General features: G+C 63.2%; 57 protein-coding genes and 3 tRNA genes (1 of these 60 cut by a window edge). 33 read left to right on the top strand and 27 right to left on the bottom strand.

The annotated features are described in order from the left end of the window. Both P1T08_05980 and P1T08_05975 read right to left on the bottom strand, forming a co-directional pair. Positions 1-2,534, bottom strand: partial view of a DEAD/DEAH box helicase gene (locus tag P1T08_05980; protein ID MDF1595627.1) — the 5' portion only. It extends 1,840 nt beyond the left edge of the window; only the first 2,534 of its 4,374 coding nucleotides appear in the window; its start codon is at positions 2,532-2,534; the stop codon falls past the left edge of the window. A gap of 173 nt (positions 2,535-2,707) precedes the next feature. Beyond that, positions 2,708-3,283: an HD-GYP domain-containing protein gene (locus tag P1T08_05975; GenBank protein ID MDF1595626.1), complete on the bottom strand. Its 576-nt coding sequence runs from the start codon at positions 3,281-3,283 to the stop codon at positions 2,708-2,710. 207 nt (positions 3,284-3,490) lie between these two features. On the opposite strand from P1T08_05975, the gene P1T08_05970 reads away from it, so the two are divergent. Continuing rightward, entirely contained in the window at positions 3,491-4,108 is a 618-nt protein-coding gene (locus P1T08_05970; protein ID MDF1595625.1) for a hypothetical protein, read from the top strand. Between the two features lie 7 nt (positions 4,109-4,115). After that, positions 4,116-4,550 (top strand): VOC family protein, encoded by a 435-nt coding sequence (locus P1T08_05965; protein ID MDF1595624.1) that lies wholly within the window; start codon positions 4,116-4,118, stop codon positions 4,548-4,550. Positions 4,551-4,646: 96 nt separating this feature from the next. Here the strand turns inward: P1T08_05965 and P1T08_05960 are convergent, their stop codons facing one another. From P1T08_05960 to P1T08_05940, 5 genes are all read right to left on the bottom strand, one after another. Beyond that, positions 4,647-5,177, bottom strand: coding sequence for a fasciclin domain-containing protein (locus tag P1T08_05960; GenBank protein MDF1595623.1), 531 nt, complete (start codon positions 5,175-5,177; stop codon positions 4,647-4,649). 141 nt (positions 5,178-5,318) lie between these two features. Continuing rightward, the gene (locus P1T08_05955) at positions 5,319-6,116 is read right to left on the bottom strand and encodes an enoyl-CoA hydratase-related protein (GenBank protein ID MDF1595622.1); all 798 of its coding nucleotides are present in this window, start codon (positions 6,114-6,116) and stop codon (positions 5,319-5,321) included. A 2-nt stretch (positions 6,117-6,118) separates the two neighbouring features. Next, positions 6,119-6,865, bottom strand: a complete 747-nt coding sequence (locus tag P1T08_05950; protein MDF1595621.1) for a BtpA/SgcQ family protein — start codon at positions 6,863-6,865, stop codon at positions 6,119-6,121. A 26-nt stretch (positions 6,866-6,891) separates the two neighbouring features. Beyond that, positions 6,892-7,632: a maleylpyruvate isomerase family mycothiol-dependent enzyme gene (locus P1T08_05945; GenBank protein MDF1595620.1), complete on the bottom strand. Its 741-nt coding sequence runs from the start codon at positions 7,630-7,632 to the stop codon at positions 6,892-6,894. Between the two features lie 43 nt (positions 7,633-7,675). Beyond that, the gene (locus tag P1T08_05940; GenBank protein MDF1595619.1) at positions 7,676-8,773 is read right to left on the bottom strand and encodes a TIGR00730 family Rossman fold protein; all 1,098 of its coding nucleotides are present in this window, start codon (positions 8,771-8,773) and stop codon (positions 7,676-7,678) included. Between the two features lie 62 nt (positions 8,774-8,835). On the opposite strand from P1T08_05940, the gene P1T08_05935 reads away from it, so the two are divergent. Beyond that, a complete protein-coding gene (locus P1T08_05935) occupies positions 8,836-9,336 on the top strand; it encodes a DNA-3-methyladenine glycosylase I (GenBank protein MDF1595618.1) in 501 nt (166 codons plus the stop codon). Positions 9,337-9,377: 41 nt separating this feature from the next. Here the strand turns inward: P1T08_05935 and P1T08_05930 are convergent, their stop codons facing one another. Further along, positions 9,378-10,370, bottom strand: a complete 993-nt coding sequence (locus P1T08_05930; protein MDF1595617.1) for an AAA family ATPase — start codon at positions 10,368-10,370, stop codon at positions 9,378-9,380. After that, positions 10,363-12,465, bottom strand: coding sequence for a hypothetical protein (locus P1T08_05925; protein ID MDF1595616.1), 2,103 nt, complete (start codon positions 12,463-12,465; stop codon positions 10,363-10,365). Before P1T08_05925 ends, P1T08_05930 begins: the two co-directional genes overlap by 8 nt. Positions 12,466-12,528: 63 nt before the next feature. Between P1T08_05925 and P1T08_05920 the strand changes: the two genes are divergently transcribed. The 3 genes from P1T08_05920 to dapB all read left to right on the top strand — a co-directional run bounded on the left by P1T08_05920 (position 12,529) and on the right by dapB (position 15,461). Then, complete coding sequence (locus P1T08_05920) at positions 12,529-13,386, top strand: alpha/beta fold hydrolase (GenBank protein ID MDF1595615.1); 858 nt, start codon at positions 12,529-12,531, stop codon at positions 13,384-13,386. Positions 13,387-13,467: 81 nt separating this feature from the next. Further along, on the top strand, positions 13,468-14,718 hold the full coding sequence (locus P1T08_05915; protein ID MDF1595614.1) for a pitrilysin family protein: 1,251 nt from the start codon (positions 13,468-13,470) through the stop codon (positions 14,716-14,718). After that, positions 14,715-15,461, top strand: a complete 747-nt coding sequence (gene dapB / locus P1T08_05910) for a 4-hydroxy-tetrahydrodipicolinate reductase (protein MDF1595613.1) — start codon at positions 14,715-14,717, stop codon at positions 15,459-15,461. The genes P1T08_05915 and dapB overlap by 4 nt, the downstream gene beginning before the upstream one ends. A 64-nt stretch (positions 15,462-15,525) precedes the next feature. On the opposite strand, the gene P1T08_05905 is transcribed toward dapB, so the two are convergent. The 5 genes from P1T08_05905 to trxA form a co-directional block, all read right to left on the bottom strand. Further along, positions 15,526-15,897: a hypothetical protein gene (locus P1T08_05905; GenBank protein ID MDF1595612.1), complete on the bottom strand. Its 372-nt coding sequence runs from the start codon at positions 15,895-15,897 to the stop codon at positions 15,526-15,528. 19 nt (positions 15,898-15,916) lie between these two features. After that, positions 15,917-17,929: a hypothetical protein gene (locus P1T08_05900; GenBank protein MDF1595611.1), complete on the bottom strand. Its 2,013-nt coding sequence runs from the start codon at positions 17,927-17,929 to the stop codon at positions 15,917-15,919. A 37-nt stretch (positions 17,930-17,966) separates the two neighbouring features. Further along, the gene (locus P1T08_05895; GenBank protein ID MDF1595610.1) at positions 17,967-18,692 is read right to left on the bottom strand and encodes a hypothetical protein; all 726 of its coding nucleotides are present in this window, start codon (positions 18,690-18,692) and stop codon (positions 17,967-17,969) included. A 52-nt stretch (positions 18,693-18,744) separates the two neighbouring features. After that, positions 18,745-19,254, bottom strand: coding sequence for a peptidylprolyl isomerase (locus P1T08_05890; protein ID MDF1595609.1), 510 nt, complete (start codon positions 19,252-19,254; stop codon positions 18,745-18,747). 101 nt (positions 19,255-19,355) lie between these two features. Then, entirely contained in the window at positions 19,356-20,189 is an 834-nt protein-coding gene (trxA, locus tag P1T08_05885; protein MDF1595608.1) for a thioredoxin, read from the bottom strand. Between the two features lie 124 nt (positions 20,190-20,313). On the opposite strand from trxA, the gene dapA reads away from it, so the two are divergent. The 8 genes from dapA (at position 20,314) to P1T08_05845 (ending at position 31,282) form a co-directional block, all read left to right on the top strand. Next, positions 20,314-21,198: a 4-hydroxy-tetrahydrodipicolinate synthase gene (dapA, locus tag P1T08_05880; GenBank protein MDF1595607.1), complete on the top strand. Its 885-nt coding sequence runs from the start codon at positions 20,314-20,316 to the stop codon at positions 21,196-21,198. Further along, positions 21,195-22,835 carry a ribonuclease J gene (locus tag P1T08_05875; protein ID MDF1595606.1) on the top strand — a complete coding sequence of 547 codons (1,641 nt, stop codon included), beginning with the start codon at positions 21,195-21,197 and terminating at the stop codon, positions 22,833-22,835. The genes dapA and P1T08_05875 overlap by 4 nt, the downstream gene beginning before the upstream one ends. A gap of 70 nt (positions 22,836-22,905) precedes the next feature. Next, the gene (locus tag P1T08_05870) at positions 22,906-23,715 is read left to right on the top strand and encodes a lysophospholipase (protein ID MDF1595605.1); all 810 of its coding nucleotides are present in this window, start codon (positions 22,906-22,908) and stop codon (positions 23,713-23,715) included. 75 nt (positions 23,716-23,790) lie between these two features. After that, positions 23,791-26,076: a DNA translocase FtsK 4TM domain-containing protein gene (locus P1T08_05865; GenBank protein MDF1595604.1), complete on the top strand. Its 2,286-nt coding sequence runs from the start codon at positions 23,791-23,793 to the stop codon at positions 26,074-26,076. A gap of 69 nt (positions 26,077-26,145) precedes the next feature. Continuing rightward, on the top strand, positions 26,146-27,873 hold the full coding sequence (locus P1T08_05860; GenBank protein ID MDF1595603.1) for a DUF3352 domain-containing protein: 1,728 nt from the start codon (positions 26,146-26,148) through the stop codon (positions 27,871-27,873). Between the two features lie 86 nt (positions 27,874-27,959). Next, positions 27,960-28,988 carry a pyruvate dehydrogenase (acetyl-transferring) E1 component subunit alpha gene (pdhA, locus tag P1T08_05855; GenBank protein ID MDF1595602.1) on the top strand — a complete coding sequence of 343 codons (1,029 nt, stop codon included), beginning with the start codon at positions 27,960-27,962 and terminating at the stop codon, positions 28,986-28,988. Next, positions 28,988-29,965, top strand: a complete 978-nt coding sequence (locus P1T08_05850) for an alpha-ketoacid dehydrogenase subunit beta (protein MDF1595601.1) — start codon at positions 28,988-28,990, stop codon at positions 29,963-29,965. Before pdhA ends, P1T08_05850 begins: the two co-directional genes overlap by 1 nt. After that, entirely contained in the window at positions 29,966-31,282 is a 1,317-nt protein-coding gene (locus P1T08_05845; protein ID MDF1595600.1) for a dihydrolipoamide acetyltransferase family protein, read from the top strand. Positions 31,283-31,343: 61 nt separating this feature from the next. Here P1T08_05845 and P1T08_05840 read toward each other — a convergent pair whose 3' ends face one another. Then, positions 31,344-32,786 carry an XRE family transcriptional regulator gene (locus tag P1T08_05840; GenBank protein ID MDF1595599.1) on the bottom strand — a complete coding sequence of 481 codons (1,443 nt, stop codon included), beginning with the start codon at positions 32,784-32,786 and terminating at the stop codon, positions 31,344-31,346. Between the two features lie 124 nt (positions 32,787-32,910). Here P1T08_05840 and aceB point away from each other — a divergent pair, with 124 nt between their 5' ends. From aceB to dapF, 10 genes are all read left to right on the top strand, one after another. Beyond that, positions 32,911-34,500, top strand: a complete 1,590-nt coding sequence (aceB, locus tag P1T08_05835) for a malate synthase A (GenBank protein ID MDF1595598.1) — start codon at positions 32,911-32,913, stop codon at positions 34,498-34,500. Between the two features lie 14 nt (positions 34,501-34,514). Further along, on the top strand, positions 34,515-35,804 hold the full coding sequence (gene aceA / locus P1T08_05830; GenBank protein MDF1595597.1) for an isocitrate lyase: 1,290 nt from the start codon (positions 34,515-34,517) through the stop codon (positions 35,802-35,804). A 36-nt stretch (positions 35,805-35,840) separates the two neighbouring features. After that, positions 35,841-36,233 (top strand): hypothetical protein, encoded by a 393-nt coding sequence (locus P1T08_05825; protein MDF1595596.1) that lies wholly within the window; start codon positions 35,841-35,843, stop codon positions 36,231-36,233. A 17-nt stretch (positions 36,234-36,250) separates the two neighbouring features. After that, positions 36,251-37,495 carry a competence/damage-inducible protein A gene (locus P1T08_05820; protein MDF1595595.1) on the top strand — a complete coding sequence of 415 codons (1,245 nt, stop codon included), beginning with the start codon at positions 36,251-36,253 and terminating at the stop codon, positions 37,493-37,495. After that, positions 37,480-38,034 (top strand): RNA 2',3'-cyclic phosphodiesterase, encoded by a 555-nt coding sequence (gene thpR / locus P1T08_05815; protein ID MDF1595594.1) that lies wholly within the window; start codon positions 37,480-37,482, stop codon positions 38,032-38,034. The genes P1T08_05820 and thpR overlap by 16 nt, the downstream gene beginning before the upstream one ends. A gap of 163 nt (positions 38,035-38,197) precedes the next feature. Beyond that, the gene (gene recA, locus P1T08_05810) at positions 38,198-39,238 is read left to right on the top strand and encodes a recombinase RecA (protein MDF1595593.1); all 1,041 of its coding nucleotides are present in this window, start codon (positions 38,198-38,200) and stop codon (positions 39,236-39,238) included. A 231-nt stretch (positions 39,239-39,469) separates the two neighbouring features. After that, on the top strand, positions 39,470-41,011 hold the full coding sequence (gene rny / locus P1T08_05805) for a ribonuclease Y (GenBank protein ID MDF1595592.1): 1,542 nt from the start codon (positions 39,470-39,472) through the stop codon (positions 41,009-41,011). Positions 41,012-41,016: 5 nt separating this feature from the next. Further along, positions 41,017-42,399 carry a tRNA (N6-isopentenyl adenosine(37)-C2)-methylthiotransferase MiaB gene (gene miaB / locus P1T08_05800; GenBank protein MDF1595591.1) on the top strand — a complete coding sequence of 461 codons (1,383 nt, stop codon included), beginning with the start codon at positions 41,017-41,019 and terminating at the stop codon, positions 42,397-42,399. Positions 42,400-42,413: 14 nt separating this feature from the next. Next, positions 42,414-43,292 (top strand): tRNA (adenosine(37)-N6)-dimethylallyltransferase MiaA, encoded by an 879-nt coding sequence (miaA, locus tag P1T08_05795; protein MDF1595590.1) that lies wholly within the window; start codon positions 42,414-42,416, stop codon positions 43,290-43,292. Positions 43,293-43,294: 2 nt separating this feature from the next. Further along, complete coding sequence (gene dapF / locus P1T08_05790) at positions 43,295-44,053, top strand: diaminopimelate epimerase (GenBank protein ID MDF1595589.1); 759 nt, start codon at positions 43,295-43,297, stop codon at positions 44,051-44,053. 8 nt (positions 44,054-44,061) lie between these two features. On the opposite strand, the gene lexA is transcribed toward dapF, so the two are convergent. Then, the gene (lexA, locus tag P1T08_05785; GenBank protein ID MDF1595588.1) at positions 44,062-44,682 is read right to left on the bottom strand and encodes a transcriptional repressor LexA; all 621 of its coding nucleotides are present in this window, start codon (positions 44,680-44,682) and stop codon (positions 44,062-44,064) included. A gap of 204 nt (positions 44,683-44,886) precedes the next feature. On the opposite strand from lexA, the gene P1T08_05780 reads away from it, so the two are divergent. After that, positions 44,887-45,174 carry a LysM peptidoglycan-binding domain-containing protein gene (locus P1T08_05780; GenBank protein MDF1595587.1) on the top strand — a complete coding sequence of 96 codons (288 nt, stop codon included), beginning with the start codon at positions 44,887-44,889 and terminating at the stop codon, positions 45,172-45,174. A gap of 129 nt (positions 45,175-45,303) precedes the next feature. Further along, complete coding sequence (nrdR, locus tag P1T08_05775; GenBank protein MDF1595586.1) at positions 45,304-45,780, top strand: transcriptional regulator NrdR; 477 nt, start codon at positions 45,304-45,306, stop codon at positions 45,778-45,780. Here nrdR and P1T08_05770 read toward each other — a convergent pair. After that, a complete protein-coding gene (locus tag P1T08_05770; GenBank protein MDF1595585.1) occupies positions 45,762-46,874 on the bottom strand; it encodes a hypothetical protein in 1,113 nt (370 codons plus the stop codon). The two genes, nrdR and P1T08_05770, sit on opposite strands and share 19 nt — an antisense overlap. Positions 46,875-47,301: 427 nt before the next feature. Here P1T08_05770 and dut point away from each other — a divergent pair, with 427 nt between their 5' ends. From dut to P1T08_05750, 4 genes are all read left to right on the top strand, one after another. Continuing rightward, positions 47,302-47,730, top strand: coding sequence for a dUTP diphosphatase (gene dut, locus P1T08_05765; GenBank protein MDF1595584.1), 429 nt, complete (start codon positions 47,302-47,304; stop codon positions 47,728-47,730). A 41-nt stretch (positions 47,731-47,771) separates the two neighbouring features. Then, positions 47,772-47,844 (top strand) — tRNA-Gly (locus P1T08_05760). A 33-nt stretch (positions 47,845-47,877) separates the two neighbouring features. Then, positions 47,878-47,949, top strand: a tRNA-Cys gene (locus P1T08_05755). Between the two features lie 27 nt (positions 47,950-47,976). Further along, positions 47,977-48,051, top strand: a tRNA-Val gene (locus tag P1T08_05750). Between the two features lie 177 nt (positions 48,052-48,228). Here P1T08_05750 and P1T08_05745 read toward each other — a convergent pair. Both P1T08_05745 and P1T08_05740 read right to left on the bottom strand, forming a co-directional pair. Next, the gene (locus P1T08_05745) at positions 48,229-48,771 is read right to left on the bottom strand and encodes a hypothetical protein (GenBank protein MDF1595583.1); all 543 of its coding nucleotides are present in this window, start codon (positions 48,769-48,771) and stop codon (positions 48,229-48,231) included. 23 nt (positions 48,772-48,794) lie between these two features. Beyond that, positions 48,795-49,757 carry a hypothetical protein gene (locus P1T08_05740; GenBank protein ID MDF1595582.1) on the bottom strand — a complete coding sequence of 321 codons (963 nt, stop codon included), beginning with the start codon at positions 49,755-49,757 and terminating at the stop codon, positions 48,795-48,797. Positions 49,758-49,793: 36 nt separating this feature from the next. On the opposite strand from P1T08_05740, the gene P1T08_05735 reads away from it, so the two are divergent. Together P1T08_05735 and P1T08_05730 are read left to right on the top strand one after the other, a co-directional pair. Beyond that, complete coding sequence (locus P1T08_05735) at positions 49,794-50,222, top strand: hypothetical protein (protein MDF1595581.1); 429 nt, start codon at positions 49,794-49,796, stop codon at positions 50,220-50,222. 236 nt (positions 50,223-50,458) lie between these two features. After that, positions 50,459-51,187: a methyltransferase domain-containing protein gene (locus P1T08_05730; GenBank protein MDF1595580.1), complete on the top strand. Its 729-nt coding sequence runs from the start codon at positions 50,459-50,461 to the stop codon at positions 51,185-51,187. 54 nt (positions 51,188-51,241) lie between these two features. Here P1T08_05730 and P1T08_05725 read toward each other — a convergent pair whose 3' ends face one another. The 8 genes from P1T08_05725 to P1T08_05690 all read right to left on the bottom strand — a co-directional run bounded on the left by P1T08_05725 (position 51,242) and on the right by P1T08_05690 (position 56,188). Next, entirely contained in the window at positions 51,242-52,450 is a 1,209-nt protein-coding gene (locus P1T08_05725) for an alpha/beta hydrolase (protein MDF1595579.1), read from the bottom strand. 77 nt (positions 52,451-52,527) lie between these two features. After that, entirely contained in the window at positions 52,528-53,133 is a 606-nt protein-coding gene (locus P1T08_05720; GenBank protein ID MDF1595578.1) for a hypothetical protein, read from the bottom strand. An 84-nt stretch (positions 53,134-53,217) separates the two neighbouring features. Then, positions 53,218-53,829, bottom strand: a complete 612-nt coding sequence (locus P1T08_05715; GenBank protein MDF1595577.1) for a ferric reductase-like transmembrane domain-containing protein — start codon at positions 53,827-53,829, stop codon at positions 53,218-53,220. After that, positions 53,826-54,227 carry an FAD:protein FMN transferase gene (locus P1T08_05710; GenBank protein ID MDF1595576.1) on the bottom strand — a complete coding sequence of 134 codons (402 nt, stop codon included), beginning with the start codon at positions 54,225-54,227 and terminating at the stop codon, positions 53,826-53,828. Before P1T08_05710 ends, P1T08_05715 begins: the two co-directional genes overlap by 4 nt. Positions 54,228-54,665: 438 nt before the next feature. Further along, positions 54,666-54,986, bottom strand: a complete 321-nt coding sequence (locus tag P1T08_05705) for a hypothetical protein (protein MDF1595575.1) — start codon at positions 54,984-54,986, stop codon at positions 54,666-54,668. Further along, complete coding sequence (locus P1T08_05700) at positions 54,983-55,333, bottom strand: hypothetical protein (protein MDF1595574.1); 351 nt, start codon at positions 55,331-55,333, stop codon at positions 54,983-54,985. Before P1T08_05700 ends, P1T08_05705 begins: the two co-directional genes overlap by 4 nt. A 2-nt stretch (positions 55,334-55,335) precedes the next feature. Next, entirely contained in the window at positions 55,336-55,875 is a 540-nt protein-coding gene (locus P1T08_05695; protein MDF1595573.1) for a hypothetical protein, read from the bottom strand. A gap of 40 nt (positions 55,876-55,915) precedes the next feature. Beyond that, positions 55,916-56,188 (bottom strand): ferredoxin, encoded by a 273-nt coding sequence (locus tag P1T08_05690; GenBank protein ID MDF1595572.1) that lies wholly within the window; start codon positions 56,186-56,188, stop codon positions 55,916-55,918. A 303-nt stretch (positions 56,189-56,491) separates the two neighbouring features. Between P1T08_05690 and P1T08_05685 the strand changes: the two genes are divergently transcribed. Next, entirely contained in the window at positions 56,492-56,884 is a 393-nt protein-coding gene (locus P1T08_05685; GenBank protein MDF1595571.1) for a hypothetical protein, read from the top strand. Positions 56,885-56,929 lie beyond the last annotated feature (45 nt).

Raw genomic sequence — 56,929 nt, 5'->3', positions numbered from 1 at the left:
AAGAAAGAGGCGACGAACTCGAAGAGGAGAGAGGAGGCGAAGGGACTGGGGGAATCTAGCTCTACCTCAACAACACGGATCGCCCGCGAGCGGAGTTCACCGAGCAGCTCGATCAGTGCCGGAACATCGAAGTCGTCCTGGAGGATCTCCCGGTAGGTCTCGAGAACGATGGGGAACGATCCGAATTGGCGCACTACCCCCAGCAGATTGCCGGCCCGCCTTCGCTGGAGCCACAGTGGCGTCCGTTTGCCGGGCCGGCGGCGCGGGAGCAGGAGCGATCGCGCCGCCGCCTCCCTGAAGCGAGCGGCGAACATGGCTGAGTCCGCCAGGTGATCCACCAGCTCGGCTTCGATTTCGTCCGGATCGATCAGCAGATCCGCCGCGGTCGGAATGTCGTCCTGGTCGGGAAACCGGAGTGCGATGCCGTCGTCGCCCCAGATGACGTCGACCTGGCGGCCGAGTGTCTGACGAAACCGGCCGGTGAGCGCCATTGCCCACGGCGCATGCACTCTGGCGCCGAACGGCGAAAGCAAGACCAACCGCCAATCCCCGATCTCGTCGCGGAAGCGTTCGACGACGATCGTTTCGTCCGAGGGGAGGTGGCCCGTTGCTTCGAGTTCTTCCTGCAGGTATCCGGCGAGGTTCGAAGCGGCCAATTCATCGAGGTGGTACCGGTCGGCGAGCGTGCGTTCGGCTTCGGGGCGGTCGAGGGCGCCGACGACGCGAGTGAATTCTCCGAGCGCACGTCCCGTCTCGATTGTTCTCCCGAGCATGTCCCCGTGCCAGAAAGGCATCGTTGCGCCCGACTCTCCGGGAGCAGGAACGACCTCGACCCGGTCGGCGGTGATCTCGTTGATTCGCCAGGTGGACGCGCCCAGGATGAAGACGTCGCCCACTCTCGACTCGTAGACCATCTCCTCATCGAGTTCGCCAACCCTGGCGCCATCAGGAAGGTGCACGGTATAGAGGCCACGGTCGGGGATCGTGCCCGGATTCTGTACTGCCAATTGCAGGGCACCCGGACGACCCACGATGGTGTTGGCGACGCGATCCCAGTCGATTCGAGGGCGCAAATCGGAGAAGAGCTCAGATGGGTATCGACCCGAGAGCATGTCGAGTACCGCCTCGAATGGGCCACGTCCGAGTTCGGCATAAGGTGCGGCGCGTCGCACTAGTGAGAACAGTTCGTCAACACCCCATTCGTCCTTGGCGGCCATCGCCACGATGTGCTGCGCCAGGACGTCGAGCGGGCTGCGCGGGATCCGGGTCGACTCAACCGCGCGCTCGAGCATGCGGTCGACCACGACGGTGGCGACCAGGAGGTCCCCCCGGTACTTAGGGAAGATCTTGGCGCGGGAAGCCGCCCCAACCTGGTGGCCGGCCCGGCCGACCCGCTGAAGCCCGCTGGCGACGGAGGTGGGCGATTCGATCTGCAGGACGAGATCGACGGCGCCCATGTCGATGCCGAGTTCCAGTGAGGATGTTGCTACGACTGCCGGGAGTTCACCCTTCTTGAGCATCTCCTCGATCTGGACCCGCTGCTCGCGGGACACGGATCCGTGGTGTGCCCTGGCTACCTCTTCGCCGGCGAGGCGGTTGAGTTCGTCACAAATACGCTCGGCGAGCCTTCTGCTGTTGGCGAACACGATCGTCGACTGGTGGCTACGAATGTGCTCGAGGAGAGTTGGGTAAATAGCCGTCCACACCGATGTTCTGGCCGGTGGGAGTTGTGCAGGGCCGTCGTACACGCCCAGGGGGGTGGGTGGCGTCACGGTGACGGCGGTCATGTCTTCGACCGGCACTACCAGCTCGAGTTCGAGCGCCTTGTCGCCCGGGACGTCGATCAGATGCACGGGACGGGGTGTCCACGTACCTCCATCGACAGTCCCACCGCCGAGGAACGATCCGATCACTTCCAGAGGGCGCTGGGTGGCTGAGAGGCCGATGCGTTGCGGTGAGATGGCTGTGATCTCCTCGAGGCGTTCCAGGGACAGAGCCAGATGGGTCCCGCGCTTGGTGCCGGCGACTGCATGGACCTCGTCGACGATCACCCATCGCACCGAGCGAAGGGCAGCCCGGGCCTGGGAGGTCAAGAGAAGGTAGAGAGACTCGGGAGTCGTGATGAGAACATCGGGCGGGTGCCGCTCCATCCGCCGTCGTTCGTCTGCAGGAGTGTCGCCGGTGCGGATGAACGTCGTTATGTCCGGCAGGGGATCGAGGCCCAGGCGCCGGGCTGCATGCTGGATTCCAATCAGCGGTGCCCGGAGGTTGCGATCGATGTCGTAGGCGAGTGCCTTGAGGGGAGAGATGTAAAGGACCCTGCAACGTTCCTTGGCGGGAGGGATTGGTTCGTGGAGGATGCGGTCGAGGGTCCAGAGGAAGGCGGCCAGGGTCTTGCCGGACCCGGTCGGGGCGTGGATGAGCGTATGCCGGCCGTCTGCGATGGCCGGCCAGCCGTCTCGTTGTGCATCGGTGGGCGCCGCGAACGATGCCTCAAACCATGCTCGCGTTGCAGGGGAGAACAGATCCAGCACGCCGTCACGGTAGCGACCCCCACCGACGTATTTTCTCCGCAATGCTGTGGCGCGTGGCAAGACATTGCATTGCGCAGAAAACCCCGCGCTGTTTCTCCGCAATGCTGTGGCGCGTGGCAATACATTGCATTGCGCAGAAACTGCTGGTGGCTACGCCTCGGGGTCGGGTGGTATCAGGCGGAGATCTTGACCGCGTGAGCGGTCCGGAGCCGCCCGTTGGCGGACAAGTCCAGCATCGCCTCGACCACGTTGGGGTCGAATTGCGATCCTGCGTTTTCCTCGAGTTCTCTCAGGGCGTCGGCGATGGGCATCGGCGGCTGGTACGGCCGGTCGCTGGTCATCGCGTCGAAGGCGTCGGCGACGAGGAGAATGCGGGCACCACGGGGGATGTCGGTGCCGGCCCGATTGAACGGGTAGCCGACGCCGTCGTAGCGTTCGTGGTGGGCAAGCAGGACTCCGCAGATATCTGGATGGACGTATCCCTTCACCATCTCGAACCCATGCTCTGGGTGTTTGCGCATCTCGTGCCACTCCGCTTCGTTGAGCGGTCCCGGCTTGGCGATGATGAGCGGGTCGAGTCGGAGTTTTCCGATATCGTGGATCATGGCTGCGATGCGGAGACGGTCGATCATCTCCGGAGGGGCATCGAGGTGTTGGGCGAGGGCCGTCGCGAAGGTAGCAACCCGGAATCCGTGACGGGCGAGCGCCTCGTCCCGTTCCCACATCCGCTCCAGCATGCCTTCCAACACTTGCGCCCTCCTTGTGCGTCCCAGGCTAAGTCGCAGCAATAGCCCGCGCGTTACATAAGGTGGCACAGAGACCACCCTATGTACATGAGTCGTCGGCTCTAATTCGGCCCTTTGTGAGGACACGTTGGGGCGTTGATGATGGGTGGCGCAACATCGGTATGCCAGGCATTTGATCTCGGTGCCCGCCGCATGGTGCAGAATGTCCCCATGGACGTTGCAGTCAACCTGGTGGAGTCATACCTCCGCCTGAACGGGTACCTCACCCTCAGCGAGTTCGACATACAGGGGAGGGCGAAGGACGGGACCTACCGGACCCTCACCGACGTGGACATCCTTGCACTGCGGTTTCCGGGCGACATCTACGCGGCCGATGCCGGCGACACCGCCGAAGGGCGCATGCTGTTGATCTTGGATCCTGCGTTGCGCCTGGAAGACAATCAGATCGACGTGATCATCGGTGAGGTGAAACAGGGTGAGGCCGAGTTCAATCCGGGCCTCGCGACTCACCAGGTCCTTCACGCGGTCATCCGGCGAGTGGCGTGGGTATACGGCTGCGATCTGGAATCCGTAGTGCATGAGGTGGCGACGCATGGTGTGGCCGTGACGCCGAGTTGCAGCGGTGCCACCGTACGGACCCGCCTGGTCGCGTTCGGGCGGACCTCCGACGTCGACCTCCACACCATCTCGCTGTCGCATATCGTTGAACAAATGACGGCGTTCATGAGCGATTTCGATGATGTGCTCAGATCGGCCAACTTCAAGGATCCGGCCACGGCTTTCCTGAGATTGCTCACGAAGATCGGGTTCACTGTGCACAAGGAGTGAGGAAGCCATGGCGAACGGATTTCAGGTGACGATCGACGCAAACGATGTGAATCTCCTGGTGGAATTCTGGGCGCTGGCCCTCGCGTACGTTCAACAACCTCCGCTACCTGGATTCGCGTCGTGGCAAGAGTGGGCGGCCGCCGAAGGGATCCCCCAAGATCAGTGGGATGCGCGTGGGGCACTGATCGATCCGGCGGGCCGTGGCCCGCGTCTCTTCTTCCAGAAGGTACCAGAGGAGAAGTTGGCGAAGAACCGGCTGCACCTCGATATCAACATCGGGGGCGGTGGCGATGCAGACCCGGGAGACCGCAGGAGCCGCGTGGATGCCCACGTCGAGCTCCTCGTTGGAGCAGGTGGTGCAGTCGTGGGCGAGTTCGCCGAGAGCGGGGAACGATGGGTAGTGATGCAAGATCCAGAGGGCAACGAGTTTTGCGTCCAGTGAGGCGGGGATTCCCGATCAGGCCCGCCGGGCAATTCATAGAGCGAAGCCCGGGAGGTGACTCCCGGGCTTCGTGGATTCTCTCCGTGTCGGGCGGGGTCAGGGGATCAGCACCTGCGTGATGACGTGGACGACTCCATTGCTGGCATTGATGTTGGGGGAAGCAATGCTTGCGTCCGGGCTTCCGATGCCGAGTGAGTCGCTATCGGTGAGGGTGACAGTTGGGTTCGCCCACACGTAGCCCCCATTGAGCATCTCGATCGACTTCGAGTTGTTCCTGTTGATGACGCTGTTCGACCAGCGGCGGCCGTCGGTCACGTGGTAGAGGAGCACGTCGGTCAAGACCTCCGGGTTGGCGACCAGGTAGGCGGTGATGCCCGGGTTGGCTTTCTCGAGTGCCGCGAACGCCTCGTCCGTGGGTGCGAACACCGTGAACTGACCGTCACCATCCAGCACGTCGAACAGGCCGGTTGCGTTCAGCGCGAAGTTCAGAGTGCTGAAACCGGGCATCTCCGTGATTTGGGCAATGGTGGGGCCGGCGGGCGCCTTGTTTCCTTTGGCGGATACCGGGATGGCCAGCAAGCTCACCGCTAGTAGGGTGGCTACGGCCAGGGTCAATGTGCGTCTCATCAGGACCTCCTTGGTTTGTTCCTGTTACGCCCTAAGTACGGAACGGGCACAGGGGCCGGATTAAGCAAGATCTCGGAAGGTGTTCCGCCCGCAGGAGGGGAGGCCGCCGGTTGATCGGGTCATCGACCCTGGGCCCTCTGCCTAGCGACCCTTGAAATCTCCCGGGCGCTTCTCGAAGAAGGCCTCCACTGCTTCGCGGTGGTCTGCTGTGTGATGGCTAACCGACTGGAGAGCGGCCGAGATGTCGAGGAATCCATCGAGTTCCATCGACCGGGCATGGCGAAGCAGGCGCTTGGTCAGGCGCACCGAATGAGGTGGCTTAGCTGCGATCTGCAAGGCAATCACCATCGCCCGGGGGAGAACGTCGTCGGGTTCCACCATCTCGAGCAGGATTCCCATCTCGACTGCCTCTTCCGCGGTGACGATGCGGGATGTGAAAGCGAGTTCGGCCGCCCGCTGCCAACCGACAACGCGGGGGAGGAACCAGGCCCCACCGTCACCGGGGACAATGCCAAGATCGATGAAGGTGTGCGCGAATCGCGCCTCGGTCGATCCGATTCTCAGGTCACACATCAGGGCGATATCGAAGCCTGCTCCAATCGCCGGTCCGTTCACGGCCGCAATCGTTACCAGGTCCGTTCCCAGCATCAAGCGCGGGATCTGCTGGATCGACGCCCGGTACTTCTCGGCTATCTCATCAGGGGTGCCTTCGAACAGGCCGACACCGGCCCGCATGTCCTTGACATTGCCTCCGGCACTGAAGGCGGGGCCCTGGCCGGTGATGATCAGGATGCCGATGTCCGGATCGGCATCGGCATGACGGAGGGCAGACATGACCTCTTCGACCATCTCCGGGTTGGTGATGGCGTTGCGGGTTTCGGGTCGCGCCAGCGTCAGTGTGGCGATCCGTCCGTCCGGCTCATAGACGATGTGCTCCATGATCAGGAGGCGGCTTCGACGAAGGCGCGCGCCTGATCCGGGTCGACCGGTGCTGTGGTCACGTGGTCTCGTTTCAGAGCCGTTCCTGCGATGATTCCGTTGGCCGTCTCGAGCAACCCGGCCACGTTGTCGATACGGGCGCCGGAGCCGACCAGCAAGTGGGCGTCGGGGACTGCGACATGAACCCGGCGGAGATCACCGACGTCCGGTTCCTCGCCGGTTCCTGCTCCTGAGACGATCAGTGCGTCGGCGAGGCCCCGCTCCCATGTGTCGGCGGCCGCCTGGGCGATCGAAAGCCCACCCGGCGGGGCGGCATGCTTGACGAAGACATCGGCGAAGATCCCTACCTCGACCCCCAGGGAACGGCGCAGGCGGGCGAGTTCAGCCGCCCGGCCTGTGATCAGACCCTGGTCGGTCTGCATCGAACCGGAAAGCACATTGATCCGGATGTAGGAGGCGCCGGTGACCGCCGCAATCGAGAGGGCTGCATCGCCATCGTTCCTGAGGACGTTGATGCCGAACGGGAGGTCAACGGCGGCGGAAATGGCTTGGGTGGCCGCGGTCATGGAGGCCACAGTGATGTTTGGCACGCGTTCGGCGAAGAACGGCACGTCTCCGAAGTTCTCGATCATCAGGCCATCGAACCCGGCCGCCTTGAGGGTCTCGGCGTCCTTGATAGCGGCGGTGACAACGGCATCGAAGTTGTCCCTGAACCCGGGAGCACCCGGAAGGGGATCGAGGTGAACCATGCCGATCAGACGAGGAAACACGGGGATCACATGTAGGCGCGGGCGACCCGCAGCGCGGTTTCGGCGATCTCGCCCTGGGCTTTGAGGGAACCCGCCTGGGTGGCATTCATGCGTTGCACGGCGACCCGGCACCACTCGCCGGCCTGGCCTTTGATCACCTGGTCGGTGTCCTCCGGTCCGAAGATCCATTTCGACCACTGCGGGCCTAGGACTTCGATCCGCACCGGCTTGGAGTACTCCTCACCGGCCAACTCGAAGGCGTACGGCAGCGATTTCCAACCCAGCCAGGCGATATGGCGCAATCTGACGGTGTCTTCGCACTCCTCGCCGACGGAGGTGTATATGTCGAGGCCGTGGGCCCAGGTCTCCATCAGACGGGCCGTCGCGAACGTCCGGGCGCTCATGTCGGCTTTGAACCACGGGACGCGGACGGTGGGGGCGATCCTCGACAGCTCTTCGATTACTTTGGCTCTCGCCCCACGCCACCATTCGATGACGTCTTGAGCTCGCATGGCTCGGCCGGGTAGAACGCCCGCCAGGGTGAAATCCTCGTCGGTGGGATAGGCGTTGGCTTCCGATTGCCGTGATCCGCCTTCCGCCAGCGCGTTGTATGCGTACTCCTCAAAGGTGGCCAGATGACTGACGGTGTCGCGAATCGACCAGCCTGCAGCCGAACTGGGGCGATCCCAATCCCGGATGGCTACGCGCTGGAGAAACTGGTCCAGCGATTGTTGCTCTGCCACGAGGTCTGAAAGAATCTCACGCACCGGCGTAATGGTAGCCGCTCACCGCCCGCCGAGAGGCGGGGAGCTACCAGGGTCGCTCGGGAAGTTCGTCCCGATATGGGGGTGGGAGATGAATCTCGTGGGGAGTTGTGTCGACCAGATCGTTGAGTGCGTCGATGAGCTTTCTGAGTCGCCCGAAGCTTCTGCGATCGAAATGGAGGGAAACCCGTCCGGCATCGACCGAGTCCGCGTCGGCGATTTCCGCCTCGGTGGCAGGAATGACGCTGATCTCGCCGTCCACGAGGATGTCGGAGAAGTCATCGTTGAGGCGCTGGAGTTGGGCTTCGTCGGGTGCATGGTTCATTCGCAGGACCAGCATGCCTTTCACATAGCGCTGTGACTGGTAGTTGGCGTAGAACCGACAGATCTCGTCGGCAGCTTCAAGGGGATTGCTCGTGATCTTGTACAGGCTGAGGTCGTCGACCGTGATCATGCCGTTGGCGACGAGGTTTTCCTCGACGAAACGCTGCCATTCCTCCCAGTATGAGTTGCCTTCCGCCTCGAGCAGGACGATCGGGTGGAGATCGCTCTTGCCGGTTTGGATCAATGTCAGGAGTTCGAATGTCTCATCCATGGTCCCGAAACCGCCCGGGAACAGGGCGAAGGCATGCGACTCCTTCACAAATCCGAGCTTGCGGGTGAAGAAGTACTTGAAGTTGATGACCCGGTCGTTCTCGATATGTTGATTGGCGTCCGACTCGAATGGCAACCGGATATTGACGCCGAAGGAAGCATCGAGTCCGGCTCCCTTGTTGCCGGCCTCCATGATGCCGGGGCCGGCACCGGTGATGACCCCCCAGGCTCGATCATGGGCCATGATCCCGGCGAATTCCACGGCCAGCAGGTAGTTGGGATCGTGCGCTTCGGTGCGCGCCGATCCGAAGATCGTCACCTTCGGTATTTCGCGATGGCGAGAGAAGACGAGCATCGAGTAGCGCATCTCCTTGAGGGCTGTGTTGAGCAGTTTGAGGTCACCGCGATCGGCTACATCGCGGTGCAGTTTGAGGGCGGTCGTGACGATCTCGCCGATGAGGTCGGCGTTGGCGGTGTCGGCGCCCGTAGCTTCTACGAGTTCGTTGACTTTTTCTTCGAGGACGGGATCCCCGATCGCGTACGGTCGCATGAGTTCCTTCGTTGCGGCTGAGTAACGGTAGTCAACTCGAAGAACTGTCCCACCCTTCTCGTATGTTCGAGAGCAGACACGAGATGGAGGTTGATATGCCGGCTGATCTCACAGCCCGCAACATCCGTACGATTGACCAGTTCCTCGAGTTGTTCGCAAGGGCGATCTTCGCTTCAGGACTGTCCTGGGCGGTCGTCGACCGCAACTGGGCGGCGATACGACTGGCCTTCGGTCGGTTCTCGGCGGTCGACGTGGCCGCACTGACCAATCGTGACATTGAGCGCCTCTGCGCGACGCCCGGCGTGATCGGCAACCAGCGCAAGATCGCCGCCGTCGGCCGGGCGGCGCAACTACTGGTAGAACGGAAAGCCGAGTTCGGTTCCGTCGGACGCTGGATCCAGTCGCTGGGGGACTTCCCTGATCAACAAGACGGACTCCGTTCCATTCCGTTCATTGGCCCGTTCGGCGCCTACTACGTGCTCTCCGTGGCGGGGTTTGCCGTACCGGATTATGAGACCTGGTTCAACGAATACGGGCCGGCCTCGACCAGGCGAGCGGGTTGACTCGAGAGTCCCGATCGAGAATCCGATGGTGGCGCCGGTGGCTACCGGAAAGCCGGTCCCTTTGGTCCCTTGCGCACAACCGCGCTCCACACGGTCTCGTAATGGTCCCGATCGAAGGCATCGATCTGCGGCAGAACAAACTCCTCCCACGCCTTGCGGAGGGGATCGTCGGCATCCGCATACACGCGCAACCCGGTCGGAACCCGGTCGAGCACGGTTCGCAGGCTCATCGGCGACTCGACCCTCGTGGCGACGTCGGGGGCCGTGAACGAGGCGTTCACCTCGGCTGCCAACCGGCTGATGGCGTCACTGAACGGCTCGGACATCGACGGGTAGCGGCGCTCGATCATGGCGCGAATCTGATCGACGATAGGGAAGGCCTTTTCCCAGATCACCCAGCGGTCGGCGAATGCCTTGTTGAGTGTTTGCGTTCCGGCGTAATCGCGCAAGTCGGTGGGGTTCATTGTTCCGAACAAACGGACATCGTCACGCAAGCGCACGGTTTCGCCCGTCGGGAGATCGAGCGCAGCATATCGGTCGAGGAGGCCGTGCAATGCGAAGAGGGTCTCTGCCCCGGCTGCGTTCAGCTCGGACAGGTTGACCAAAGCCGGGCCGCGCAGTGCCCGGGTGATCTCGCCGTCTTCCCATCGGCTCTCCGTTCCCCCTTTGCCGTCTCCGTGCAGCAGTGTCGAACCAATCAGCGTCACGTCTCGAACCTCGCCCGTCAGAGGGACCCGGTAGTACGGGAGGCGAAGCATCGCCGCGAACTGCTCGATGTCGTGGTCTTTGCCGGTACCCATATGGCCCCGGACCGCCAGGTGAAGCGGCTGGTAGCCCTCAGGGAAACGCTTACGGACGTCCTCCATGGCTGCAAAGCGGTAGAGCATCCCGAGGTCGACATAATGGGGATCTGGTTCCGGTATCTTGCCGACCCGGTGCGCATGGTCCGGCAGGTCCTTCGGCACCACGAACTGTTCGAGTTCGATCGGCGGTCCATCCCCACTCGGATCTGTGAATACAACGGTCCTAGGCACCGGGTTTCTCCTTCCATGCGCTCATGTGTTCTCTTGTTCCGGCCCGGGTCCACCACTCATCCAGGCCGGACAGTGCCAGGCTCCTTCTCAACGCGGTGCGTACTCCGTCGACCATGGCCGCGGCCAGTGTGTCCGGGCGCTCAACGATCTGGTGGCGTCCGTAGGCCACCTGAACCGTGTCGTCTCCGATTCCTATTCCGAGGACCGTCGTCCCGGTTTGCTCGACCGCTTCGACCGAGCGGGCCAGCGACTCGAGCGAACCCCGGGTCATGCCGTCGGCCAGGACGACGAGGACACGGACTGTCGCGCCCAGGCGCGACAGGCGCTGCGCTGCGTAGCTGAGGTTGAACTCGTCGACGTTGGCGGCCTTCTCAAACATGCCGACCGGCGGGGAATCGTGGGGAGCTTTGCGCGCCTCTGCCGACGCCCGCGTCGGATGGGAAGCTGCAAAGAACAACCCGGCGAGCAGATCCTCGGAAGTGCGCCAGCGAGCATTGAATGGTTTGACCAGGTAATGGTTGATGGTATTCGTCAGGCGATCGGCCGCCTGCCCTTGGGATCGACGCAATCCCCCCGTTGCCTGGCTCCTGCGGCGCGAGAACGACCACTCCGAGTCGTCCGACCGGGCGCTGAATGACCGGTTGAAGAGCGCCACCTCGAAATCGATCTGAAGCTCATCGCACAGTCGGGCCAGCGTCCAGGCCCCCAGCGTGGCAGCCGCCAGTCCCCACGGAGCTGTGCGGCCACCGGTGCTGGTGAGCGGGCGGGGCTGCAGCATGGAGGCCGATCCGTCGATGAGCAGCGATACCGCGTAGCTACGCCGGGTTCGCAGGGCCCGCCGCTCGTACATTCGCTGGTAAAGGCCGGCACCGAGGAAAAGGGGAGCATGTGGCGAGATGTCGCCGGCGTCGTATCCGGAGCGGAGACCCCTGCGCTGATTAGCGGCGAAGAGAGGGAACAGCTCGCCCGACACGTGTCGCTGAGCGACGCCCCAGGCGGAGGCTGCCTCGAGGAGCGTCTCGCGCCCGGCCGGCCCGAATTGCCGGAAGCGGTGGGGAAACCCCGACACCATCAGGCGACCCCCTTGACCGCTAGGAAGGAACACAGTCGGGGCCTGGCTGACCCGGAGCAGCTGATCGGTTGCTGCATCGTCGGCCACGTCAGACGGACCTTTCTCGCCATCGGCTCCTGCTCGTTGCTCGAGTTGCCGGGTGCGTTCATATCCGTCGAGGTTCTGGACGATCGGGCTGATCAAGCGCACCCGGTCGACGCCATCTTCGACCGCTTGGCTGTCGAGCTCCTCGCGGAGTTTCTTCTGGGCTGCCGACTCATCGACCGGAGCCTTGGAGGCAAGCCCGTGCAGTCTGGCGACTTCGAGAATCTGGAGTGCCAGAGTGGCCACTTCCCAGGCATCTTCGGCCTCTTGCACGGCATCGAAGAATGGTTGAGCGTCGGCAAGGGCGACCGCCACTCCCGGTTGTGCTGCTTTCTCGAGCACATCGCGCTCGACGTGCTCGCCGACCAGAGCGAACCCGGCGATCGCCATCTGTCCCAACGGCGTGGCGGCAGCCATCGCCGATCTGATGGAGGATTGGTAGAGGTCGGTGAGAACCGATCGTGCCCCCGGGTAGGCGGCCATTCCCGTCAACTCCTGCCGCCCGTCTTCGAGCGCGAAGAACATCGAGACGGCCGCCTCACTGCCCGCCTCGGCGAGCGCGGTCAAGAGATCGACGGGTTCTTCCGACAAGGGGGTCTCCCGCTTCGGGAACCATGAGGGAGGGAGCGGCCGGACTTCTTCGAGGTGGGTCGAAACGAGATGAACAACCTCATGGAGTGCAGAGGCGAGAGCGACCTCGCCCGGCGTCACCGGCGCCCGGCGTCCATAGGCTGCCTGGAAGATGCCCGGATCGAGCACGATCTCGCCAGTGCGGGCCGAGGCAGTCGAACCGAGTCGCACCTGGAGTTCATCGTCGCCGGCGAGGCTCCGGGCCACCCGTGTGACGGCCGGAGCGACCCGCTGATAGCGGGCGACGACGTGCTCGATCGCCCGCTCTTCCGGCGAAAGGATCTCATGGAGCGTGGATTGGGCGCGCACAAGGCTGATTGTCTCACACCTCTGCAACCTGCGCCGAGGCCGGCGCCGCGGTAGGTTGGCGATGTGCAAGACCATGATCTCGCCATCAACGGCATCACCATCCATGTCCGCACTGCCGGCGACCTCGAAGCTCCGCCGCTGCTTCTGCTGCACGGCTGGCCCGATTCAGGCCGGTGCTGGATGAAGGTGGCGCCGCTGCTCTCAGACCGTTACCGGGTGATCGTTCCCGACCTACGCGGTTTCGGCGATTCCGATGCTCCGACCGACCTCGAGGCCTACCGCATGCCGGTCTTGTTGGCTGACGTCGCCGGGATCATCGAGTGGAACGGTGGCGGACCGGCCTACGTGGCCGGCCACGACTTCGGCGGTGCTCTCACCTGGCAAGCAGCCACCTGGCTGGGAGGGTTGGTGCGCCGGGCGGTCGTCCTAGCGGCACCGCACCCGAGCCGGATGCGGGCCGTCGGTGCCGGGAATGTGGAGCAGCTGAGCCGGTCGTTCTATGTGTGGCTGATGCAGTCCGGCGAGGCAGGCATGCGTTTGCTGGCTTCGGAGGACTTCGCGTTGCTTGCTCGATTCGCGTTCGGGAGTTCGCCTGGATTCAGCGAGGAGGATCGGGAGGCGTACCGTCGGGACTGGCGGCGTCCGGGTCGCTTCGATGCGATGGCCAACTGGTACAGGGCGCATTTTCGCGCCGACCTCTTCAACGCCGACGTCCCGCTCGAGCTACCAGACGTGCGCATCCCGGTTCGCTACATCCACGGCGAGCTCGACTGGGCGTTTGTCCCCGAGATGGCAACCGGTTCCGGCGCTTTCGTCGATTCGGAGTTCGACGAGCAGGTGATCGCAGGGGCGTCGCACTGGATGCCGCAGGAAAGACCGGCCGAAGTGGCGGAGCTGATCCACGACTGGATGTCGCGGTAATGAGTCGCGGGTCGCGAGTCGCGAGTCGCGAGTCGAGGGTTGCGCACTGATCTGATCCGTGCGGCACGTACAATGCCCCCAATGCACTACGACCTCACGACCTTGCCTAACGGACTGAGGGTCATCACCGAAACCATGCCGAGCCTTCGTTCGGTCGCCGTTGGTTGCTGGGTAGACACCGGTACCAGAGATGAGACACCCGAAGAGGCAGGCGCTTCGCACTTCCTCGAGCATCTCCTCTTCAAGGGATCCGAGACGCTGAGCGCTCGCCAGATCTCTGAGACCTTCGACGCGATGGGCGCCCAATCCAACGCCTTCACGAGCCAGGAGTACACCTGCTTCTGGGCCCGTATGCTCGACGCCGATCTCGACGAGGGTCTCCGCCTGCTTGGCGAGATGCTGCAGCGACCGGCGTTTCGGCAGAACGAGATCGATTCGGAACTCCAGGTCGTGATCGAAGAGATCAACATGAACGAGGACGACCCGAACGACGTGGCGTTTGAGCGGTTCCACGAGACGATCTTTGCGGGGCATCCGCTCGAACGGCCGATTCTGGGCACACGCGATTCGATCCGGGCCATGAAGCGAGAGGATCTTCTCGGATACTGGCAGCGGCGGTATGGCGCCGGTTCGACCGTGATCGCCATATCCGGGTCGATCGAGCACGATCGAGCTGTCGAGCTCGTCGGGCGTCATTTTGGGGATTGGACGGGTGGAGCCGTGCACCATGAGTATCGCCGGGCCTCGGTTGCTAGTCGGTTGTCGGTCGTGCACCGCGATACCGAGCAGAGCCACCTGGTGCTGGGCGGTGAAGGAATGAGCCGCGAGGACGAACGCCGCTACGCCTTTGAGATCATGCACCTGGCGCTGGGCGGCGGCATGTCATCCCGTTTGTTTCACACCATTCGCGAGGAGCGTGGGCTGGCGTACGCCGTCTACTCCTTCAAGATGCCGTTTGCGGACGTCGGCGCCTGGGCCGTGTACGCCGGTACGACGCCGGCGCAAACCCCGACTGTGCTCGGATTGGTCCGTGAAGAGCTGGCCAGGATGGCTGCGGACGGCATCACGCCCGATGAGCTGAAACGGGCCCAGGGAAACCTGCGCGGGAGCCTGGCTCTCTCGCTCGAAGATCCCAATAGCCGGATGGTCCGTCTCGGGAGGCAGGAACTCACGGGGGGAGAGCACACATCCGTAGACGAGCGCATCGCCAGGGTGAACTCAGTCACCGAGTCCGACGTCCAACTGGTTGCTCAACAGATGCTGTGCGGCCCATTCGTCATGGGTGCGGTCGGGCCGTTCGAGGCCTCTGATCTCGAGGAGTTCGTCAAATGAAGGTTGCCGTCTCCGGAGCGGCCGGCCGGATGGGGTCGCTGGTGGCGGCTGCGGTCCGGGAGGCTGATGACCTCGACCTCGGGTGGCTCTTCGACCCGTCGGCTGATCGAGGCGACGGGGTATCCGCAGATCCTGAGGATGTCCGGGGTGCTGATGTTGTGGTCGAGTTCACGATGCCGGGGGTCGTGATGGCCAACCTCGAACGATGGCGACAGATGGGTATTCACGCGGTGGTAGGTACTTCGGGATTCACCGAAGCGCGGATCGACGAGGTGCGCCGGGCGTGGGGGAGCGGGCCACCGAACTGCCTGATTGCCCCCAATTTCTCGGTGGGCGCAGTGCTCATGATGCGCTTCGCGGAACTGGCCGCGCCCCACTTCGCGGCGGCCGAGGTGATCGAACTCCACCATGATCGCAAGGCGGACGCGCCGTCGGGGACGGCGGTGAACACGGCAGCACGGATCGCAGCGGCGAACCCAACCCAGCGGCGTAAGGTTGAGTCGGAGGAGTTGATCACGGGCGCCAGGGGTGCGACGGTTGAGGGCGTTCCGGTGCACGGCATTCGCCTGCCCGGTTTACTCGCCCACCAAGAAGTACTGCTCGGAAACGACGGTGAGTTGCTGACGATCCGTCACGACACGACCGATCGTGCATCGTTTCTGACCGGCGTGCTGCTGGCCGTGCGCCATGTGGCGAGCCTGCCCGGCGTCACCGTGGGAATCGAAGGCCTCCTGGACATCTAACAACCCGCTTCTGGCGTCAGAAAACGCGCAATTCTGACGGCTTTCTGACGCCAGAACGGGGGATTCAGGTTGGTTCGATCATGAGCCCGGCCGCCGTGCCGAGGACGAGGGCAGCCATGATCACCGCCCCGATGGCGAACCGGTACTTGTTGGGCTGTTCTGCGTAACGGGCGACGAAGAACCCGAGGACGGTCCAAACGGTCAGATCGAGTGGCCAAGAAAAGGCCAGGTCACCGCCAATGCTGGTGACTAGCCCAGTCACCGGCCCTCCGGCAAAGAGGAAAGGGTAGGCAAGTTGCTGGTCGAGTCCTATGAGCAGCGCAACGACCAGCATTGCCAGCGCGAAGGCGATGAAGACGACGGTTGCCATGACGGCCTGTCGACAGCCGACGCCTTCTTCGTCGGGCCTTGCGTCTTCGTCGGGTCTGGAATCCATGGAGCGCGACGATACCCGGTCACGGAGCCCACATGTCCACCGACATCCCTGCGACGACGGGCAGACCGTCGACGACATCGAAGTAGACGTACCAGGTGATCCAGTCCAAACCGCCGTAGGCCGGATCGTCACCCGGGTCGTGGACGGCGACGAAGTGGAAGTTACGGAAGAGCACAGGGACGACGGCCTCGGGAAGCGTTCCGTTTCCTCCGGCGATCGGTGTATCGATTTCGATGCGCCGGTCCTCGTCGTCCCAGGCAGACAGGAAACTGTCGGCGATCTGATTGGCGAAAGTCGCCTGGAACGCGCAGTCTGGGTCGGGGCCGCAGCCCGGATTGCCCCACAGGTAGATCGTCTGATCGGACATCGGGTCGTCGTTGAGTGTGAAATGCTTTGGTAGATCGAAGTGAGTGATGGTGAGGCCTTTGGCGCCGACGTACGAACCGAGCGGTTCTCCCGCCCGGAACACTCCGTCGGCGAACCGCTCGATGGTGGCGGATGGATCGAGGGCCGCCAAGTCGTCAACCTCCTCGGTCAGGTAGATCGAGTTGACCCACCCGAGGATCCCATTGTGGAGGATCTCCACCCAGAGGGATCCTGCCGCTCCGTCGCTGGCACCGGTCGGCCGGACATTGGTCGCGGTTGGTTCGAGTTCTCCGATCACGGTGGCCATCACGCCATGCCGAACATTCAGCGTGTCGTCGGCCGGAACCAGAACGACCGCGGCCGTCGGCGCATCGATCCAGATTTCGACGGAGGCAGAGGCGTAGTCGGCCGGGGTCATGAACCGGGTGAGTGTGAGGGAGTCGTCCCAATAGTCGAGGCCCAGCGACTCGACAAAGATGTCCGGGTTGCCGGGATCAGACGAGAGCCCGGCTATGCCTTCCCAGGCCAGGCCGTCGGGTGACGTTTCGACGATCGTCGTGTCTTCGAGACGACGCAGTCTCGCCATCGTCGATCCGTCTGAAGCGAGGGAAACGGCCGACCCCTCCGGCCACGGCGGCTCGGAAGTCGGGGCCCAGGTGATGCCCTCATCGGACCTCCACATCGACGTGGTGGCTGAGTCCATGTCGAACGCCGCGACGGCCAGCCCATTGGAACCCGAGGCCAACTCATGGAATGACCACCATGCACCCTCACCGAAGCGGTCGCCGATGTACGTCCAGTCGTCCCCGTCTTCTGAGAACCACAAGAGAGTCGTGCCGTAGATGGGACCGGATCCGCCCAGCAGCCACCCTGAGTCCCCGACCGATATCGCACTTGCCCATTCGTTCGGCCACACAGCGTTGGGGGTGGTGGTGAGGGTCCAGTCCCTGCCGTCGAGTGAGTGCCAGAGCGCTGCGGTCGACCCTTCAGAGGTGGTGACCCATCCGACGGCAACGATCTCATCGGCGGTCGTTGCGACGCCGGCGATGCCTGCTCCCCCGGGCCGGGGAGGGGATTCCGGTGTGGCGAAAATCCCACCGGGTGAACTGCCGGTGGCGCGCTGAGGGAGCAGGTGCTCGAGTTGCCAGGTCCGGCCGTCAATCGAGGCGAGCAGGGAGGCGGCGGACTCCGGGGCGGTAGGGTCGCCGAGGAGGAAGGCAAGGTAGCGCCCACCCCAGAAGACCAGCTCCGAGACATGGGGTGAGTCTCCGTACTCATCAGTGGTGGTGAGGTCGGAGATGAGCGCGCGGGTCCAGACCTGCCCGTCGAAGTGCCACAAGGCACCCTCGTTGGGATGATCCCGGGGCGTCGTGCTCACGTCGCCTGCATAGACCAGGCCGGCGTCACCGATCGCCATATGCCCGATCGTGTAGGCGAGGTCCTCATCGGGCGAGGGGAGCAGCTGGTACGAGGCAGTCGGCACAACCGTGGCCGGGACGGTCGTGGTCGATGTGGTCGAGGTTGTCGATGTGGGTCCCGCGATAGGTGGTTCGGTTGCCGAGGGGCCGGCAGGAGCGGTGGTGGCGCTCGTTGGGCCGGTGGTCTCAACCGTCGATCCGGTACAAGCCGACAGGATCAAGACGAGAGTGAATGCTGTCCTGCGCATGAGGCTATAACGCACGCATCCGCCAGGAAGTTCCAATTCACGGACGCGGTCCGGCGAGGAGCGCCGGGTCGATGCCGGTTCCTTCGATGGTGCTCAGGAGGCCGAGCAGAGAGTCAGCCCGGCCGGCGTCGGCCCCTGCGATGTCGTGAGCGGCCTGTTCCAACTGGACGCTCAGCACGGGCGCGTACTCTTCGTAGGCGCGGCCGAGGGCGACCTTCCACTTGCCGTCCTCACGGGCAAACCACATCGCTGGAGAGCCCCTCACCTCGCCGGTCGCCTGGTCATCGGTGATATTGAACGCGTCGAAGTTGATCCGCTCTCCGGGTGTTGATATGAGAAGCGCCTCGTCGATGGCCGTGACGAAGACGTCTTCGGCTGTGAGCAACGCCAGTTCTTGTTCTGAGAAGCGAAAACGAAGACGGACCACGAGTACTGCATCGATGAAGTCCATCTCGTCGACGTGAACCGGTGCAGCGGCCAGCTGCAGCAGCTCTCCATAGAGGTCGAGGGTCCCGGAATCGACGTAGCTGAGGGCGCTTCGCCCGTCGGCCGCCGCCAGCGCGGCGACGTACCCGTCGAAGGCGGCCCGTATCTCGAGGGCCGCCTGGGGGAGCGTGGTGGTCGTCGGCTCGGGAATCGTGCTCGTTATGCCGAAGGTGGTCGTCGTGGTCGGAATGTCGGCGATCGTTGTGGTGGACGGCGTGGAACTGCACCCGCCGGCGAGAGCCAAGACGGTGAGCATGAGAAGGAAGCGTCGAATCATCGAGTTCATGGTAGAGGTAGGCGGTCGGGGAGCCCGAGGGCTCTCGTTGTGGCTACCTCTCGGTGATCGTTACCCGGTTGATCGTGCAATCGCTGTTCGGACGATCTGATCGGTCTGTCGGCGTTGCCGCGATGGCATCGACGATCTCGAGACCATCCGTCACCTTACCGAAGATCGTGTAGGCGTGAGGGAGTCCGTAGTCCTGGTGCATGATGAAGAACTGGCTGCCGTTGGTGTTGGGGCCGGAGTTCGCCATCGCGACCGTGCCGCGGGCGTAGGTGCCGGGCCCGTCGAGTTCGTCACGGAACTTATAGCCGGGCCCGCCGCGTCCGGTCCCGGTGGGATCGCCGCCCTGGATCATGAAGCCTGAGATGACCCGGTGAAAGATGACACCGTCGTAGAAGCCGTCTTTGGCCAGGAATACCCAGTTGTTCACCGCCATCGGTGAGTTCACCGCGTCGAACTCGACTTCGACGTCGCCGTGGTTCGTGTGGAGCGTCGCCGAATACGTCTTGGCGAGGTCAATTTCGAAGTCGGGGGGAGCGGAGTACTGCTCGGCCATGGGTAACCTTTCATCGGAACGGTCCCGCAGTGTAAGGGATCGGTCGGGTTTTCTCCGCAATGCAATGGCGCGTTAAGCGTGCATAGCATTGCGGAGAAAGTTCAGAACAACGCGTTGGCGAGCCGCCGGCGGTACTCAATGGTCAGTGGGTTGTCCGCACCGAGGACTTCGAACACGTCGAGAACGGCGGTGCGGGCGTCATCCATCAGGTCGCCCTTGCGGGTGATTACCTCGAGGAGCAGATCGAGTCCCTGCTCGTACTGGTGGCCCGCGATTCTCGCTCTTGCCAGGTCCACCTGCACCGTTTCGTTTTCCGGATCTCCGGCCAGTTTGGCTTCGAGATCTTCAACTGAGATAGCGCCGGGTGTGCCGAGTCGCGCCGCTGCCCGCAGGCGGTCGACCCCGACGCTCGACGGGAGCGGTTCGAGGATTTCGAGTGCCGCCTCTGTGTCGCCGTCCAATAGCTTCAGCGAGGCGAGTGCCACGGCCGCACCCTCGTGTTGTCCGTCGGCCTCGAGCACCTTCAGGTACATGGCCGCGGCTTCTTCCTCCCTACCCTCGTTGACCAGGCCATTTGCGACGGCCACGAACTCATCGAGCGGGTTGGGCACAAAACCGGCCAGCCACTTCTCGACCTGCGGTTCCGGCAGAGCGCCGGTGAAACGGTCGACTTCTTGGCCGTCCTTGAAAGCAACCACGGTAGGGATCCCCTGCACGCCCATCTGTGCGGCCAGAGCCTGGTTCTGGTCCACGTCGACCTTGGCCAACTCGAACGCGCCATCCGCTGCATTGGTGAGACGCTCGAGGCTGGGCCCGAGCGTTCGGCACGGTTGACACCATTCCGCCCAGAAGTCCACGACGACCGGAACCTCAGATGAACGCTCGATGACTTGCTGGTTGAACTCCGCGGTGTCGACGTCGCGTACGTGAGACACGGCTACCTCTCTGGCTGGACAATCGGAGGTTTCAGGTTAGTGAGGCCGGCCCGCATACCAGGAAGGCTGAACCGGGATCTCCGAGGCTCTAGGCTTGGTCATAACCCGCATAGGAGGCAGGTCGTTGATAGCGCCATTTGGTGAAGTTCTCACTGCCATGATCACCCCGTTCGGCGAGTCGGGGGGAATCGATTACGACAAGGTCTGGCGGCTGGCCCGCTACCTCGTCGACAATGGCTCCGATGGGCTCGTTGTGACCGGCACCACCGGGGAGTCGCCGTCGCTGTCTCCCGACGAGAAGGTGGCTCTGTATCGAGCTGTGGTCGAGGCGGTGGGCGACCGGGCCAAAGTGGTGGCAGGTACTGGTACATACAACACAGCCGAGTCTGTCGAACTCTCCCGGCGGGCGGCTGAGGCGGGCGTCCACGGTCTGATGGCCGTCACGCCGTATTACTCGAAGCCTGATCAGGCTGGTCTCGTTCGGCACTTCTCAACGATTGCGGACTCGACTGATCTCCCCGTTCTGCTCTACAACATCCCTTCTAGAACGGGTCGGCTGATCGAGGTCGAGACCCTCGGTCGACTGGCCGCGCACCCCAACATCGTGGCGGTCAAGGATGCAGTCCAGGACATCGACCACACCGCCCAGTCTCGGCTTGCCCTACCCACCGAGTTCGCCATCTACTCGGGGCAGGACAGCTTCACGCTGGCGATGATGACGGTTGGTGCCGTCGGTGTGGTGTCCGTCGCTTCTCATCTCGTCGGCAAGCACATAAAGCGAATGGTTAGGTCTGTTCACGAAGGCGACTGGGCTGAGGCGCAGCGCCTCAACTACGGCTTGCTGCCCGTCTTCTACTCGTGCTTCACCGAGCCCAATCCGATGCCCGTCAAGGCGGCGATGAACCGATTGTGGGAGCCGGTCGGGGAGCCGCGTTTGCCACTGGTGGCGGCGCGCACTGAGACGGTTGATGCCATCGAGATCGCGCTCGGCAAGGCTCAATCGCTGTGAGCGTTTCCGTCACTTTCCTCGGAGGCCTGGGCGAGATCGGTCGTAACTGCGCGGCGATCGAAATCGACGGAAAGATCGCCATGATCGACTGCGGGTTGATGTTTCCGGAGGAGGACATGCTGGGCGTCGACCTGGTGTTCCCGGATTGGTCGTGGATCTTGGACCGCAGCAAGGATGTCGAGTGCCTGATCCTCACCCACGGGCACGAGGATCACGTAGGCGCCCTGGCCTATCTACTCAACGACTTGAACATCCCCGTCTACGGCACAGAGCTTTCGGTTGAACTAGCCCGCGGCCGTATCGAGGAGCTGGGCGTCAAACCGGACCTTCGGGCAACGCCTACGAAGGAGTGGACCGAACACGGGCCTTTCCGGTTCATGCTGGTACCCGTGTCCCACTCGATCCCGCAAGGGGCCGGCGTCGCCTTCGACACGCCGGAGGGCATGGTGGTCCACTCCGGCGACTTCAAGCTCGATCCCACCCCGATCGATTCAACGCCGACCGACCTCCCGACCTTCGCTCACCTGGGTAGACGCGGAGTCCGGCTGCTCATGGCCGATTCGACGAATGCTGAAGTGTCCGGGTTTGTTCCATCTGAACGGTCGCTGGCCCAACCGATCGAGCGGATTGTTCACACCGCACCGGGTCGAGTGATCGCAGCATGTTTCGCATCCCATGTGCACCGGGTTCAGCAGATCGCCGACGCCGCGCTCGACGACGGTCGAACCATCGCGTTCCTGGGACGCTCGATGCATCGCGTGACCGGTGTCGGAGCACGGCTCGGCGTGCTGGACATCCCCGCGGACCGGATCGTCGACGTCGAAGACCTTGTCGGCCTGCCGCCCGATCGACAGATGCTGATCACGACTGGAGCGCAGGGCGAGCCTTTCGCGGCGCTCTCGCTGATGGCGTCGGGCTCCAGCAAGTTCGTGGAACTCGGCGAGAACGACACGGTGCTGATCAGCGCCACGCCGATCCCCGGCAATGAGCGGGCGGTGTCGCGGGTGATTTCAAAGCTCCATCGCTCGGGAGCGCGCGTCTTCCACGGTCGCAACGCGCAGGTCCACGTCTCGGGTCATGCCGCACAGGAGGAACTGAAGACGTTCATCAATGTGATCCGTCCGGACGTCTATGTGCCGATCCATGGTGAGTACCGGCACCTCTCCGCCAACGCCGACCTCGCTGAAGAGATGAAGGTGCCCCACATCTTCGTTCTCGAGGATGGGGACCGGATCGTGCTCGACGGCGCCGACACATACGTGGAGCGAAGGGCTGTTCCGGCCGGGTATGTCTATCTGGATGGATCCGGAGTCGGCGACATCAAGCGGGCCGTTCTCCGGCGGCGCCGTCATCTGGCCGATGAGGGCGTCGTGGTTGTCACCGTCGGTGTCAACATCGCGCAGTGCGCCGTTGAGTACGGGCCGATCATGGACAGCCACGGTTTCATGGACGAACCGGACGCAGTCCTGGAAAAGGCGGCAGAGGCGGTGCGGGTTGCCGTCGCCAAGATGGGCGAAAAGGCTCGCAAGACGGATCACACTGCTCTTCAGCAGGCGGTGCGGCAGGCGGCGTCGACGATCATCCGCTCAGAGACCTCGCGGCGGCCGGTGGTGCTGCCGCTCATCCTGGAAACCTGACCGTTTTCGCGCGGGGATCGAACCCCATAGGGTGGGAATCCCGCGCGAAAACACTCAAGAGGTGAGATGAATGGGACAAGCGAGTTTCGTTGGGGCCGAAGGCAACGTGGTCTACCACGAGTGGCAACCTGAGGGAGACGTACTTGGCGTTCTCCTGCTCGTCCACGGATATGCCGAGCATGGTGCACGCTACGCCCATGTAGCCGCGGCGTTGAACGCGAGGGGCTTGGCCGTCTACGCGGAAGACCATCTCGGGCACGGCCGGAGCGACGGCGATCGCGCCCTGATCACCGACTTCGAACACATCGTCGACGATCTGCGCACACTCGCAGACATAGCTCTTCTCGAGCATCCCGGCGTCCCGCTGGTCATGGCCGGCCATTCGATGGGCGGCCTGCTGACTGCGCGTTTTGCGGAGCGGTACCCGTCGGAACTCGCCGGTGCCGCCTTCCTTGGAGCGGTCCTCGGAGATTGGCAGTGGGCGCGTGGAGTCCTCTCGCTTCCGGAGATCCCGTACCAGGAAGCCGAGTACTCAGGTATGTCCCGTGACCCGGAGACCGTCCGTCAATACGCGGAAGATCCACTCGTCTATCACGGTCAGTACAAGCGCTCGCTCCTCGAGTCGGAGATCGTGGCACTCGATTCGTTCAACGCCGAGATCGAACGCATCACAATGCCGGTGTTGTTCTTGCATGGAGCGGCCGATCCCTACGTTCCGTACCGGGACTCTTTGCATGCGATCGAGCGGATGGCATCCGATGACAAGACCATGCGGGTCTACCCCGGTGCCCGCCACGAGCTGGTCAATGAGCTGAACCGAGACGAAGTGATACGCGACCTGATGCAATGGTGCGAACGCGTCATCAAAGTGGCGCCTTAGGCGTTCGCGCGCTCCGCGCGCAGTTGCGCGCGGAATGATTGGTCGAGTGCTCGTTGAGGTGTAGAGTGACCGTGAATGGCTACCCGGACACCCACCCGCCGGGGGACAAACGGTCGGAAGCGGGTGTCCACCAAGACAACCAAAAAGAAGCTGTCCCGGAAAGATCGGGTCTCCATGCTGGCGAGACTACGGGCTTTCATCCGGGAGGCACTCGGCCGCCAGGCCGATGACGTGTGGGGCGTCGTCCTCCTCGTTGTGGCTGCTCTCATGGGCCTCGGGTTCTTCGGCGAGGCCGGCCCCGTAGGCGGTGGCATCGTCTCGGTCCTTCGACTGTTGTTCGGTCTCTGGTCGATCGTGTTCCCTCTAGCCCTGGCCGGACTCGGGCTCGTCCTCATCATCGGCAAACACCGCGATGACTACGGGCGGCTGACCATCGGTCTCGTGACGGCCTTCGTCGGATCACTGTCGCTCTTCCACCTGCTCACCGGCACCGTTCCGCTGTGGCCGGACGTGGATCCGGTCATGGAACGCGGCGGTGCCGTCGGATCGCTCCTTTCGTTTCCCCTACGCCGCGTGATCGGATATTGGGGAGCCTTCGTAGTGCTGACCTCGTTGACCTCCGTGGGTGTGCTGATCCTGTCGAAGGCCACCGTCCGTCAAGTCTTTGTGGCGATCGGGGAGATCGCCACGGCGCTGCGCGCCTGGGCGAGTTCGATTCGTATGCCGGCCCGTCCTGCCCGCCACGCTCGTCTGGCCGCCGGCGCCCACCGGCCCGCACCGCCCCGCCCGACCTCGCAGCCGCCTTCCGCCGCCGGACCCAAGCGCAAGGCACCCGCCGCCAAACCAAAGGGCAAGGCCCACCCGGGACCCGGCCAGATCAGGATCGAGCTTCCCGACCCCAAACCTGGAGAGGGTTATCGCAAGCCGCCATTGACGCTCCTGAAGAGCGGCGGAGGGGAGTCACAGTCGAAGCGCATTCTCGAACAGACCGCTCTCGACCTCGAGGACACGCTGCGCCAGCACGGAGTCGATGCCCGTCTCACCAAGATCGTCCCGGGTCCGACGGTGACACGCTACGAGATCGAACTCCAACCCGGCGTCAAGGTTTCGCGAGTGACCAGCCTGGCCAACGATATCGCCTACGCGTTGGCCACCCCCGACGTTCGCCTGCTGGCCCCGATTCCCGGCAAGAGCGCAATCGGGATTGAGGTTCCCAATCGAAAGCGGCGTCTCATTACCCTCGGCGATGTACTCCAAGCGGCCGACGACGATTTCGGCGGGCACCCGCTCGAGGTTGGCCTCGGTATGGACATCGCGGGCCGTCCGAAGCTCATCAACCTCTCTGAGCTACCCCACGTGCTGATCGCCGGGGCCACAGGCGCCGGAAAGTCTTCGTGCATCAACTCGATCGTGACCTCGCTCTTGATGCGAACGACTCCGGACGACGTTCGCCTGATCATGATCGATCCCAAGCGAGTTGAGCTCGGCCAGTACAACGGTGTTCCCCATCTGTTCACCAAGGTCATCACCAACCCGAAGAAAGCCACCGATGCCCTCAAGTGGGCAGTGGCCGAGATGGACCGCCGTTACGACCTTCTGGCCGATGCGCACGTTCGGGATATCGACGGCTACCGGGAGAAGTGGGAGGCAGGCGAGCTCGATCGAGATGGATTCGACCGGTTCCCATTCGTGGTGGTGATCGTCGACGAATTGAACGACCTCATGATCGTGGCCGGACGCGAAGTCGAGGAAGCGATCGTGCGTATTGCACAAATGGCGCGTGCGGTCGGAATCCACCTCGTGATCGCCACGCAACGCCCGTCCGTTGACGTCATCACCGGCGTCATCAAGGCCAACATCCCGAGCCGGATGGCTTTCTCTGTCGCATCCCAGGCCGACAGCCGGGTCATTCTCGATGGATCCGGCGCCGAGAAACTCATCGGGATGGGCGACATGCTCGTCGTGACCGCCAAAGAGCCGAAGGCAGAGCGCATTCAGGGCGCCTGGGTATCCGAAGAAGAGGTCCACGCAGTGGTCGGTTGGGTCAAGAAGCAGCGAGAGGCCCAATATCAGGATCACGTGATCGAGACGCTGGCCCAAGAGGCCAGGGCCACCGTCGGCGAAGAAGATGATGACGACGCCGAACTGGTGAGACAGGCGATCGATCTCGTCGTGCGGTCGCAACTCGGGTCCACATCGATGTTGCAGCGCAAGTTGCGAGTCGGGTTCGCCAGAGCAGGCCGGATCATGGATACCCTCGAACGCAAAGGCGTGGTTGGTCCATCCGAGGGTTCAAAGGCCCGCGCCGTCCTTATGAACGTCGATGACCTCGAGTCGATGTACGCCTCCACCGAGAGCTAGTCGACAAATCCCCTTCATTTCCGATTCGTTCGGGACGATAATTGGCGTCCGCGAAAGAATCGATGCGAAATGCCCGACGCGACGGGGCCTGCCGGTCCGCCCGAACAACCTCACCCGGATCCATTCACTCCGGAAGGAACACTCGGCTGGGATCCCGAGATACAGGTGGTGGGCACCGCCGGCTCCGGGCCGGCACCGAAGAGCAGACCGTGGCTGGCACTCGGTGCGGCCGCGCTTGTCGTGTTCGTGATCGGTGGAGGGGCACTGGCCATGCGGTCATTTCTCTCAACTTCGGTAGCTGCGGCAGAGATCATGTCCCCCGACACTGAGTTGTTCTTCAGTGTTGACTTCCTCCAGTTCCTCGAGGGAGACGCCCGCAAACTCAACGACACGATCTTTTCGATGGTTGAGGCATCCGGCGAGACGGCTGCTGCCGATCTGCGCGACATGGACGGCCTGATCGATGAGATCGACTCGGCGATGCAGGATGCGCTCGGCGTCGACTTCACCGACGACATCCGGCCCTGGGTAGGGCGGACGTTGTCGGTGTCGGTGTCTGGCATCGAGAGCTTCTCGACCCGTGAGGTCCCCGACGTGCTCGTCATCCTCGAATCGCGGGACGGAGGAGCCGCCGATCAGTTCCTCTCCGACTTCGCCGACGGACTGCAACTCGCCACCGGGACGAATGTTGTCCGGGGAACATACAACGGGGTTGAGATCTTCATCGCGTCGGACGACGGCGACTTCGATCCTCCGTTGGTCTTTGCCCGGATCGGGTCGATGGTGGCATTCGGAACCCAGCAAGCTGTTGAGAAAGCCATAGATGCCGATAGCGGCCTGTCGTTGGCCGACAATGAGGCCTTTGCCGCCGTCATGGATGCCCTCCCGGCCGACCGCGTCATGTCGCTCTATGTGAACGGTTCCGCCTTCTCAAACGCGTTCGAGGTCGAGGGCTTGGATCCTTCCATTTTGAACGACTTCGGGAACGACACATTCGGCGGGTCCTTCACCATTGCCGACTACGGCGTACGGTTTGAGGGTGTCGTTCTCGGTGATGACCCCACCGGAGGGCTCGTCATCGATTCGGGCGAGGTCGTTGGGGACCTGCCCGTTGACACGTTCGTCATGGTCGGCGGATGGTCGATGGCGTCCTACTGGGACCTCATCGCCACGGCCGCCGGCGGAACAGACGCCGATGATCTGCTGGCCGAAGCCGGGGCTGAGCTCGGTATCGACCTCGATAGCTTCCTCAGCTTGCTCGACGGCCCATCCGCCTTCGCGCTCGTCGAATCACGAGAAGGACTGATGGCCCAAGAGCTTTCCCTACCCCTCGGTCTGGTCGGCTTGTTCGGTACGAGCAGACCGGTGGAGGTCGAAGGGTACGTCGATGACCTCATCGGCTACGCCACGAGGAATGGATTCGAGGACTTGACGAGAACCACAATCGAGTCCGGGACATTCTGGCTGGCCGGCGGCGATGGAACCGAAGCGGCCGCGGTCGGCGTGACGGACACGTATTTGGCCGCGGCATCCAGCCTCGATCTGGCGGCCTCGATCGGCTCGTCTCCTTCCCTGTCGGAGAATGCAGAGTTGCGGGCGGCAGCCGATGCGATCGGCGTCGATCCGGGTGCCCTCATGCTCTTCGTCGACACCCAGGCCCTCATCGATGTATTCGAGGCTCCTGCCGACATGGCGGAGGCGCTGTCACCGCTCGGTCCTATGGCGGCTGCGTATGAGGTTGACGCAACTATGACGCGGGGTGTGTTCGTCTGGCTGATCGATTACGTGGAGGAGTAGGGCCGGGGACTGTTACCGGGTGCTTCTGTGCGACGTGTGAGGAGCTAGCGCGCCACCTTCGCGCCGCGCACTAGATTGTGGAGTCCATGCTCCAGATTCTTACGCCCGAGGGTGAACTCGTCGGCGAACCACCCGTCGACATCCCGATGACACGCAAACTGTATCGCGCCATGGTGGCGGCCCGCATGTTCGACCGGAAGGCCACCGCGATCCAGAAGCAAGGCCGGTTGGCGACCTATGCCCCTTTTGAGGGCCAGGAAGCGGCCCAGGTCGGGAGTGCCGCGGTGCTGCGACCGGACGACTGGATGGTGGCCACCTACCGGGATGCCGCCGCTATGTGGATGCAAGGGTATCCGTGGGAACTGCTGCTCGCAGGGCGGACGGGACACGAGCGGGGTGGGTCGCCGCCCGACTACGTGAATGTCCTCCCGCCGTCGATCACGGTCGGTGCGCACATGTTGCACGCCGTCGGTCTGGCGTGGGCTGAGCGCCTTCTGAGCAGTGAGCGCATTGCCATCACCTATTTCGGAGACGGGGCAACATCCGAGGGGGATTTCCACGAAGCGATGAACTTCGCCGCCGTGTTTCACACCGGCACGGTGTTCTTCTGCCAGAACAATCAGTACGCCATCTCGATGGGTTTCACCGGACAAACGGCCACCGAAACGATCGCGCAGAAGGCGGGCGCGTACGGCATGCCGGGGGTCCGGTTGGACGGCAACGACCTCTTCGCCGTCTACTGGGCGGCTAAAAAAGCAGTCGAACGAGCGCGAAGTGGGAACGGGCCAACGCTGATCGAGGCGGTGACCTACCGGCTCGGACCGCACACCACCAGTGATGACCCGACTCTGTATCGCGACGAAGGCGAAGTGGAAACGTGGCGATCGCGCGATCCGCTCGAGCGGGTGCGCCGCTACTTGGAAATCAACGATGCCTGGGATGAAGAGTGGCAGAAGCACATCGAGGGTGAAGAGAGCGCGGTCGTTGAACGGGCCGTTCAACTGGCGGAGGGCCTGCGGGCTCCGGACTCCGATGCGCTCTTCGACTCGATGTTCGCCGAACCAACTTCCGACCTCGAACGCCAGCGCAGCCTTCTCGAATCCGAGGGCGGCTGATGGCGGTTCGCACTCTGGCCCAGGCGATCACCGACGCACTGGATATTGCCCTCGGCCAGGACGACCGCGTGCTCCTGATGGGCGAGGACGTCGGTAAGACGGGGGGAGTGTTCAGGCTCTCGAGTGGCCTCTACGAGAAGTACGGGCCGGAGCGGGTGATCGATGCTCCGGTTGCCGAGTCGGGAATCATCGGCACCGCATTCGGGATGGCGGTCGCCGGGATGCGCCCGGTCACCGAGATTCAGTTCATGGGATTCTCCTATCCTGCCTACGACCAGATCGTCTCGCACGTGGGACGGATTCGGAATCGGTCCCGGCATCGTTTCACAGCTCCGATGGTGATTCGGATGCCCTTCGGCGGAGGGATCGGGGCGGCGGAACATCACTCGGAATCGACCGAGTCGATCTATGCGCACACGCCCGGGGTGAAGGTTGTCGTCCCGTCGACGCCCTACGACGCCAAGGGGATGCTCCTCGAGGCAATCGAAGATCCGGATCCGGTCATCTTCCTCGAGCCGATTCGCCTCTACCGGTCGGTGAAGGAGGAGATCCCGGACGGGCCGTACCGGGTTCCGCTCGGACTGGCGCGCGTTCTGGCGTCCGGCGACGACGTATCGATCATCACCTACGGTGCCATGACGGCCACCGCCCGCAAGGCCCTGGCCGTCTTGTCGCAGGAAGGCGTGTCGGCCGAGTTGATCGACCTGCGCAGCATCGTCCCGCTGGATCTCGACACCATCTTGGAGTCCGTCCAGAAGACCGGTCGGGCGGTCGTGGTCCATGAGGCTCATCGCACCGCCGGATTTGGCGCTGAGGTGGTTGCGCAGATTCAGGAACATGCTCTGTTCTCGCTGCTGGCGCCCGTCCAGCGCGTTACCGGGTGGGACACGATCGTCCCGCTCAAGCTGGCGGAACACCATTACGTCCCGACCGCCAACCGGATTGTTGCTGCGGTTGGAAAGACATTGGAGGATTAGGTGGCGCAGGAGTTCCGTCTGCCCGATATCGGTGAAGGCTTGACCGAGGCCGAAGTTGTTCAGTGGCTCGTGGAGGTCGGTGACCCGGTTGGTGTCGATCAGCCCCTCGTGGAACTGGAGACGGACAAGGCAGTGACCGATATTCCCTCGCCGTTCGCAGGCGTAGTGCTTCACCGGGGGGGAGAGGCCGGGTCAACGATCATGGTCGGGGAGATCCTGGTCGTCATCGGCTACGAAGGCGAGGAGTGGGCGCCGACCGGCCAGGACGAAGCCGCGCAGGAGGCGGCGCCCATCGTCGGGACGCTCTCCCACGAGGCCGAGCTGCTCGGAGCGGGAGCTCGAGAATCCGGATCGATTCCCGAACGCCCGAAAGCGCTGCCCCTGGTGCGGAAGCTCGCCAGAGAACGCGGGGTCGATCTCGAAGCCGTGCAGGGGTCCGGTCCGCTCGGTCGGATCACTCGTGAAGATGTTCTTGCCGCCATCGACGGCCCGGCCGCCATCGACGGCCCGGCCGCCATCGACGGCGCGACCGCAGACGTCGATGAGTTCGACATTGACGAACCGGCGGGTGAGCCACCCATGGAGGCCCCCTACAAGGCACCGCCGGCTCCGGAGACGGTCGTGACACCGTCGGGTGACGAGGAACGCGTTCGGATGAGCAGGCTGCGGCGGACTATTGCCGACCGGATGAGCCGGTCGTGGGCGGAGATCCCACACGTCACAGCCTTCGACTCGGCCGATGCCGGCCGCTTGCTGGCGGCCAGGCGAGCTCTGGCAAGACGGGGAAGCGCCGACACGCCGATCGAGGCGCTGATCGTCAAGGCAGTGATTCCGGCGCTGCGCGCCTTCCCGGAGTTCAATGCGTCGATCGACGGCGAGGACCTGGTGTTCAAGCGGTACTTCAGCATCGGTGTGGCGGTGGATACCGATGACGGGCTGATCGTGCCGGTGCTCCATGATGTTGGAGAGGCCGGCGTAGCCGACCTGGCGGTTGAAATCGCCCGGCTGGCGGAATCTGCTCGAGCCAGGACCCTCGAACCCGGCGAGCTGGCCGGGGCGACGTTCACACTTTCGAACATCGGAGCCGTCGGCGGGGGATACGGCACACCGATCGTCCCACACGGCACCACCGCCATCCTGTCGCTCGGGAAGGCAGAGGATCAAGCCGTCGTCCGCGACGGGAAAGTGGTGGCGGCGCCGATGATGCCGCTGAGCCTCTCATACGACCACCGCGTCATAGATGGAGGTCTCGGAAGGCGGTTCCTGGCGATGATCGTCGAAAACCTCGAGGAACCGGCCCTCTTCCTGGCGGAGTAACCCGTTCTTGCGTCGCTCTGGGGCGCATACCGCCGAGGAACCACGCAAGAACGGGGTGGGATTACACCACCGGGTGCTTCTCGAGGAACTCGTACATCTCGGTCATGTCGACGCCGGGGAAGGTTCCGGCCGGCAACGCGGCGAGGATGTGTGAGTGGGGTCGGGCCGACGGCCAAACCATGCCTTCCCAACGGGCGATGAGATCCTGTGGTGGTCGACGGCAACAGTCGCCGTCGGGACAAGCTGAGGCGGTGTGGTTGTCGGTTTCGCGTCCCCGGAACCACTTGGCCTGATCGAAGGTCGTCCCCACGGTCACCGCGTGCAAAGGTTCGCGGTCGGCCTCTACGTGGGTCGATGACCAGAACGTGCCGGCAGGAGTGTCGGTGTACTGGTAGTGAATCGAGAACTTGTCACGCGACTGAAACACCATCCGTGTTCCCCAGTTCCGGCACAGGCGCTGGCCTTCGATGGCGCCGTTGGGGTCGGCGGGGAAGGGAACGTGATCGTTCTCATATGCCTTCCAGATGATGCCGTCCTCGTCGGAGCGAATCATGTGGACGGTCAGGTTGAGGTGTTTGGTGGCCAGGTTCGTGAAACGATGCGCGGCCATTTCATACGAGACGTAGAACCGTTCCTTGAGGTCCTCGACGCTCAGGTCGCGCGCGAAATGAGCTTCGCTCAGGAACGGCGCCGCCGACGACTCGGGCACCAGGACCGCTCCGGCGAAGTAGTTGGCTTCGAGGCGCTGCCGCAGGAAGTCCCCAAAACCTTTGGGGTCGGTATGGCCGAGCACGAAGTGGCCGAGGGTTTGCAGCACCACCGAACGGGCGGCCCTGGTGCGGAGAGCGTTTCGTTGAGGAATGAAGATCCGGTTGTTCCGAAGGTCGGTGATGGATCGAACCGCGTGAGGTACGTCGTCGGTGGGATGCACGGTAAACCCGAAATGGCCTGCGAGATCGAGGAGGTTGCGCTGGGAGAGCGCCCCCGACCCCGAGAATCCGATCGCCGCCAGCGCCCGGCGGGCGGCGGCCTCGATGTCGCCGAAGTAGTTGCCCACCTCACGCTGGTAGAGCCGGAGTGCGGCGTTCTCCCGGCGAGCTTCCTCAGGGGTTGCGGCTCGCACTTGTGCACGGTCGCGCAGCCCTTCAAACAAGCCGACGATGGCTTCGAGCGCGTCATCGGGCACCCGGGCGGACGGCTTGAGATGGGGCAATCCCAGCTCGCGATAGAGGGGGTCGTTCTGGATGCGTTCGATCGAGATTTCGAGGCGGGCCCTCTTCGACGGGGGAGTCGAGTCGAGGAGCTCGGGCACCGGGGTGTCGAGGGCCTCGGCCAGAGCGGAAATCAGCGAGAGCTTCGGCTCTCGCTTGCCATTCTCGATCGTCGACAAGTACGGGGCCGGCTTTCCCACTCGTTCTCCCAGTTCGTCGAGAGTGAGGCCCGCCGACTTCCGGAAATGCCGGAGCCGATGTCCGAAGACGAGTGGATCGAGTTGCTCGGCCAAGATCACGCGCTCCTGCCTATACGATAAGAACCCTCAATATTACCGCGCAAATCGCCTCCGGTGGCTGCCCCGGTAGAAGAAGATGTCTTCTTGCAGCATCTAGGTCACCGTTGAGAGGAATCACATGGCCGACAATACAGAGGTGAGGGGACCCATCGAAGGACGAGGCGGAGAGATCCTGTCCGACGAGGCACTCGCTTTCATCGCCGATCTCCACCGGCGTTTCAACCGGCGCCGCCAAACACTGCTTGCAGCCAGAGCCGAACGGCAGTTGCGCATCGACGCCGGTGAGATGCCCGAGTTCCTCGTCGAAACCAAAGACATTCGCGAGGCCGACTGGTCGGTCGCCGCCATCCCGGACGACCTACTTGATCGTCGAGTCGAGATCACGGGACCGGTAGAGCGCAAGATGATGATCAACGCCCTCAACTCGGGAGCCAAGGTGTTCATGGCCGACTTCGAGGACTCGAATACCCCGAATTGGGCGAACACGATCGATGGGCAAGCCAACCTGATCGATGCTCATGAGCGAACCATCAGCTTCGAGAACCCCGATGGGAAACGCTACGCATTGAACGAAGACACTGCCACGCTCCTCGTTCGGCCCCGCGGGTGGCATCTCGACGAGAAGCATGTGCTCATCGACGGCGAACCGATTTCGGCCAGCCTGTTCGACTTCGGGATGTACATGTTCCACTCCGCCAAGCGGGCAATCGCGGTGGGGACCGGCCCGTATTTCTATCTTCCCAAGCTCGAGAGTCACCTCGAAGCGCGTCTCTGGAACGATGTCTTCCTGGCAGCACAAGACGAACTCGGGATCCCGCGTGGAACCATACGGGCCACCGTTCTGATCGAGACGATCCTGGCCGCTTTCGAGATGGACGAGATCCTCTACGAACTTCGGGAGCACTCCGCCGGCCTCAACGCCGGGCGCTGGGACTACATCTTCAGCGTCATCAAGAAGTTCAGGAACCACAACGATCTGATCCTTCCCGATCGCACCCAGATCACCATGACCGTTCCCTTCATGCGGGCCTACACCGATTTGCTGATCAAGACGTGTCACCGGCGCGGTGCCCATGCAATGGGCGGCATGGCAGCCTTCATTCCCAACCGGCGGGACCCGGAGGTGACGGAGCGGGCACTGGCCGCAGTTCGGGCCGACAAACTGCGCGAAGCCGGTGACGGTTGTGACGGAACCTGGGTGGCGCATCCCGATCTCGTCCCTATCGCGATGGAAGTGTTTGACGAGATCCTGGGCGACCGTCCCAATCAGATCGACCGTAAACGCGACGACGTTGAGGTCGACGCCGGCCAACTCATCGACACCGCCGTGGTGGGAGGCAAGATCACGGAACAGGGTGTGCGCACCAATGTGCGGGTCGGAATCGAGTACATGGCCTCGTGGATGCGCGGGAACGGTGCCGCTGCCCTCTACGACCTCATGGAGGATGCGGCTACTGCTGAGATATCGCGCAGCCAGATCTGGCAGTGGGTTCACAACGCGGCCAAACTCGACGATGGTCGCGCCCTCACCGCCGAGCTCGTCGACCAGATCATCTCCGACGAGATGAGCAACATCCGTGAGATGGTCGGTGCCGACTTCTTTGACACCGGCCTCTACGAGGAGTCCCGTCGTCTCTTCGAGACGGTCGCGGTTGCGCCGGACTTCCAGGAGTTCTTGACCATTCCCGCCTACGAACTGATTGATTGAAAGGAACCATCCAAATGACCGTTGACGAACGCGTCCGTAACCAGGCGGAGCTGATCCAAAAGGACTGGGACACCAACCCCCGTTGGGCGGGCATCCAGCGCGACTACACCGCCGAGGATGTCGTGCGATTGCGCGGGTCGATCCGGGTTGAGAACAGCCTGGCCCGTCAGGGTGCCGAACGATTGTGGGAACTGCTCGGAACTCGTGACTATGTGAACGCACTCGGCGCCCTGACGGGCAATCAGGCGGTGCAGATGGTCAAGGCCGGTCTGGAGTCGATCTACCTGTCCGGGTGGCAGGTGGCCGGTGACAACAACCTGGCCGAACAGGTTTATCCGGACCAGAGTCTGTACCCGGCCAATAGTGCCCCTTCCCTGGTCCGGCGGATCAACAACGCGCTGAGGCGAGCCGATCAAATCGAGTGGTCGGAAGGCAAAGGCGATCACCATTGGATGGCCCCGATCGTGGCCGACGGAGAAGCAGGGTTCGGAGGCCCACTGAACGTCTTTGAGCTGACCAAGTCGTTCATCGAGGCAGGCGCCGCCGGCGTCCACTACGAAGACCAGCTCTCCTCCGAGAAGAAGTGCGGCCACATGGGTGGGAAGGTTCTCGTTCCCACGAGTCAGGCGATTCGCAACTTGAAGTCGGCGCGTTTGGCCGCAGACGTCCTCGACGTGCCGACGGTGATCATGGCCAGGACCGACGCCAACGCCGCAGCCCTTCTCACCTCCGATATCGATCCGCGCGACCACGATTTCACGACCGGTGTACGCACAGAAGAGGGCTTTTTCGAGACCCGGGCCGGGCTCGACCAGGCCATCGCCCGTGGCCTCGCCTATGCGCCGTACGCAGACCTGATCTGGTGTGAGACTGCCCATCCCGATCTCGAAGAGGCGCGCCGGTTCGCAGAAGCCATCCACGCCGAGTATCCGGGGAAGCTCCTTTCCTACAACTGCTCGCCGTCGTTCAACTGGAAGAAGTACCTGGACGATGCCGAAATCGCCAGTTTCCAGAAGGAACTGGGGGCGATGGGTTATAAGTACCAGTTCATCACGCTGGCAGGGTTCCACTCGCTGAACGCGGCCATGTTCGATCTGGCGCTCGGCTACAAGAACGAAGGCATGACCGCCTATGTGAGAGTGCAGCAGCACGAGTTCGATATTGAGGAGCGTGGTTACACGTCGACTCGCCACCAGCGCGAGGTGGGGGCCGGCTACTTCGACATGGTGGCCATGACGGTGGGCGAGTCTGCCACGCTGGCGTTGGACGGCTCAACCGAAGACGAGCAGTTCTTCGAGGGCTGATCCCTCCAGAGGAGTCCCGGGCGTTAGCCTGGGACGATGGAGACGAACGACCTCGATGCAATCCTGGCTGAGATGGGACGGGTCATTGACCGGTTGGCCGGCCTCCCCGACGATGCACTCGAGGAGCGCCACCGGCTCAAGGAAGAACAGAAGCACCTGCGCGAACGAGCGGCCACCGCTCGAATTGGTGCGGCGATCGATCGACCGTCCCTCGAGGCCGAGCTCGAACATCTGCTAATCAGATGGGATGCGCTCCAGAAGACCCGGATTGATGTCGTGGCGCAATCCGGGGGCGGGAGCCAGGGCGGCGACGCTTTTTCCGGCGCGCACGCCGTCCGCGTCAACCAGCAGATCGACGCAGCCATGGGTCGGCGGGAGATCGAAGACCGGATAGCAGACATTCGTCGTTTGCTGGACGAGAAGACGTAGAACCTGGAGCTTCATACTTGATTGTCGAAGTCATTGCAGTGGGTACTGAACTGCTGCTGGGCCAGATCACCAACCGTAATGCGGCCTTCCTCGGCGAGAAGCTGGCGGAGTCGGGTTTCGACGCCCACTACCAGGTCGTCGTCGGAGACAACCTCGACCGGATGGTCGATGCGATCAAGATTGCACTCGGCCGGGCAGATGTCATCATCATGACGGGCGGGATCGGCCCGACCCAGGACGATGTCACCCGGGAGGCGATCTCGGCGGCGACGGGCCGTCCACTCGTGTTCAGTCAGGAGTTCGCCGAGCGTCTTCGGTCCTTTTGGGAAGCACGCGGGCGCCGGATGCCGGAAAGCAATCTCCGTCAGGCTGAATACCCGGAAGGGGCAGAGCAGATCCCCAATCTGAAGGGGACTGCTCCTGCGATAGCCCTGCAGCACGATGGCCGCTGGATCTTCGCACTGCCTGGAGTCCCGGAAGAGATGCACTACCTGATGCAACACGAAGTACTCCCGCGGCTGCGGACCGCGGCAGGCGTCGATCAGGTCGTGCTGAGCCGCCTTCTGCGAAGTTGGGGACGATCTGAGTCGCAGGTAGCCGAGCTGCTCGACGATATCTACCACGGGTCGACGAATCCGAGCATCGCCTTCCTGGCGTCGGCCGCTGAGATCAAAGTCCGTATCACAGCCAAGGCACGCACCGAAGCAGAAGCAACTCGATTGATCGCACCCTATGAAGGGACGATCCGGGAGCGACTCGGTGCTTCGGTGTTCGGTGTCGACGATGAAACGATCGAACGGGTCATCCTGGGTCTGCTCGAGGAACGGCAATGGACGATGGCCACCGCTGAGTCGGCGACGGCCGGCCTGATCGCCGCCCGCATGACTTCGGTGCCCGGGGCGTCGAAGGTCTTCCGGGGTGGGGTGGTCGTGTACGCCACGGATCTCAAGGCTTCGCTCCTCGATGTGCCACAGGAGATCCTGGATGAGGGTGTGGTGAGCGAGGCGACGGCTTTGTTCATGGCAGAGGGAGCAGCCGCTCGTCTGCGGGCCGATGTGGCGGTGGCCGTTACCGGATCGGCAGGCCCGGACCCCCAGGAACGGGCGGCCGGCACGATGGTGATCGCCGTGCATACCCCCGAGGGTTCACGGGCGCGGGTAATGCGGTTGCCGGGCGACCGGGAACGGGTCCGTACGTACGCCGCCACCGCGGCCCTGCATCTGGTTCGCCTGGCTCTGGTGGGGGAATGGTGGGAAGCGTAGGCAGGCTCTTCATCGGCGTCGACCTGCGGTCCGACACCAGACAAGCGCTGGCGGCGCTGCTGACTGAACACGCCCAAGGACGTTTGCCCGGACGGGTGGTGCCACCCATGAACTGGCATCTGACCCTGCGGTTCCTCGGTGAGGTCGGGGCCGTCGAGTTTGACCGTCTATTGATGGAGTTGGCGAGTGCTCGCCTCGGAGCGCCGTTCGACATCGGGTTCGATGGACTCGGCGCCTTTCCTCGCTCGGAGCGTGCCACCGTACTTTGGGTCGGGATCAACGAGGGTGAGTCACAGCTTCAAAGGTTGGCCGGAGTTGTGGAAGAGGGCGTTGCAGGCGCCGGCTTCCCGTCCGAAGACCGTCCGTTTCGCGCCCACCTGACGTTGAGCCGGATCCGGCCACCGCAAGATGTCTCGACGCTCATTGCCGGAACCAGCCCGGTGCGGGTGCGGATGCTGGTTGATGAGGTCACGCTGTTCCGGAGCCACCTCGAACACGGCGAAACCAGGTACGAGGTACTCGAGAGCTTCGGCCTATGAACTGAGCTCAGAACCCAGAACCTAAAACCTAAAACCTAGAACTTGGAATTGGCTCGAATTCCTTGCCTCCGAACACACGTTCGCCTAGTCTTCGAACCACAATCGTGGTATTTGTCACACCGGCGACATACCGTTGGGGAAGACTCAGACGAAAGGGAACTTTGTGGACAACGACAAGTCTCTCGACATGGCCAAGTCACAGATCGAGCGTCAGTTCGGCAAGGGCGCAATCATGCGGCTCGGAGAAAGAGCACATCAGCGAGTCGATGTGATCTCGACCGGGGCTCTGTCGCTCGACCTCGCCCTCGGCATCGGCGGCGTTCCGCGTGGCCGGGTCGTCGAGATCTACGGCCCTGAGTCCAGCGGTAAGACAACTCTCGCGCTCCATGTGGTAGCCGAAGCGCAGCGCAACGGCGGCATCGCCGCCTTCATCGATGCCGAGCACGCGCTCGACCCGATCTACGCCAAGGCGCTGGGTGTCGATGTGGACGAATTGCTCATCTCCCAACCTGACACCGGGGAGCAGGCACTCGAGATAACCGACATCCTGATCCGCTCTGGAGCGCTCGACGTCGTGGTCATCGACTCGGTGGCAGCCCTCGTACCTCGCGCCGAGATCGAAGGCGAAATGGGGGACACCCATGTCGGTCTTCAAGCCCGGCTCATGTCACAGGCGCTGAGGAAACTCACAGCCAACATCAGCCGGTCGCAAACCACGGCGGTGTTCATCAACCAGCTCCGTGAGAAGATCGGTGTGATGTTCGGATCACCCGAAACCACACCGGGCGGACGAGCCCTCAAGTTCTACGCGAGTGTGAGGATCGATATTCGGCGCATAGAAGCGATCAAGGAAGGCCAGGACAACGTTGGTAACCGCGTCAGGGCGAAGGTCTCCAAGAACAAACTGGCGCCGCCGTTCCGCCTTGCCGAGTTCGACATCATGTTCGGAGAAGGCATTTCCAGGGAAGGCAGCCTGCTGGACGTGGCCGTTGAACAAGGAATAGTGCGCAAGAGCGGCGCCTGGTACAGCTACGACGATGATCAGCTCGGCCAGGGGAGGGAAGCCTCGAAGCGCTTCCTGCGGGAGAACCCTGAAGTTTCCGTCCAGCTTCAGGCCAAGGTCATGGAGGCCGTCGGGCTGATCGAGGCCGAGGAAGACGAGGCCGAGGAACCGGCCGAAGAAGAGCTAACCGACGAGCGGTGAGTGGACAGAGGTGGGTTTGGGGACGGAATGATCTGCCCCAAACCCACCTCTCATCGGGTACCATGTGCGGCAAGCACACACTTAAAACAAACTGAAACGCTAAATACTGTGGTCGAGATACAGAGGAGAAACGGAACGAGAACGAGGGACTGACGAACTTCTCTTTCGTTCGTGTGTGTGCCGAGCCGGCTGGCTCGGCATGTCTGTATCTCCCACAGGAAGGTGGGAGCGATGGAACCGTTATGGGCGTTGTTGATCGGCGTTCCGGCGGTGCTGGTAGGAGCGGTGATTGGATTCTTCTCGACGCGCACGAACCACCTGCGAAGGCGAGGAGACACGGACACCAGCGCAGGACAAGTACTCGGCGATGCCAGGCTTGAAGCCCAACGCCTCCTGGCGCGAGCCGAGGAAGAAGCTCGTGCGGTCGCCGAAACGTATCGAGATCGTGAGGACGCCACACTCGAGCACCGTCGAATCGAGATGCTTACGTCACAGGATCGTCTCGCTAAGCGGGAGGAGACCCTCGAGCAACGTGCGTCGAATCTGGCGCAGCGTGAACAACTGCTGATCCAGCGCGAATCAGAATTGGCCGACCATCGTGCGGCAATCGAGTCGTTGCGTGAGGAGGGCCGTACGGCTCTAGAGCGGCTGGCCGGTTTCGACGCCAAGGCCGCCAAACAGGAGTTGATGACGAAGGTCGAGGACGAAGCCCGTCGCGATGCGATGGTCATGGTCCGGGACATGGAGATCAAAGCACGAGAGGAGTCCGACCGACGAGCCAGGAGGATTCTGACGACTGCGATCCAGCGGCTCTCTTCGGAGGTCGTTACCGAGAGCACCGTGTCCGTCGTGGCGCTGCCCAGCGATGAGATGAAGGGGAGGATCATCGGCCGGGAAGGCCGCAACATTCGCGCCTTCGAAGCCATCGCCGGCGTCAACCTGGTCGTCGATGACACCCCGGAGGCTGTTTCGGTATCTTCGTTTGATCCGGTCCGCCGGGAGATTGCCCGCATCACCCTGGAGAAACTGGTGACCGACGGCCGGATTCATCCGGCCTCGATTGAACAATCGTTCGAGAAGGCCAAGGCCGAGGTCGAACAAAGCGTCAGGGATGCTGGGGAGTGGGCACTGCTCGATGTCGGTATGGCTCGCATGCATCCTGAACTGGTGACGTTGCTCGGCCGTCTGAAGTACCGGACCTCGTACGGGCAGAACGTGCTGAGCCATGTCGTAGAGTCCGCCCATGTTGCGGCCATGTTGGCCGCCGAGATCGGAATCGACCCCGTGCACGCCAAGCGCGCCGCCTTGCTTCACGACATCGGCAAGGCGATTACCCATGAAGTTGAAGGGTCCCACGCATTGATCGGGGCGGAGATAGCCCGGCGATTCGGAGAGGATCCGGCCGTTGTTCACGGCATTGAGGCACACCACAACGAGATCGAGCCGCGCACCCTGGTGGCCGTGCTGGTCCAAGCTGCCGACGCGGTCTCGGCTGCCCGTCCCGGTGCACGGCGGGAGGCGTTGGAATCGTACGTCCGGCGGTTGGAGCGACTCGAGGAACTGGCCGGTGCGTTTGAGGGTGTTGAGCGCGTCTTTGCCATGCAGGCAGGACGGGAAGTGCGGGTCGTGGTTGATCCGGGCACTCTCGACGATCTGGAGGCTGCGGATCTTGCCAGACGCATTGCCCGCCAGATGGAGGAGGACCTTCAGTATCCCGGCCAGATCCAGGTAACCGTGATCCGGGAGTTCCGGGTCACCGATTACGCCAGGTAGCGACAATGGTCCAGCCCGTCTTGATCGCAGACCCGACGCGCAAGGAGCGTCGCCGTCCGACCCGCCAGGGTAAGACGTATTTTCTGCGCACGTTCGGCTGCCAGATGAACGAACACGATTCGGAGCGCATCGCTGGCCTCTTCGAGGCCGATGGGATGCTGCCGGTGTCGGATTACGCGGCGGCAGACGTGGTGTTCATAAACACGTGCACGATTCGCGAGAACGCCGACAACCGCCTATACGGCCATCTGGGCCATCTGAAGCAGTTGAAGGACGAACTGCCCGGCAAGGTGCTGATCGTCGGCGGGTGTGCCGCCCAGAAGGACCGTGAAACTGTTCGCAGGCGAGCCCCGTGGGTCGACGTGGTGCTGGGAACTCACAACCTCGACCGGGTACTCGATCTCATGGACCACGCTCAGGAGTGGGGTCCGATCACCGAGATCGCCGAGGAACTCCAGAGCATGCCGTCGGATCTACCGGTCCGACGGGAACTGGCGCACTCGGCATGGGTGACTATCCAGGTCGGCTGCAACAACACTTGTACGTTTTGCATCGTCCCGGCGGTGCGCGGCGTCGAGATAAGCCGCAGGCCGGGTGACATCGTTCGCGAAGTCGAACGTCTGGCGGCAGACGGCGTCGTTGAGGTGACTCTGCTCGGTCAGAATGTCAATACCTACGGACGCGATCTCGCCATCGACGGCCGGCGTAGACCGGTCTTCGCCGAATTGCTGAGGAGAGTCGGCGAGGTCGAGGGAGTCCGGCGGATCCGGTTCACGAGCCCCCATCCGGCGGACTTCCGGGAGGACGTTGCTCTGGCCATGGCGGAGACCGAGGCGGTCTGCGAGCAACTTCATCTTCCGCTCCAATCGGGCAGTTCGCGTGTCCTGGCCCGTATGCACCGTGGATACAACGTAGAGCGCTACCTGTCCCGCCTCGAGCTGGCCCGCCGCATCATCCCCGACCTGGCCGTCTCAACCGACATCATTGTGGGGTTCCCCGGCGAAACCGAGGAGGACTTCGACATGACGCTCGACGTCGTGCGGGAGGCACGGTTCGATCAGGCGTTCATGTTCCAGTTCTCGCCGCGGCCCGGGACAGAGGCGGCGTTACGGGTTGATGAATTCGTCGACCCGGCGATCGCGCAGGAGCGATTCAATCGCCTGCTGGAGGTCCAATCCGACAATTCGGTGGCGCTGAATCGCGCCCAACTCGGCAAAAGGGTAGAGGTGCTGGCCGAAGGCCCGTCCAAGAAGGATCGGACCGTAGCCACGACCCGCACCCGCGGTGGACGCGTCGTCCACATAGCCGGGGCTTATCCACCCGGCACATTCCTCGACGTCGAGATAACGAAAGCGGCCAAGCACCACCTGATCGGGAGCCCGATCTGAGCCTGATTTGTGCCGTGCTCGGCCCGACCGCCTCGGGTAAGTCCGATGTAGCGTTGCGACTTGCGGAGGATCTCGGTGCGGAGATCATCAGTGTTGATTCGATGCAGGTCTACCGGCGAATGGACATCGGTACGGCCAAGGCCACTCTGGAGGAACGGAAGCGAGTCCGGCATCATGGGCTCGACCTCGTCGAACCGTCGGGAGTTTTCAGTGTCGCCGAGTATCAGCAGATCGGTAGAGCGGTCATGGAGAACTCGTCCGTCCCGCTGGTCATCGTCGGGGGTTCCGGCCTCCATTTTCGGGCTCTGGTCGACCCGCTGCGGTTCCGCCCGCACGACGCCGCGCTGAAAACCGAGCTCGAGGCGCTCTCGCCCGAGGAGAGCGTGGCGCGTCTGAAAGTCATCGATGAGATGGCCGCCGGGCATATCGACCTGGCCAACCCGCGACGGGTGACGCGGGCACTCGAAATCGCTGAGTTGACGGGCGAGACGCCGAGCTCCCGCGCCGTTTCGGAGGAACAGAGAAGCCTGGACGCCTACCACCCGCTGTTTGCATTCAAAGCAATAGCACTCGACCCGGGCCCGGGACTAGCTAGGCGCGTGACCAACCGCCTGAAGTCTATGGTCGATGCAGGCCTGGTGGAGGAGGTAGCCGGCTTGGCCGCGGAGATGGGGCGAACGGCGCGCCAGGCGGTTGGATACAAGGAGTTGCTCCCCGTCGTTGCAGGGGAAACCTCGCTGGCAGAAGGGATTGAGGCGGCCCGCCGGGCGACACTGGCGCTGGTGAAGCGGCAGCGAACCTACTTCCGTCGAGATCCCCGCCTGAAATGGTTAACGTGGTCTGACGACGCCGACGAGCGATATCGATTGGCCGCCGCCGGGTTGAGGAGTTGAAGGTGAATTTCACGAAGATGCAGGGACTCGGCAACGATTTCGTGGTCATCGACGGCCCTTTCGAATTGAGCTCGGCGGTAATCGCCGCCCTTTGTGATCGGCGCCGTGGGGTCGGTGCAGACGGAGTGCTGATCGTCTCGCCCGACTCACGCAATAGGGTGGCGATGGAGTACTTCAACGCCGATGGAAGCGCGGCAGAGATGTGCGGGAACGGCTTGCGCTGCGTGGCCCGCCGGGCGGTCGACCAGAACCTGGTCGACGGGTGGGACTTCGTAGTTTCGACCGCGATAGGGCCTCGTCGAGTTTCGATACTCGACGGCGGCCGGATCAGGGTGGAGCTGGGGCCGGTTGAAGCCGCAAGAGCCGACCAGGAGGTCGACGGCCACACCTTGCGTACCGTACGGGTCGGCAACCCACACGCAGTGATATTCGTGGAGGATCCCGCCGCGGTCGATGTGCAGGGGATCGGTTCTCAGCTCGAACAGCATCCCGTCTTCCCCGAAGGCACCAACGTCGAGTTCGTTTCGGTGGTGTCGGCGGATGTGATCGATATGCGTGTATGGGAGCGAGGAGTCGGAGAGACGTTGGCCTGTGGCACAGGTGCGGCTGCAGTTGTGGCGGCCGGAGCAGCCACCGGTCGATCCGCGGCCACGGCCAGAGTCCGGTTGCCCGGCGGCCACCTGGACGTTGAGGTTGCCGATGGGGTGGCGTGGATCACGGGACCGGCGACGACGGTCTTTTCGGGCGTTTGGCCGGGGTAGGTACCGAGTTACCGGACGGATCGCAGCACTGAAACGACCTTGCCGACCAGGCTGATTCCTTCACCGAACTCCATTGGCTCGTAGGCGGGGTTCTCCGAGTGCAAGATGACTTTGCCGTTCCGGCGCTCGAGGCGCTTGACGGTTGCCTCGTCACCTATGAGCGCGGCAACGATCTCACCGTCTGTGGCGTCATCCTGGCGACGCACTACCACGTAGTCGCCGTCGAGAATTCCCGCGTCGACCATCGAGTCGCCGCTGACTTCGAGCATGATGACGGGTCCGGCGCCGACGAGTTGCTCCGGGAGCGGGAACACCTCCTGGATGTCCTCCTCGGCCAGGATCGGCGATCCGGCCGCGATCCGACCGACCAGTGGCACGTCGCGAGTAGGGGCGTTCGAGCGGTGCGGCGTGTCGAGGCGGTCGATGACTTCGATTGCTCGTGGTTTGGTCGGGTCGCGTCGCAGGTAGCCGAGTCGTACTAGCGTCGAGAGATGGGAGTGCACTGTGGAGGGGGATCGCAGCCCGAGCGAATCACCGATCTCGCGCACCGATGGTGGGTAGCCCCGATCTTGCACGGCATGACCGATGAGGTCGAGGATTTCCTGTTGGCGGGTACTCAGTTCGTCCACCGTCTCCCTTTCTCGAACGTATGTTCCGAATCTACACGCATACGGGCTCCGAATCAAACATATGTTCGTGCTTGACCTCGAACGTCTGTTCGTCTAGCGTATCGAACAGACGTTCGGATGACCCGAAGTGAGTTTCTGTCACAGGTCGTTCGTACTCTGGACCAAGAACCGGTTCACCGAGACGCGAGAAGGAGGCAACAGGTCATGACGGTTCGCTCCAACGCCCTGCTCAGGGTCGTGGTTCTCCTAACTGTGGCCGTTGCTGCCCTGTTCCTCCTGCTCGCTACCCAGGTCGATGCCGGCGATCGCGCCATCCCGACTCAAGAGCACGTAGTCCGGGCCGGCGACACACTGTGGGAGATCGCCAGAGCCCATACTTCGAACGGTGCCGATGTTCGCGACACGGTTGATGAGATCCAGGTGATGAACCTGCTCGACGGGAGCGCCATCTTCCCGGGCGATCGGCTGGTCGTCCCTCTCATCGAAGGCTGAGTAGACGGTTCGAACGTGCCGTGCCTGGTGCGTAACCGCATCAGCAGTCACGGAGGCGACGCACCCGTCTCAATGGTCGACACAACCGTTTCAGGCGTGATTCCACCTATCAGTAGTAGCCTGCGCGCGGTGCACTGTCCCTTCTGCGGCTCTGGCGACATACGCGTCGTCGACAGTCGACCGGCCGAACACGGTCGGGCGATACGTCGCCGTCGTGAATGCGAGTCATGCGGCGACCGGTTCACCACTTATGAGCGGATCGAGTCCCTGTTGATGGTGCGCAAGCGATCCGGTCGCGCTGAACCGTTCCGCACAGACAAACTCCGCCGGGGCCTCGAGAGTGCTCTCGCCGATCGTCCGGTAGGGACCGGAACCCTGGATGACCTGGTCGACACGATTGAGTCGGAACTCCGGGCCATCGGGACCGTGGTTTCGTCTGACGAGATCGGTAGACAGGTACTGGCGCGGCTGCGGGAGTTGGACGAGGTCGCCTATCTCCGCTTTGCGTCCGTGTACAAGGAGTTCACGGGAGCGCAGGATTTCGAGCGCGAGATGGCGACGCTCGAGGACCCGGAAGGTATTGGGCATCAAGAACCGGAGGCCTGAAGCTCCACTCTCGTGGCGGCGAGTTGCTCTCCGAGGTTCCCGAATGCGCTATCCAACCAGGCGTCGAATGCGGCAAGCGTAGAGTCGAGCCCGCCCCTCATCGATGCGACCGTGTCGCGCATTTCCCCGGTGATGCGGGAAGCTGCGAACTGGTTCTCATCTCTGAGCGCCGACAGGTAGTCGGCGACATCGGCATTCATCTCGGCGAAGGCAGCCTCGAGGATGAGTCGGTGCTCGGCCAGGAGGTCACTTTGGGGGAGTTGGAGGAGGACTTCGGTCGTAGCCGCCAGGGTGTCGGCGAGTTCGACGCCGATCTCGGAGATCTGGGCGTCCGTGGCCTGAATGGGCAGCGAGTCGGGGAGGACGAGAGCTCGACCGAGCAGGATGCGGTAGTCGAGGAGGTCGCCGATGCCCTCGTGAATAACCAGAGCCTGGTCGGCGGCTCGTTGCAGATCGAGCCTGGGCGCGTCGAGTTCGTCGACGGGTGCACTCGAGACAAACGGTAGACCGGTTCCGTGTTCAGCAGTGGCGGTGGTGTATGCCCGGTTGGCGGCGTCGGAGAAGGCAAGGAGCGGGATCGCGACTTCGGTCAGCTGTGCGTTGGCTCGACTTGCGTCCACCACGACTGATCCTGCTTCGGGAATGAGCGCGGTGGCGGTTTCCAGTGCCGTGAGGCTGGCCGCCAGGTTTTGTCGAAGCTCTGCTGCCTGATTGATGGGCCATCGGTAGGCGGCAATAGCCAGGAGGGCGACCGTGACCGTTATGGCCAGGGCGGTGGAAACGAATGACCATCGAAACGTCCGGCTCGGCGGTTCTACTGCCTGGGTGGGCGCCCAGTCGTCGCCGAGTGGAGGGTGCTCGCTGGTCGCCTCCCACAGTCGGGCGACCAGCACGCCGGTGTTCTGCGGGTTCTCTCCGGTCTGAACGTCTGCCAATCGGGCGGCCGTTGCCGGGGTCTCAACAGGAGCCGCCGCCGTTGGTGCTGTTTCGACCGGCCTGACGACGAATGGGGCCGGCTGCGCTGCGGGGGGAGCATCGGCCGTCGTGATGACCTCAACGTCGTCGGAATCGGTGAATCCGAGGAGCTCGAGCATCGGCATCCGGCTCCGGCCCAGGAGAGGGCGCCGCCATTGTTCGGGTTCCTGGGCGGGAGCCCGGTCCCGGAACGGCTCGGGAGTTGGTGAGGTTGGCGCAGGCGATGGATCCGGGGTGAGGACTGCGGCGGGGGGCGTGACGGGGACCGGAGGATCGGTCGGCGGGCCTTGCTGCTCGATCGAGACGACGTCGACGCCGATTGCCCCTCGTGACGCAACCGCAGGCCTGTGATTGACACGAGAAAAGCGCGCCGCACGATGGCGGCCGTTTCCGGCAACGATTGTGGCCTGGTCGACAGCATGTCCGAGCAGGCAAGCGCCATTACGGACCGTGACGTGAGCTCGGCATTCTTTGCAGTACCCTTGCGGCACGTGGACTCTCCATGACTCTCCACCCGATGAAAGCCCCACGAACCTTGTTATCGCCATGCAGATTAGTTACCTGAAGCTCGATTCGGAACTACCTACGCCCCATCACGCTCATCCGGGCGACGGGGGTGTTGATTTGTATGCCCGGACGGACTTCCGGCTCGAGCCCGGAGAACGCGCCCTGGTTCCGACGGGCGTGGCCGTGGCTGTGCCCGTCGGCTTCGCCGGCCTGGTGGTTCCCCGGAGCGGTCTGGCGATCCGGCACGGATTTGGCGTGGTCAACGGCCCCGGCCTCATTGATGCCGGGTATCGGGGCGAGATCAAAGTCGTCCTCGTCAACCATGGGGACGAAGGGGTGAACGTGAGTCGCGGTGAGCGAATTGCCCAACTCGTGGTCGTGCCGGTGGCGGTTCAGGACTGGGTGGAGGTCGACGAACTGCCCGACACCGATCGGGGCACCGGGGGGTTCGGTTCGACCGGGAGTTGACGTTGGGTCAGTCGGCGGCGTCGGGTTACAATGCCCGGCACGCGGAAGTAGCTCAGCTGGTAGAGCGCAACCTTGCCAAGGTTGAGGTCGCGGGTTCGAGTCCCGTCTTCCGCTCTGAGGACGGTCCTTGCCGTCCTGGCTGATTGCGGCGACGTGGCCGAGTGGTTTAGGCACGGGTCTGCAAAACCCGTTACACCGGTTCGATTCCGGTCGTCGCCTCGAGCGAGGTATATACTCGCTGCATAAGGGCCCTTAGCTCAGGGGGAGAGCGCTTCCCTGACGCGGAAGAGGTCGAAGGTTCAAATCCTTCAGGGCCCACCAGAGAAACCCCCAATGATTTGGGGGTTTCCTGCTACCTGGGTGGCAGGTTTGTCGATGGTCTACGGTGCCTGGGTCCGTCGTGGGTCCGTCACGCTCCCGGGCCAGGATTCGTCGAGGCGATCGGCTGCATCGCGATCGAGACCATCGTCGAGTGGAGGCGTTCGACGAAGCTGCGGCTCACGGAAGGTCGACTTTGATCGTCACTTTTGAGCCGGTCGTCTTCCTTTCGGGGGTGTAGGCCACCATGAACACCAGGGCGGCGTCCTGGTCGGCTGCTAGGCCGACTTCACCGTCAGTGCAGGCATCGATGGCCGCGGCGGGGGTTTCGACGTCGATCGTATCGGGAATGGGGTTCGTCTTCTTTCCGAAGCTCTCGCGGTAACAGAAGTCGCCGGGGACACTGTCCTTCACGTGGACCTGCAGAGACGCTGCCGACACCGCATCGATACGAATCCGCCAGGTGCCTGGCAGCGAGACGACATCGACGCAGGCCGCCGGCGGGTTGTCTTCGCCGAGGACCGGATCAAATCCGAGGACCAGATCAAAGTCGTCCTCGACGGAGTCGATCTGCAAGAGCTCGGGATCGAAGGTCCACTCTTCACACGTGAGGCCAATCATCGGCTCCGGTCCCGGTGGAGGCACCGGCTTTTTCGCACTTGCCGATGCCGGAACGGTCACCAAGATCCCAAGTGCCAAAAGCACGCTCATCGTCTTCTTCATCGTCGAACTCCTTTCGAGGCGGGTCACTCTTCGTTGGTGGCGATCCATATGGCGGCGTCCGACCCCCAGCTGCCAACTGCGATCAACCTGGACTCGAACTCGACCGAGGCATATATGTAATTCGGCCCTTCGTTCATCTTCCCGAAGGCGGCGGCGCTGAGTACGCGATCCCAGGTCCGGCCTCCATCGGTCGAGGTCCACACCACGGCCGGCCCAAGCTGTACGTCGGCGGCGAGGCCAGACCCGGTCGCAACCAGACGGTCGCCGAAACTGCTCACCCCGAAGATGTGGTCGAAGGGGATGCCGACTGCCTGCTCGACGGTGCTCCGTTCCCAGGTCACGCCGTCTGCTGAGGTCCAGATTGCCGCATCCCCGGTGCAGGGCGAGAGCAACTCCGGACACTTGCCCACGCGACCTACGGCCACGAGGCCGGAACCACCGACGATCACGTCGTCCATGCGTGCCCAGTCTCCAGTGCCGGGTCCTCCGGCCGGGTATCCGCTCAGCAACGCCGCCTGCTCGGGCACCCGCGACCAGTCCCGGCCGTCGGTTGACACCCACACGGCTGCCGGCTGGCCCGGGCCACTTTCCCCGGCCCCATCACCACCCTGTCCGACCGCCACGAGTCCGGGGCCGGCCGGCACTACTGCCCACATGACCTGATTTTGAGGCCCTCCGAATACCGCCTCGTCGGATGAGACACGTTCCCAGGTGATTCCGTCGGTCGAGGTCCATGAAGCCGCGTCTGCAGAGCTTCCCTCCCACTCCATCCCCACGGCCACGAGACCCGACCCGAAGGCGGTGACGTCCTTCATGAAGACGTTGGTGTTCTCTTCGCCGCCGAAGGTGGCCTCGTCGTGGGGTACCCGGCTCCAGCCGATCCCATCTTCGGAAATCCATACGGCAGCCACGCCGGTGGTTCCGTCTTCCGAGTCCTCTTCACCCACAGCCACGAACCCCGGCCCGCCGGCCGCAACGGCCCCCATGTACTGATCCCCCGGACCCCCAAAGACCGACTCGTCGTGGGCAACCTTGTTCCAGGCCCGTCCGTCGCTCGAATACCAGACCGCGGCATCATCATCACCACCGAGCCGTCTGAACCGACCGCCACCAACAACCCCGACCCACCGACGGCGATGTCGGTTATCTCCTGCTGCCCGGACCCACCGAAGACGTCGGACTCGATTCGGGTCCAGGCCATCGCCACCGGTGCAGGCATGGCGGCCTCGGTAGTGGTGGTCGGGGCGGCCCCTGTGGTGTCGGCCGAGGCCGCTTCTGTGTTCGTGGTGGGTTGCGTCGCGGCGGTCGGCACGGTGGCCGGTTGCTCGACAAAAGGCGCTTCCGATCCCAACGGATTGAGGGCCACGACGGCCGCGATGGCAACCACGACGAGTCCCGCTGCGGCACCGGCGGCCTTCAACCGAGTGGCTGGCAGTCGCCTCACTTGGTGAGCTGGTCGGTCCGGGCGGCACACCCGCTCGAACAAGCGGACCGGTAAAGGCGGAAAGCTGCGGCAACTCGGCTCGTTGGGGGTGTGGTTCGCCGCGTTCGTGAGCGCCCAGGAAAGCATTGCCTGTGCGGTGGGTATCATGGAGTTGGCGGGGTTGGATAGATGGCCATTGACACGACCACGTGTCCCGAACGCGCAGCGCCTTGGCACAACTATTCATCATGGGGATCGACACAGATGTATGACTCAGAGCAGTACGCGTCCCTCAACCGCTGGGATAGCCGGCATCTGGAGACGGTCAAACACCACCTCGATCTGAAAACGGGTGATCGGGTCCTCGAAGTAGGTTGCGGACGCGGACATCTCACCAAGCGTCTCAGGGACTTCGGAGCCGATGCTATTGGTATCGATTCCAACCCTCACGCCGCAGCAAACGCAGTGACATCCGGGGTGTCGACGATGCTCGCCGAGTCGCTGCAGTTCCCCGGAGCGAGTTTCGACAAGGTCGTGTCGGTGCATGCGATCGAGCACATCCCTGACATTCGGGGGGCATTCGACGAGATGGCCCGGGTGCTCAAACCTGGTGGCCGGGCCCTATTCATTTACCCGGCGGAACCGATCCAGGGATCGTGGGCCATTCCAACGGCAATCGTGCTGCATGGCAATCCGTTCAAGGCGCGGCAGGTCCACTGCCAGTGGTTGTGGCCGGCGCGGCTCCGTGCTATCGCCGGACCTGCGGGTTTCAGCCACGTGTATTCAGAGTTCCGACTCCTCTCGAGCCCTCAGTTCGTATCGCTGTTCGTCCGGGGTAGCGACGTCCCGCCGTCCGACCAACCCGTCGACACCCGGTTGCGGTCGGTAGCCCCCGATCGGGAACGAGCCGGGGCAGACGACGAGAGGACCCCTTCGCTGGCCAGGAGCCTCTTTGCACTGCTGAGGAAGCCCGCTTTGTCAGAGTCCGACTGAGCATTGCCCGGCGGATCCTCGTCCTGGTGCCCACAAGGCGAGCCGGCGCTCGGCTCAGTTGTCCGTCGTTACCGTGGAAAGATAGGCAGCCAGGATCGCTGTGTAGCGTTCCCGGTCGACGTTCCAGCTCCCTACGTGGTCGGCCTCATCGGTGACTACCAGGGTCACCAGATCCGGGTACAGCTTCTCGAGATCTTCGGAAACCGAGAGAGGGACCGTCTGGTCGTCGGCGCCGTGGAACACCAACGTGGGTACGGTCAGGATTCCGTCTCGATCGACGTAGTTGATGGCTCCCCAGTCGACATCGAATCGCAGGTCTGCAATCCACTTGGCCGTGAATGTCAACGTGCCCGGCAAAGGAATGGGGGTGCCGGGAATCATTCGTTTGGATGCTTCTTCAGAAACCGCTCGACCGAAATCGAGGTTGGGCGAGTCGAACACCACACCCGCTATACGATCTGCGAGTGGTGACGATTCGAGGAAGGACATCTCCGCAGTTGCGCCGGTGCTGTAGCCGGCCAGAATCACGTGATCGGCGCCGTGGTCGAGAGCGTATTGGACTGCTGCCTCGGCGTCTTGCCATTCGGTTCGGCCAAATTTGTACAAACCGCTCGGATCGGCGGGCGCATCAGGGTCGTTGCGATAGTCGATCACCAGGGAGGTGATTCCGGCCGCCGCGTACGTGGGCAGCATTCGCACGGTCTCGCGCCGTTCGGCGCGCCATCCATGCATGTGTATTGCCCAGATCGTGACACTCCCGTCGGTCGGTGGGACCAACCAGGCTCCCATCGGGCCGAGGGGTGAGGGGTAGGTGACCTCTTCGAAGGCCAGGCCGACATCAGACGGGTCGGTTGGGAACGCGTAGCCTTCGAGGTCGACTTCCGTGCATTGGTCCAGATCCTCTTTCAGGCAGATGGGCGGTGGGCCACCGGAGAGGGTTGTGAAATCTCTCAGGATGGCCCCGTCGTTATTCGATCGGATGGTCCCCACCTGCCCGTAGCCGCCTTCCCACCACAACCCGAACGTGCCCGGGCTTTCGATCATCCCCCGGTCGGTTCCGTCGAGCACGATCGAAGACTCTCCAATCTCGGCCACTCGAACGCCGAAGTCGTGTTGCGGAGCTCGCGGTTCGAGGCCGTCAGATCGGATCAAACCGGAGAAGTACCAGCCACCGGCCAGGTGGAATACCACTGCGAACGCTACGAGGCCGATCAGTGCCCTTTGCGGCCACCTTCGTTGTTTGGGCTGTTGTGTGTCGGTCATACCGCTCCCTCCATATGTAGGGATTGTGCATCCCGGCGGCTCGAACGGCTATGGGGGATCACCCCCAGGACCGCCGGTCATCCGTCGACCGACGACGGGTAGTCGTCGAGAATCGCCCGCAGACGTGCTTCGCCTTCGCCTCTCCAGAACCACATCCAGCCGACCGCGAAGGAGATGGCGGTCACCAATGCCATGACCCCAAGGTACACGTCGTTCCACTGCGCCGGCAGCGCGTCATAGGCGAGGATCATGCCGACGACAAAGAATCCCACACCGAATGCGGTGTAGAGGGCAGTCATGAACCCGAACCAGGTGAGGCCTCCCGACAACGGCAGTGTGACGAGCTTCGGCCGATCGAGGGGGAAGAGATAGGCGTCCTCCAGTCGGGCCGCCACCAGGATTTCCTCTTTGAGCGTCCGGTTGAGGTATCCCTCCAGGCTGCGGGCGTAATGACGGGCGAAGATCAGGTAGGAGGCGTCGAAGGCGGTCTGCGCAGCGCCGATCAGCGCGATGATCGGCAAGAAGGCGATGAGGCGCCGGTCGTACACAACCGCCACGACCACGGTCCCGATGCCGATAACGAGCGTGAACCGGACGTCCGCGAAGAACTGTCGGTGATACATGGCGGTCATGCCGCGCATACGCGCAAGTTGCTGCACCGCGATCTGCATCTTCGGTTCCATGGAGCTCTCCTTGCCTGCTTCCCGGACGACCACCGATCGGATTGTACGGTCCCGGCCGATCGCGCGGGATGGCGACCGACGAGCCTACCGAGGTAGCGGCAGCGAATCGGAAGGCAGCGTTTCGACCGGGTCGGCTGCGGACGGCGGTCTCGGACGCGGAGTTCGCCCGGCCGGTTGAAAGGGCGCACCGGTCATGAGCGTGCGCACTACCGCCAACGCCAGGGTGATGACAATGCTCCCGGCGTAGATGCCGATCCCGACCGGGGTTGCGGTGTCGGTTCCGGCCATGATGCCGTGGGTGGCGGCCCCGACGAATACACCGAAAGAGCCGAAGTGGGTGAAGCGCCAGGCCTTCTGCCCGATGAACTTGCGGACGTAGAAGCTGACAGTGATGAGCACGAGGCCGTAGAAGGCGACGACGCCGAAGGCCACCGACAAGGGCTCCCATTCTGAGACCCCGGGAACGAAGAGGTCCTTCGGTCCGAATTCGACGAACTCATCCAGATAGAGAAATAGCATGTGAACGGCGGTCGCCAACAACGAACCGACCGCCAGGGATTCGTGCATGAAGGTAAGGGTCTTCTTCGAAGCGCTCCTGCCCAGCAGGTCCGTTGAGACGACGAGGCCCCAGATGGCCGACAGTGCGAGGAGCAGGTAGGCGACGAACCCGGCGGCGCGAATCACGATCCAGGTCATGCGGCAACCAACCGCCAGCCGTTGGTTGCGTAGACGCTGCCCTCCGCCCAAATCGCCAATGCTCCCTTGATCCACGGTTGAGCAGCCGCCCATACCAAACCATCGGATCCGTGCAGCAACATAACCTTGGCTCCTGCTTCGACGGCCGTGGCGGCAATGGCTGTGGCGCTGATGATTGGCGAGACCGCCGGGGCCAGCGTGCGCGGGTCGATGAGGTGGTGCGCTTCGCCGCCCGGGATCTTCCAACGCCGGCGTGTGGTCGAACTGGTGGCCAGCGCTCCGACACCGAGTGGCACCCGGGCGACTCGATGCCCCCAGGGATCGATGATGTCGACCAGGGCCTCGGAACTCCCGGAACGGGACATCGCCCCCGGCGTTGACGATGATGGACCGCCCACTCTCCACCGCCTGGTCGCATGCCCAGCCTTTGGCAACTCCGCCTAGATCGATTTGGGTGCCTGGTGATCGGTGGAGGCGATTCCCCGACATCGACCACACCGGATGCGAGTCGATCGGGGTAGGCGTCGGCGCTTCGTCGATTGTGTCGAAGCTACGGTCGTAGCCCCACGCGGAGACCGCCGCACCTAGTCCTGCGTCGACCAGACCGCCGGTACGTTCCCTCAAGTCCGCGGCGATCTGCAATACCTCTGCCATCGGTTTGGAGACCACGACGCTGCTTGCGTCGGCGTTGTTGAGGTTGGACAGCTCGCTGGTAGGTCGGAATCGGCTGCAGCGGCGTTCCACCTCTTCGAATAGATCCTGCGTGGCGGCGATGTCCTCTTGCCGACCCACCGTCACCTGGACGCTGGTGCCCATTGCCCGGAACGATGCGGCGATCATGAGCCCTGGCTCGTCGAAACCGTTGGCGACGGCGCCGGACCCGCCTGGACGACCACCTGCCGAACAACGGTGGGAGGTGGGGGCGGAGCCGGCGTGTAGCGGATGACCACCAGACCGTCCTCGGGGAGGGTCGGCATGGTGGTGGCGGTCTCGGCGGCCGGCGCCGTGGCCGGGGTGGTTTCGGGCGCGACGGTGAGATCCTCTTGCGCCGGAGCCTCCATCTGCCGTCCGACGATTGCTACCGCCCAGGCGACTGCGACCGTAGTCCAGGCGGCAATCCTCGTCGTTCGGATCGTTGGGAACCGCTTCCGGATCATCGTTCACCACCAGACTCGTCGGCCACCCGCAGCACCGCGTCGTTCGCCACCAGCACCTTGACGATCGACTCGGAGAGTTCTGCAGTCAGAGCGGATTCGCTCAGCTTTTCCGTGAACCCGTTCTCAGCGAGGACGTTGGACACGGCGTCGGGCAGTTCGGCGATCTCCAGAGGGTTGGTCGACGTAGTAGTCGACACGTCTGGCGAGAAGGCGGTCTCGAGGCCGGCTTTTCTCGCCGTCTGGTCCTCCGTCGGGGTTCCGACGATGCCGAGTGTGTAGTACACCGCGCCGAACAGGGCGAGACCGGCGGCGATCACAGTGATCGCCGCTTCCAATCTCCTACTCATGGTCAATGGTCGTCCTCTTCGTCTTCCTCGTCTTCTTCGTGCTTCTCGTCCTCGTGATCCTTCGATTCGTAGCCGTCATCGCTCCCGGATTCCGCTCCGCCGTCATCCACGCTTGTGGCAGGAGCAGGGGCAGGGGCTTGTTCGACTACCACGACTTTCTGCACGACCGGGGCGACCTCAGCAGCGTCGGGAAGCGTCAATCCCGCTTCATCACAGATGGGACGCAACGCGTCGAGCGCGGCCTGCTCGATCGCGTCGATCGACCCGTCGGTCTCTTTGTCAACCAGCGCCATTCCGTCTGATCCGCAGGCGGCCGCCAAGTAGTCCTCGGTTGGTTCGTCGACCTGGCGGTCGGTGTCTACTACCTTCTCGATCGATTCGGTGAGAAGCGGGCTGAGCGATGCGACCTCTGGCTCGTCCGCTTGATCCTGCGAACCGTTTCCTTCGATCAGTCCATTGGCAGCCAGCGCCAGCAGCGGAACGGCGAGTGCGCCGATCAGTAGCGCGATGAGGAAGTTCTTGCGTTGGGTAGGTGCGTTCATTGGCGTCTCCTCGTTCGAGTTACCGGTGGGGTAGGAGGGGTTAGACCTCGAGATAGATGCACTCGGCCGGACATTCTTCGGCTGCTTCGTTGACCAAGCCATGGAGCTCCCGGGGCACGCGGGCCGCGCCCTCGGTGCCGGCAGGTCCGTGTCCGGATTCTGGGCGTCCATCGAAGATGGTGGTTTCGCCAAAGTGGGCGGCGCTCTCGCCGACGGCCCACAGTCCGTCACCGCGGTCGTAGAAGACTTCAGGGACGATTTGCTCGCAGGTACCTGCACCCATGCACAGGTCGGCGTCGATCCAGACTTTCATTGGCGGTCTCCCCTGATTCGATTCGTCCCACAGGTTGCCGGAGTCACCGTTAATGCGGCGATAACCCGTCCTGATGGATGCCCTAAGGGCTGACTTACCGTCCGGCAGGGGGTTTGATTGGTATTGGGCCCTTCGATGCGAACCCGGTCAACGTTTCGGTCGCGTGCCCGGATATCTGTTCGACAGTTTCAGAGCCCTCGGCCGGCCGGGGCGCTTCATGCTGATCTGAAGATGATGGATCCGGTTCACCGTCGCCTGCATTCGTGTGAGAATGAACGGCAGATCGAACCAGGAGGCCGTTGCATGGCGATGTCTGATGAGCACAAGGCTGCATTGGCGCGGGGCAGACGAGAGGCGGCAGCCATCAAGCGCTACCTCGAAGCTCTCGAAAAGCGGAGGCCCGGCCGACCGATCACTTTGGCAAGTCTGGCCGGAAGGCTCGATCAAGTGAATCGCCGGATTGGTGAAGAAGTCGATCCGTTGAAACGGGTTGATTTGATGCAGACTCGTATCGATATCGAGCAACGAATCGCATCTTTTGAGGAGATCGATTTCGCCGCACTCGAGGCTGCCTTTGTCGAGTGCGCCGCTGAGTATTCGGATCGAAAGGGGATCACGTATTCGGCCTGGAGAGAGATCGGGGTCTCGGCTGCCGTCCTGAAGCAGGCGGGGATTCCCAGGACTCGTCGGTCCTGACGATCAGTCCCAGCCCAGTTCGTGAAGCCGCTCATCGTCGATGCC

This window comes from Acidimicrobiia bacterium, from assembly GCA_029210695.1.
GTDB lineage: Bacteria > Actinomycetota > Acidimicrobiia > Spongiisociales > JAHEDJ01 > JAHEDJ01.
Note: the sequence above shows the minus strand (reverse complement) of the source record. Positions and strands in the feature narration are given on the sequence as shown.

Excerpts from the sequence above, each read along its gene's own strand:
- P1T08_05970 (MDF1595625.1), top strand. The coding sequence starts at position 3,491 with ATGGACGTTGCAGTCAACCTGGTGGAGTCATACCTCCGCCTGAACGGG.
- P1T08_05965 (MDF1595624.1), top strand. The coding sequence starts at position 4,116 with ATGGCGAACGGATTTCAGGTGACGATCGACGCAAACGATGTGAATCTC.
- P1T08_05960 (MDF1595623.1), bottom strand. The coding sequence starts at position 5,177 with ATGAGACGCACATTGACCCTGGCCGTAGCCACCCTACTAGCGGTGAGC.
- P1T08_05955 (MDF1595622.1), bottom strand. The coding sequence starts at position 6,116 with ATGGAGCACATCGTCTATGAGCCGGACGGACGGATCGCCACACTGACG.
- P1T08_05950 (MDF1595621.1), bottom strand. The coding sequence starts at position 6,865 with ATGGTTCACCTCGATCCCCTTCCGGGTGCTCCCGGGTTCAGGGACAAC.
- P1T08_05940 (MDF1595619.1), bottom strand. The coding sequence starts at position 8,773 with ATGCGACCGTACGCGATCGGGGATCCCGTCCTCGAAGAAAAAGTCAAC.
- P1T08_05935 (MDF1595618.1), top strand. The coding sequence starts at position 8,836 with ATGTTCGAGAGCAGACACGAGATGGAGGTTGATATGCCGGCTGATCTC.
- P1T08_05915 (MDF1595614.1), top strand. The coding sequence starts at position 13,468 with ATGCACTACGACCTCACGACCTTGCCTAACGGACTGAGGGTCATCACC.
- dapB (MDF1595613.1), top strand. The coding sequence starts at position 14,715 with ATGAAGGTTGCCGTCTCCGGAGCGGCCGGCCGGATGGGGTCGCTGGTG.
- P1T08_05905 (MDF1595612.1), bottom strand. The coding sequence starts at position 15,897 with ATGGATTCCAGACCCGACGAAGACGCAAGGCCCGACGAAGAAGGCGTC.
- P1T08_05900 (MDF1595611.1), bottom strand. The coding sequence starts at position 17,929 with ATGCGCAGGACAGCATTCACTCTCGTCTTGATCCTGTCGGCTTGTACC.
- P1T08_05895 (MDF1595610.1), bottom strand. The coding sequence starts at position 18,692 with ATGATTCGACGCTTCCTTCTCATGCTCACCGTCTTGGCTCTCGCCGGC.
- P1T08_05890 (MDF1595609.1), bottom strand. The coding sequence starts at position 19,254 with ATGGCCGAGCAGTACTCCGCTCCCCCCGACTTCGAAATTGACCTCGCC.
- P1T08_05870 (MDF1595605.1), top strand. The coding sequence starts at position 22,906 with ATGGGACAAGCGAGTTTCGTTGGGGCCGAAGGCAACGTGGTCTACCAC.
- P1T08_05865 (MDF1595604.1), top strand. The coding sequence starts at position 23,791 with ATGGCTACCCGGACACCCACCCGCCGGGGGACAAACGGTCGGAAGCGG.
- P1T08_05860 (MDF1595603.1), top strand. The coding sequence starts at position 26,146 with ATGCCCGACGCGACGGGGCCTGCCGGTCCGCCCGAACAACCTCACCCG.
- pdhA (MDF1595602.1), top strand. The coding sequence starts at position 27,960 with ATGCTCCAGATTCTTACGCCCGAGGGTGAACTCGTCGGCGAACCACCC.
- P1T08_05850 (MDF1595601.1), top strand. The coding sequence starts at position 28,988 with ATGGCGGTTCGCACTCTGGCCCAGGCGATCACCGACGCACTGGATATT.
- aceB (MDF1595598.1), top strand. The coding sequence starts at position 32,911 with ATGGCCGACAATACAGAGGTGAGGGGACCCATCGAAGGACGAGGCGGA.
- aceA (MDF1595597.1), top strand. The coding sequence starts at position 34,515 with ATGACCGTTGACGAACGCGTCCGTAACCAGGCGGAGCTGATCCAAAAG.
- P1T08_05825 (MDF1595596.1), top strand. The coding sequence starts at position 35,841 with ATGGAGACGAACGACCTCGATGCAATCCTGGCTGAGATGGGACGGGTC.
- thpR (MDF1595594.1), top strand. The coding sequence starts at position 37,480 with ATGGTGGGAAGCGTAGGCAGGCTCTTCATCGGCGTCGACCTGCGGTCC.
- rny (MDF1595592.1), top strand. The coding sequence starts at position 39,470 with ATGGAACCGTTATGGGCGTTGTTGATCGGCGTTCCGGCGGTGCTGGTA.
- miaB (MDF1595591.1), top strand. The coding sequence starts at position 41,017 with ATGGTCCAGCCCGTCTTGATCGCAGACCCGACGCGCAAGGAGCGTCGC.
- P1T08_05780 (MDF1595587.1), top strand. The coding sequence starts at position 44,887 with ATGACGGTTCGCTCCAACGCCCTGCTCAGGGTCGTGGTTCTCCTAACT.
- P1T08_05770 (MDF1595585.1), bottom strand. The coding sequence starts at position 46,874 with ATGCTCGAGCTCCTCGGATTCACCGATTCCGACGACGTTGAGGTCATC.
- dut (MDF1595584.1), top strand. The coding sequence starts at position 47,302 with ATGCAGATTAGTTACCTGAAGCTCGATTCGGAACTACCTACGCCCCAT.
- P1T08_05745 (MDF1595583.1), bottom strand. The coding sequence starts at position 48,771 with ATGAAGAAGACGATGAGCGTGCTTTTGGCACTTGGGATCTTGGTGACC.
- P1T08_05740 (MDF1595582.1), bottom strand. The coding sequence starts at position 49,757 with ATGGGGGCCGTTGCGGCCGGCGGGCCGGGGTTCGTGGCTGTGGGTGAA.
- P1T08_05730 (MDF1595580.1), top strand. The coding sequence starts at position 50,459 with ATGTATGACTCAGAGCAGTACGCGTCCCTCAACCGCTGGGATAGCCGG.
- P1T08_05725 (MDF1595579.1), bottom strand. The coding sequence starts at position 52,450 with ATGACCGACACACAACAGCCCAAACAACGAAGGTGGCCGCAAAGGGCA.
- P1T08_05720 (MDF1595578.1), bottom strand. The coding sequence starts at position 53,133 with ATGGAACCGAAGATGCAGATCGCGGTGCAGCAACTTGCGCGTATGCGC.
- P1T08_05715 (MDF1595577.1), bottom strand. The coding sequence starts at position 53,829 with ATGACCTGGATCGTGATTCGCGCCGCCGGGTTCGTCGCCTACCTGCTC.
- P1T08_05705 (MDF1595575.1), bottom strand. The coding sequence starts at position 54,986 with ATGATCCGGAAGCGGTTCCCAACGATCCGAACGACGAGGATTGCCGCC.
- P1T08_05700 (MDF1595574.1), bottom strand. The coding sequence starts at position 55,333 with ATGAGTAGGAGATTGGAAGCGGCGATCACTGTGATCGCCGCCGGTCTC.
- P1T08_05695 (MDF1595573.1), bottom strand. The coding sequence starts at position 55,875 with ATGAACGCACCTACCCAACGCAAGAACTTCCTCATCGCGCTACTGATC.
- P1T08_05690 (MDF1595572.1), bottom strand. The coding sequence starts at position 56,188 with ATGAAAGTCTGGATCGACGCCGACCTGTGCATGGGTGCAGGTACCTGC.
- P1T08_05685 (MDF1595571.1), top strand. The coding sequence starts at position 56,492 with ATGGCGATGTCTGATGAGCACAAGGCTGCATTGGCGCGGGGCAGACGA.